Origin of the sequence: Pseudomonas sivasensis, assembly GCF_013778505.1 — a bacterium.
Lineage (GTDB): Bacteria > Pseudomonadota > Gammaproteobacteria > Pseudomonadales > Pseudomonadaceae > Aquipseudomonas > Aquipseudomonas sivasensis.
In genome coordinates this window covers 66,456-124,126 of record NZ_JAAOWU010000005.1, presented here as the reverse complement: position 1 = coordinate 124,126, position 57,671 = coordinate 66,456, and the positions used below count along the sequence as shown (strand labels likewise).

37 protein-coding genes (2 of these 37 cut by a window edge) are annotated in these 57,671 nt (G+C 61.0%); 18 read left to right on the top strand and 19 right to left on the bottom strand.

Features of this window, described 5'->3' with window-relative positions:
• Positions 1-46, bottom strand: the 5' portion of a protein-coding gene (locus tag G9Q84_RS11410; RefSeq protein WP_032886512.1) for a DUF6388 family protein. It extends 284 nt beyond the left edge of the window; 46 of the gene's 330 nt are visible here — the first part of the coding sequence; the start codon lies at positions 44-46; its stop codon lies off the left edge, out of view.
• Positions 47-331: 285 nt separating this feature from the next.
• Between G9Q84_RS11410 and G9Q84_RS11405 the strand changes: the two genes are divergently transcribed.
• Complete coding sequence (locus G9Q84_RS11405) at positions 332-2,407, top strand: PTS sugar transporter subunit IIC/EAL domain-containing protein (RefSeq protein WP_095184563.1); 2,076 nt, start codon at positions 332-334, stop codon at positions 2,405-2,407.
• Here the strand turns inward: G9Q84_RS11405 and G9Q84_RS11400 are convergent.
• Genes G9Q84_RS11400 through G9Q84_RS11390 form a run of 3 tightly spaced genes read right to left on the bottom strand, consistent with a single transcriptional unit; the run spans position 2,404 to position 5,678 of the window.
• Complete coding sequence (locus G9Q84_RS11400; RefSeq protein ID WP_099602284.1) at positions 2,404-3,237, bottom strand: metal-dependent hydrolase; 834 nt, start codon at positions 3,235-3,237, stop codon at positions 2,404-2,406. The two genes, G9Q84_RS11405 and G9Q84_RS11400, sit on opposite strands and share 4 nt — an antisense overlap.
• 15 nt (positions 3,238-3,252) lie before the next feature.
• Positions 3,253-4,143 (bottom strand): SDR family NAD(P)-dependent oxidoreductase, encoded by an 891-nt coding sequence (locus G9Q84_RS11395; protein WP_032886509.1) that lies wholly within the window; start codon positions 4,141-4,143, stop codon positions 3,253-3,255.
• On the bottom strand, positions 4,140-5,678 hold the full coding sequence (locus G9Q84_RS11390) for a flavin-containing monooxygenase (RefSeq protein ID WP_181643329.1): 1,539 nt from the start codon (positions 5,676-5,678) through the stop codon (positions 4,140-4,142). Before G9Q84_RS11390 ends, G9Q84_RS11395 begins: the two co-directional genes overlap by 4 nt.
• 276 nt (positions 5,679-5,954) lie before the next feature.
• Between G9Q84_RS11390 and G9Q84_RS11385 the strand changes: the two genes are divergently transcribed.
• The 11 genes from G9Q84_RS11385 (at position 5,955) to G9Q84_RS11340 (ending at position 20,265) form a co-directional block, all read left to right on the top strand.
• Entirely contained in the window at positions 5,955-6,944 is a 990-nt protein-coding gene (locus G9Q84_RS11385) for an alpha/beta fold hydrolase (RefSeq protein WP_032886507.1), read from the top strand.
• Positions 6,945-7,238: 294 nt separating this feature from the next.
• Positions 7,239-8,519 carry an alkane 1-monooxygenase gene (locus tag G9Q84_RS11380; protein ID WP_095184567.1) on the top strand — a complete coding sequence of 427 codons (1,281 nt, stop codon included), beginning with the start codon at positions 7,239-7,241 and terminating at the stop codon, positions 8,517-8,519.
• Between the two features lie 113 nt (positions 8,520-8,632).
• Positions 8,633-9,127 (top strand): alkane oxidation protein activator PraA, encoded by a 495-nt coding sequence (gene praA, locus G9Q84_RS11375; protein WP_032886505.1) that lies wholly within the window; start codon positions 8,633-8,635, stop codon positions 9,125-9,127.
• A gap of 133 nt (positions 9,128-9,260) precedes the next feature.
• Positions 9,261-9,764, top strand: a complete 504-nt coding sequence (praB, locus tag G9Q84_RS11370; protein ID WP_081797686.1) for an alkane oxidation protein activator PraB — start codon at positions 9,261-9,263, stop codon at positions 9,762-9,764.
• A 222-nt stretch (positions 9,765-9,986) separates the two neighbouring features.
• Positions 9,987-10,490 (top strand): alkane oxidation protein activator PraB, encoded by a 504-nt coding sequence (praB, locus tag G9Q84_RS29605; protein ID WP_277419709.1) that lies wholly within the window; start codon positions 9,987-9,989, stop codon positions 10,488-10,490.
• A gap of 127 nt (positions 10,491-10,617) precedes the next feature.
• Positions 10,618-12,033: an outer membrane protein transport protein gene (locus G9Q84_RS11365; protein WP_181643328.1), complete on the top strand. Its 1,416-nt coding sequence runs from the start codon at positions 10,618-10,620 to the stop codon at positions 12,031-12,033.
• Between the two features lie 289 nt (positions 12,034-12,322).
• Positions 12,323-14,848, top strand: a complete 2,526-nt coding sequence (locus tag G9Q84_RS11360; protein ID WP_181643327.1) for an acyl-CoA dehydrogenase — start codon at positions 12,323-12,325, stop codon at positions 14,846-14,848.
• Positions 14,849-14,997: 149 nt separating this feature from the next.
• The gene (locus tag G9Q84_RS11355) at positions 14,998-16,341 is read left to right on the top strand and encodes a 3-oxoacyl-ACP reductase (protein WP_095184571.1); all 1,344 of its coding nucleotides are present in this window, start codon (positions 14,998-15,000) and stop codon (positions 16,339-16,341) included.
• Positions 16,342-16,344: 3 nt separating this feature from the next.
• Positions 16,345-17,235, top strand: a complete 891-nt coding sequence (locus tag G9Q84_RS11350) for a MaoC/PaaZ C-terminal domain-containing protein (RefSeq protein ID WP_032886501.1) — start codon at positions 16,345-16,347, stop codon at positions 17,233-17,235.
• Positions 17,232-18,530 carry an acetyl-CoA C-acetyltransferase gene (locus G9Q84_RS11345; RefSeq protein ID WP_181643326.1) on the top strand — a complete coding sequence of 433 codons (1,299 nt, stop codon included), beginning with the start codon at positions 17,232-17,234 and terminating at the stop codon, positions 18,528-18,530. The genes G9Q84_RS11350 and G9Q84_RS11345 overlap by 4 nt, the downstream gene beginning before the upstream one ends.
• A 31-nt stretch (positions 18,531-18,561) precedes the next feature.
• Positions 18,562-20,265, top strand: coding sequence for an AMP-binding protein (locus G9Q84_RS11340; RefSeq protein WP_099602292.1), 1,704 nt, complete (start codon positions 18,562-18,564; stop codon positions 20,263-20,265).
• A gap of 134 nt (positions 20,266-20,399) precedes the next feature.
• Here the strand turns inward: G9Q84_RS11340 and G9Q84_RS11335 are convergent, their stop codons facing one another.
• Entirely contained in the window at positions 20,400-21,515 is a 1,116-nt protein-coding gene (locus G9Q84_RS11335) for a Gfo/Idh/MocA family protein (protein WP_181643325.1), read from the bottom strand.
• Between the two features lie 307 nt (positions 21,516-21,822).
• Between G9Q84_RS11335 and G9Q84_RS11330 the strand changes: the two genes are divergently transcribed.
• Together G9Q84_RS11330 and G9Q84_RS11325 are read left to right on the top strand one after the other, a co-directional pair.
• On the top strand, positions 21,823-22,863 hold the full coding sequence (locus tag G9Q84_RS11330; RefSeq protein ID WP_242461431.1) for a WD40/YVTN/BNR-like repeat-containing protein: 1,041 nt from the start codon (positions 21,823-21,825) through the stop codon (positions 22,861-22,863).
• A gap of 15 nt (positions 22,864-22,878) precedes the next feature.
• Complete coding sequence (locus G9Q84_RS11325) at positions 22,879-25,254, top strand: efflux RND transporter permease subunit (RefSeq protein ID WP_032886494.1); 2,376 nt, start codon at positions 22,879-22,881, stop codon at positions 25,252-25,254.
• Between the two features lie 50 nt (positions 25,255-25,304).
• Here the strand turns inward: G9Q84_RS11325 and G9Q84_RS11320 are convergent, their stop codons facing one another.
• Positions 25,305-30,197: a dermonecrotic toxin domain-containing protein gene (locus tag G9Q84_RS11320; protein ID WP_181643323.1), complete on the bottom strand. Its 4,893-nt coding sequence runs from the start codon at positions 30,195-30,197 to the stop codon at positions 25,305-25,307.
• A gap of 114 nt (positions 30,198-30,311) precedes the next feature.
• On the bottom strand, positions 30,312-34,934 hold the full coding sequence (locus G9Q84_RS11315) for a dermonecrotic toxin domain-containing protein (protein WP_181643322.1): 4,623 nt from the start codon (positions 34,932-34,934) through the stop codon (positions 30,312-30,314).
• Between the two features lie 208 nt (positions 34,935-35,142).
• Between G9Q84_RS11315 and G9Q84_RS11310 the strand changes: the two genes are divergently transcribed.
• The 3 genes from G9Q84_RS11310 (at position 35,143) to G9Q84_RS11300 (ending at position 36,931) form a co-directional block, all read left to right on the top strand.
• Entirely contained in the window at positions 35,143-35,433 is a 291-nt protein-coding gene (locus G9Q84_RS11310; protein WP_181643321.1) for a DUF5629 family protein, read from the top strand.
• On the top strand, positions 35,420-36,595 hold the full coding sequence (locus G9Q84_RS11305; RefSeq protein WP_032887222.1) for a lactonase family protein: 1,176 nt from the start codon (positions 35,420-35,422) through the stop codon (positions 36,593-36,595). The genes G9Q84_RS11310 and G9Q84_RS11305 overlap by 14 nt, the downstream gene beginning before the upstream one ends.
• Before the next feature lie 156 nt (positions 36,596-36,751).
• Positions 36,752-36,931: a hypothetical protein gene (locus G9Q84_RS11300; protein ID WP_032887221.1), complete on the top strand. Its 180-nt coding sequence runs from the start codon at positions 36,752-36,754 to the stop codon at positions 36,929-36,931.
• Between the two features lie 33 nt (positions 36,932-36,964).
• Here G9Q84_RS11300 and G9Q84_RS11295 read toward each other — a convergent pair whose 3' ends face one another.
• The 12 genes from G9Q84_RS11295 to G9Q84_RS11240 all read right to left on the bottom strand — a co-directional run bounded on the left by G9Q84_RS11295 (position 36,965) and on the right by G9Q84_RS11240 (position 53,399).
• Positions 36,965-37,558 carry a glutathione S-transferase gene (locus tag G9Q84_RS11295; protein ID WP_032887219.1) on the bottom strand — a complete coding sequence of 198 codons (594 nt, stop codon included), beginning with the start codon at positions 37,556-37,558 and terminating at the stop codon, positions 36,965-36,967.
• A complete protein-coding gene (locus G9Q84_RS11290) occupies positions 37,555-41,193 on the bottom strand; it encodes an AAA family ATPase (protein WP_181643320.1) in 3,639 nt (1,212 codons plus the stop codon). The genes G9Q84_RS11295 and G9Q84_RS11290 overlap by 4 nt, the downstream gene beginning before the upstream one ends.
• Entirely contained in the window at positions 41,190-42,431 is a 1,242-nt protein-coding gene (locus tag G9Q84_RS11285; protein WP_181643319.1) for an exonuclease SbcCD subunit D C-terminal domain-containing protein, read from the bottom strand. The genes G9Q84_RS11290 and G9Q84_RS11285 overlap by 4 nt, the downstream gene beginning before the upstream one ends.
• A 168-nt stretch (positions 42,432-42,599) precedes the next feature.
• The gene (locus G9Q84_RS11280; RefSeq protein WP_181643318.1) at positions 42,600-43,136 is read right to left on the bottom strand and encodes a hypothetical protein; all 537 of its coding nucleotides are present in this window, start codon (positions 43,134-43,136) and stop codon (positions 42,600-42,602) included.
• Positions 43,137-43,317: 181 nt separating this feature from the next.
• Positions 43,318-44,958, bottom strand: a complete 1,641-nt coding sequence (locus tag G9Q84_RS11275; protein WP_032887212.1) for a BatD family protein — start codon at positions 44,956-44,958, stop codon at positions 43,318-43,320.
• Positions 44,955-46,694: a tetratricopeptide repeat protein gene (locus tag G9Q84_RS11270; RefSeq protein WP_032887211.1), complete on the bottom strand. Its 1,740-nt coding sequence runs from the start codon at positions 46,692-46,694 to the stop codon at positions 44,955-44,957. The genes G9Q84_RS11275 and G9Q84_RS11270 overlap by 4 nt, the downstream gene beginning before the upstream one ends.
• Entirely contained in the window at positions 46,691-47,779 is a 1,089-nt protein-coding gene (locus G9Q84_RS11265) for a vWA domain-containing protein (protein ID WP_032887209.1), read from the bottom strand. The genes G9Q84_RS11270 and G9Q84_RS11265 overlap by 4 nt, the downstream gene beginning before the upstream one ends.
• Positions 47,772-48,266, bottom strand: a complete 495-nt coding sequence (locus tag G9Q84_RS11260) for a DUF4381 domain-containing protein (protein ID WP_032887208.1) — start codon at positions 48,264-48,266, stop codon at positions 47,772-47,774. The genes G9Q84_RS11265 and G9Q84_RS11260 overlap by 8 nt, the downstream gene beginning before the upstream one ends.
• Positions 48,263-49,195, bottom strand: coding sequence for a DUF58 domain-containing protein (locus tag G9Q84_RS11255; protein WP_032887206.1), 933 nt, complete (start codon positions 49,193-49,195; stop codon positions 48,263-48,265). Before G9Q84_RS11255 ends, G9Q84_RS11260 begins: the two co-directional genes overlap by 4 nt.
• Positions 49,196-49,200: 5 nt before the next feature.
• On the bottom strand, positions 49,201-50,160 hold the full coding sequence (locus G9Q84_RS11250) for an AAA family ATPase (protein WP_017739127.1): 960 nt from the start codon (positions 50,158-50,160) through the stop codon (positions 49,201-49,203).
• 186 nt (positions 50,161-50,346) lie between these two features.
• On the bottom strand, positions 50,347-52,908 hold the full coding sequence (locus tag G9Q84_RS11245) for a S8 family peptidase (protein WP_181643317.1): 2,562 nt from the start codon (positions 52,906-52,908) through the stop codon (positions 50,347-50,349).
• Positions 52,909-53,045: 137 nt separating this feature from the next.
• Positions 53,046-53,399: a hypothetical protein gene (locus G9Q84_RS11240; protein WP_032887204.1), complete on the bottom strand. Its 354-nt coding sequence runs from the start codon at positions 53,397-53,399 to the stop codon at positions 53,046-53,048.
• A 500-nt stretch (positions 53,400-53,899) separates the two neighbouring features.
• Here G9Q84_RS11240 and G9Q84_RS11235 point away from each other — a divergent pair, with 500 nt between their 5' ends.
• Positions 53,900-57,671, top strand: the 5' portion of a protein-coding gene (locus G9Q84_RS11235; protein WP_032887202.1) for an NAD-glutamate dehydrogenase. Its footprint extends 1,097 nt past the window's final position; 3,772 of the gene's 4,869 nt are visible here — the first part of the coding sequence; it begins with the start codon at positions 53,900-53,902; the stop codon falls past the right edge of the window.

The following is a 57,671-nucleotide window of genomic DNA, read 5'->3' as shown; positions in this document are numbered from 1 at the left end:
AGAATCGGTCCAGCGCGAGCTGGTGGTTATCGCCAGGTGGTGACAAGGGTGTGCTCCAAATCAGATGGAATCAGGCTTCAGTTTTTGGCCCGAGACGAGCCATATGCGCATTAAGCGCAGACAACAGGTATTGAAGCAGATTCCAGGATCGGCCCAGGTCACAACATTCAACAATTGAAAAAAAACCGGCGTTGCCTGCTATTCATTGCTGAAATTTCCGCCCTGAACATGGCAAAAGGCTTTCGCTCCCGGTGTCAGGACGTGTAGCGTTAGCCCCGGTATTTTGGGCACTGCCTTCCATGGGCAGAGGGCGATGGGCAGAGGGTGGGTCATGGCGCAAACGCTGTTCAAACTGTTCTTCACCCAGCGTCTGGCTGCCTTGGCCAGTACCGAGTCGTTGCGTGCGATCCGCGAAGGGCTGCTGTGGATCCTGCCGTGCCTGCTGGTGTCAGCGGGTTTTCTGATCCTGTCCGAATGTGCGCGGGTACTGGGGTTCGATCCGCAAGTGGTAGCGCTTCTCGCAGGGTTGCACAACCAGATCAGTTCAGTGATTCCGCTGCTGGTGGCGGCTTCCATCGGTTACATGCTGGCGATTCAGTACCGCCTGCCGCAGTTACCGGTGGCGTTTCTGTGCCTGGCTCATGTAGTGGTCGCGACCTTTATCCTGCGCGAATACCCCCGCGCGTCTGCCACGTTCGTCCTGTTTATCGCCATTGCCTCACCGCTGTTGAACGTGCCGGCCATGGCCTGGCTGTACCGCTACCGCTGGACCCGCCTGGTCAATGAAGACCTGGTAGGGCACAACCTGCGGGGTACGATCAATATGGTGGTGCCCGGTGCCATCACCGCTCTGGCGCTGGTGGTGGCGCTGTCTTTGTTGCTGCAGATTCCTTATGTGGCGCAGTTGCAGGGGCCCCAGGTGATTGAAGCCCTGGAGTCGCCCTATGGCAGCGGTTTGTTTGTCACGTTGATGAACTCGCTGTTGTGGTTTTTCGGGATCCACGGCGTGTACGCCATGCAACCGCTGTTCGACGTACTGGATCAGGCGGTGGTGCTCAACGGCGCCGCGCTGGCAGCAGGTGAGCCGATTAAATATGTACTCAACAGCGGCCTATTGGGCAGTTTTGCCTTTATCGGCGGCTCGGGCGGTGCATTGTGCTTGCTGGTGGCAATCCTGCTGTTTTCCAAGAGTCAGTCGATGCGCCTGCTGGCCGTGGCGAGCTTGCCGCTCTCGCTGTTCAACGTCAGTGAAGTCCTGCTGTTCGGCCTGCCGATCATCCTCAACCCACGCCTGTTCATTCCGTTTCTGGTAGTCCCTGCCCTGAACGCAATGGTGGCGTTGACCGTGGTGGAGTTGGGGTGGGTATCTCCGGCGGTGGCCAGCGTGCCGTTCACTTCCCCGGTATTGCTCAATGCCTACCTGAGCACCCACGGCGATCTGGCGGCAGTCGCGCTGCAAGTAACGCTATTGGCCCTGGGCACCCTGGTGTACGCGCCGTATGTACGTGCAATCCATCGCCAGGCCGCTGAAGGTGGAACGGTGTACCTGAAATCCCTCGACATGACCTTCCGAGGCCTCGAAGAGAAAGGCCGGCTGCGCGAGCTGGACCCGGTGCTGGCGTCCCACAGGACCTTCGCGCGCCAAGCCAATGAACTGAGCCACATCCAACAGATCAGCGACTACGAGTTCTACCTTGAATTCCAGCCGCAGGTCTCGACACGCACCGGCCTGTGTACTGGCTGCGAAGCGCTGATGCGCGCCCGCGATGCCCAGGGCACCGTGCACTCGCCGTGGGAATTCCTGCAATGGTTGGCGCAGGCGCGGCTGATGCCGGACGTGGATGTGTGGGTGGCGTCCCAGGCGATTCGTCAGTATCAGAAGTGGCAAAAGCTCGGTTTTGCGCTGCCCATGACCATCAACATTTCCAGCGCGACCCTGACCGACGCGGCCTATGGCGAACGCCTCGTGGAAATCCTCGCTCAGGCCCATGGGCAGGTGTCGGTGGAAATCACCGAAGACGCGCTGATCAGCGACATCCCGGCCACGCGCCAGACCATCCGCAAATTGCAGGACATCGGCGCCAAGGTCTATATCGATGACTTCGGCACCGGGTTTTCGGCCCTGAGCTATCTGCACCAATTCCCGGTGGACTTCATCAAGATCGATCGCAGTTTCGTGGTGGCCCAACACGATCCCAAAGGCGCCCAAGTGCTGACCGGCATGCTGCGTTTCTGCGAAGCGCTGAACCTGGGCGTGGTGGTGGAGGGTGTGGAGACCGCCGAGCAGTTGGCCTTCCTGAACACCGGCCCTGAGTTGATTATCCAGGGCTGGTATTTCAGCAAGGCACTGCCGGGCGATCAGTTGGAAGGCTTTGTGCGCGAGCGTGAAGCCTTGGCGCAAGCCTAGTAGCCGCGCTGAGTCTGTTCGATGTCTTCGATCAGGCTGTCGATGCCCTCCAGGCGCGCGCGGTTATCGTGGTCCCATGGATGAAAGCCGGGTTTGAAGTAGTGCAGCCAAGGCCGCAGCATCCGTGGGAAAACTCCCTTGGGCCCATACAGAAACTTCAGCATGCGCCAGAAGCCTTTGAGGTGCCCGCCGGCCTTACGGTCTGCGATCAAGAGGCGTACGTGGAAATCCAGTACGACCAGCCAGAAGAACACCGTGGTGGTCAGCATGGCGCCGGTGCGCAGCAGATAGCGCTTGGGGCCGGGCTTGATCACCGTATTCCACACGTCGAAGGCCACAGCCTTGTGTTCGGTTTCCTCCAGAGCGTGCCAGTACCACATCTGCTGGTAGCCCTTGAGTGAGTCGCCAAAGCGGGACGGATCGCTGAGCAGGATTTCCGCAAGCATCGCTGTGTAGTGCTCAAGGGCAATGGTGATTGCCAGGTTGAAGGCGGGCGGAAAGTGTTTTTTCTGCAGGTCCAGGACGAACTTGAGACGACGGTCCAGGGTGTGTGCCGGCAGCCCTGCCGCTTGCATCAGGTCGTTGTAGGCCACGTGTTCACGGCTGTGCATCGCCTCCTGACCGATAAAGCCCTGGATCTCTTTTTTCAGCGCAGGGTCCTCCACGCGCTGGCGGTAGTGGCGCACGCTGTCCATGAAAAACAGCTCGCCCTGGGGAAACAGCAGGGACAGGGCATTGAAAAAATGCGTGATGAACGGGCCCTGTTCGTGCCAGTTGGTGATGCGCTCGGCGGGCAGGACAAAACGGACGTCGCGGCGGATAGGCAGCATAGTGCGTGCTCCTGTTCAGAGACGGGGTTCGTCATTGGTTTCAAATACTGGCCTGCGTTGCTTGGGCGCCATGCGTTTGCTGGCGAACACCACCAACGCCTGATAGGCCGCGGGCAGGCAACGGGCGAGCAGGTCGAGGAAATACGCATCGCGGCCGATCAGCACGCGGCGTTTGTTTTTGCGGATGCCTTGGAGGATCACTTTGGCGGCCTGGTCGGCATCGGTGATGAAGAGTTTTTCGAAATCGGCGCGGGCTTGCTGTTCGCTGTGGATCAAGAAGCCGGTCATGTTCGCGTCGATGCGGCTGCTGCGGCAGATGTCGGTCCGAATGCCACCGGGGTGAACGCAGGTGGCCGACACGCCGCAGCGTTGCAGATCCAGTTCCTGGCGCAGTGCTTCGGTGAAGCCGCGCACGGCGAATTTAGTGGCGTTGTAGCCGCTCATTCCCGGTTGGGCAAACAGGCCAAACACGCTGGAGGTGTTGATTACATGACCTTCGCCGCTGGCTTTGAGATAGGGCAGGAACGCCTTGGTGCCGTGGACTACTCCCCAGAAGTTGATGCCGACAATCCATTCCAGGTCGGCATAGTCCACGCCCTCCACGGTGCTGGAGAGGGCCACCCCGGCATTGTTGAACACTAGGTTGACCTGGCCGTGCTCAGCCATGCAGCGCGCGGCCCATTCTTCCATGGCCTGGCGATCGGACACGTCCAGCACCTGGGTGGTGATCATCACGGGTGACAGGGTGGAGGTCTTGATCAGCGTCAGGGTTTGCTCCAGGCCTGAGGCGTTTTTGTCCGCCAGTGCCAGATGGCAACCTTCCCGCGCGAGTGCCAGAGCCAACGCGCGACCCATGCCGGATGCCGCGCCAGTGATGGCCGCCACGCGACCGTTGAATGACTTCATGACAGGCTGCCTTCTGCGGTGGAATGGGCGGCCGCCGCGGGACGGGCGGGCGTATTGAGCGGTAACCGATCGACTTCATAGTCCTTGAGCGCAAACTGTCGCGTGACCTGCTTGAAGCGCCACGTGGAGCCGGGCCACAGGGTGGTGTTTTTGCCGGTGCGCGGGTCGAGGTACCAGCTCTGGCAACCGCCGGTGTTCCAGATGGTGCGCTTGAGTTGGTCCTGCAGTCGGCGGTTGTACGCTTGTTCCACCGCCGGCTTGACGTCCACTGTGGCGATGCGCTGGCGCTGCATCTGCTTGAGTGCGTCGAGGATGTAGGTCACCTGCGCCTCGATCATCAGGATCATCGAGTTATGCCCCAGACCGGTATTGGGCCCGACGATCAAAAACAGGTTGGGATAACCCGGTACCGTCGTGCCCTTGTAGGCATGGGCGCCGTCGTGCCAGGCGTCCATCAGGTCCACACCGTCGCGCCCGATGATGCAGTCGCGGGGCACGGGGTCGGTAGCTTGGAAGCCGGTGCCGAATATCAGGCAATCGGCCGGGTGCTTGATGCCGTCGGCGGTGATCACGCCGTCGGCTTCGATGCGCAGCACGCGGTCGGTGACCACCTCGACATTGCTGCGCGACAGCGCCGGGTAGTAGTCATTGGAGATCAGCACGCGCTTGCAGCCGATGGTGTAGTCCGGCGTCAGGGTCTTGCGCAGGGACGGGCGGGCCACTTGCTTGTGCAGATGGCGTTGGGCGATTTTCTGCACCATCTTCATCAGCCTCGGGTGCAGGGCAAAGCCCACTACGCGACCTTCCAGCGCCCAGTAAAAGGCGCCGCGCACCAGGCGCTGGGTGAAAGGCAGGTGCTTGAACAGCCAGCGTTCGAGGGGCGAAATTGCCCGGTCAGGCTTGGGCATGATCCACGGTGGCGTGCGCTGGAACAGGTCCAGGTGGGCCACCTGCGGCGCAATCTGCGGCACGAACTGGATGGCACTGGCGCCGGTGCCGATCACCGCCACGCGTTTGCCTTTCAAGGAATAGTCATGGTCCCACTGCTGGGAGTGGAAGCGCTTGCCCTTGAAGTTCTCCAGGCCTGGAATCTCCGGCAGCGCCGGGCGCGACAGGCCGCCCATACCCGATACCAGCACCCGTGCGCTCACGTGCCGGCCATCGCTGAAGCTCAATTGCCAGCGTTGCTGCTGCTCATCGAATACTGCGCGTTCAAGGCCCTTGTTGAAACGCAGGTAAGGCGCCAGGCCGAAGCGCACAGCGCATTGCTCCAAGTAGGCGCGTATTTCCGCTTGGCGCGCGAACTGCCGCGTCCAGTTCGGGTTGGGCGCAAAGGAAAACGAATACACATGGGACTGCACATCGCAGGCGCAGCCTGGGTAGTGGTTGTCCCGCCAAGTACCGCCGAGGGTCTCGGCCTGTTCGGCGATAAAGAAGTCGGTGAACCCGGCCTCTTTGAGTTTGATGGCCATGCACAGGCCGGCGAAGCCTGAACCGATGATGGCGATGTCGATGGATTCACTGTGGGCATTCATAGGCTGTCCTTGATGGGCATCGGATGTGCTCCTGTTTTTGTTTTGTCTTTTAGATAAAACACCATTGCAAAGAAAAATTGAATTAATTATTTTAAAAAAGATTTTAAATAATCTACCTGAAAATATCGCCTACGCTAGGACCATGTTTGGTATGCACCACTTGTCCGACGGACGAGCACGGTCCGCATGAGGTCATAGTCCAGGGGGCGGGCGATGGCTGAGGCCTTGACCAATTCCGGTCGGGTCGCCAGCAGCAGGGAAGCAGAGGACCGAGCTATGGCTGTGGAGTGGGTTGCCGCTGCGGCGGGCGCAAGTGCGGTGTTATGGGGCTTCAGCGCCTGGATGACACGGCGCATTGAAGCCGCTGTCCCCATCAATGGGCGCTTGGTGGAGGTCGATGGCGAGCGCTTTCATTATGTAGAAGAGGGCAAAGGCCCACCCCTGGTGATGATTCACGGGCTGATGGGCAGCAGTCGCAACCTGACCTATGCCTTGTCCGGCCAGTTGCGTGAGCATTTTCGGGTGATCACCCTCGACCGTCCCGGGTCGGGTTATTCCACGCGTCATAAAGGCACGGCAGCGGACCTGCCGGCCCAGGCGCGTCAGGTCGCAGCGTTTATGCGAGCACTGGGCCTGGAAAAGCCCCTGGTGTTGGGGCATTCCCTGGGCGGAGCGATATCCCTGGCCCTGGCCCTCGACCACCCCGAGGCCGTATCCGGCCTGGTGCTGGTGGCGCCGCTGACCCATCCCCAACCCACCTTGCCGTTGGTGTTCTGGTCGCTGGCGGTGCGACCGGCCTGGTTACGGCGCTGGGTCGCCCATACCCTCACCGTGCCCATTGGCCTGTTGACCCGGCGTTCGGTGGTCAAGGGCGTATTCGCCCCGGACACCGCTCCCGAAGATTTCGCCACCCAGGGCGGCGGGCTGCTGGGCATGCGCCCCGACAACTTTTATGCAGCCTCCAGCGAGATCGCACAGGTCAACGACTTCCTGCCGGACATGGTCAAGCGCTACTCGCAACTGACGCTGCCCATCGGCCTGATCTATGGCGCGCGAGACAAGGTGCTGGACTTTCGCAAACACGGCCAGGCCCTCGCCGACAAAGTGCCAGGCCTCAAGCTGCAAGTGGTGGAAGGGCGCGGCCATATGCTGCCGATCACCGCCACGGCGCGAGTGGTTGAGGCGGTGTTGCAGGTGGCCAAGCGCGCGCGTCCGGCGCAAACGGCCACAGTCCTGCATCCGCCCTTTGCCCTGGCGAACAAATAATCGTGGTCCTCATTGCGGGTTCGAACGGCGCAAATGCTTGCCCTAGAGACCTGACCAAACGGCTGAAAAAGAGACTGCTCGGTCACGTAAAAAAGGCTTCGAAAAAGTAGTTGACGACCTAACGATTCCGCGTTATTTATTTAAAAAAATATTTCAATGTTTGTTTTGAAATGATTTTTGAAATGCCTAAGAGCGAATAAAAATGAAAAAAACGTCTTTTATCGCATGGTTGATTTCCCGGAGCCTTCTTCGCTCCCTGAACCTGTTTTCCACCTCCCTGCCAAGGAGGCTGCCATGAACCAGACTCTGGCAGCGCCAAGCGTGTGGACCGATGGCAAGCGCCACCTGTGGTGGTTGGGCATCATGCCGTTGGCCACACCCCTGTTGTCCGGCTCCCTTGCCATTTTCACCGGCGTCCAGCAGTTATGGTGGGTCGGCGTGCTGGTGATCTTCGGGCTGATCCCACTGATTGACGGCCTGCTCGGCGAAGACGTGAGCAACCCGCCCGAGTCGGCTGTCAGCCATCTGGAAACCCAACGCTACTACCGCTGGATCGTCTACACCGGCGTGCTTTTCGTCATCTCATCAGTGATCATTACCGGCTGGCTGGCTGCCGGCGGCATCGAATGGATCATCCAAGGTGGTCTGTTGCACGCCACCGCTCACCTTGATCCTTCCAACTGGCTGGTCCACGCCGCCAGTTACATCACCGATCGCACGCAACTGCATGGCGCACCGAGCTGGTTCACCTACTTGGGCATGGCCATGTCGACCGGCGCCGCCACCGGCATTGCCATCAACACCGCCCATGAACTGGGGCACAAACCCAACGCCTTGGAAGTGTTCCTGGCCAAGGTCACATTGGCACCGACCTTCTACGGGCACTTCTACACCGAGCACAACCGTGGTCACCATGTGCGTGTCGCCACGCCAGAAGACCCCGCCAGCTCGCGCCTGGGCGAAAGTTTCTGGGCCTTCCTACCGCGCTCGGTGTGGTTCAGTGCGCACTCCGCGTGGAACCTGGAGCGCGAACGCTTGCGCAAACTCGGCCTGCCGGCCTGGCACTGGAAGAACGGTGTACTCAGTGCCTGGATGTACAGCGTAGTGCTGTGGGGCGCGATGATTGCCTGGCTGGGGGCGGCGGTGATTCCCTTCTTGATTATCCAGGGCATCTACGGGTTCTCGTTGCTGGAAGTCGTGAACTATGTCGAACACTACGGCCTGAAACGCCAGAAGTTACCCAATGGTCGTTATGAACGCTGCTCGCCTCGGCACTCCTGGAACAGTAATCGGATTGTCACCAATATCTTTCTGTTCCAATTGCAGCGGCACTCCGACCACCACGCCAACCCCACGCGCAGTTATCAGTCGCTGCGCCACTTTGATGAATCGCCGCAACTGCCCTATGGGTACGCGAGCATGATTGTCTGGGCCTATGTACCTTACTTATGGCGCCGGCGCATGGACCATCGGGTGCTTAATCATTACGCCGGGGATATCAGCCTGACCAATCTTCAGCCCTCACAACGTTTGAAGTATCTGGAGAAGTACAGCAACAGCGCCAAGCCGTTCTGACATGAAGTAATACCCAGTTGTGTACTCGGGGCCTTAAATGCCGCGCAGGATTTTATCGCCCCGAGTAAGTGGTTTGACCCGAACAACAATAATTAAAGGGAAGGACGTACACCATGCAATCACCTGCCAAGTTCACTACCCATATTCTATTGGCTGCACTGGGCCTGATCGTTTATCACCAGGCCCAGGCCGCCCGTATCGAACCGGCCGGCAGTGCGTTCACCGCCCAAGGCCCCATCAGTTTTTCCAAGGGGGCGCTGATCAGCGCCGACTGCACCATTAAGGTCGCGGGCAAAGTCGCTGCCGATGGTTCATCCGTGAATGTCGACAAAGTTGAGTTCGATGGCGGCCTCAAGTGCAGCCGGGTCGAAGCCACCAACTTGCCGTGGGTGCTGGTGGCAAAAGACACCAAAAGCGGTTCCATGTCGAATATCAGCGTGGATGTGCACGCCTTCGGACTGGGCGGCAAGTGCGGGCCTTCTACCGCTGATGGCACGTGGGACAACGCCACCGGAAAGTTGGAAGCGGCCAATGTGCCCATTGGCGAAGACTGCAAAATCAAGACGGTGTCGATCAAGATGCCGCCCACCTTCAAAGTAGTTGAATAACGCCGTCCACGTTTAGAGCGGTAATTGAATTGAGATTTGGCTGGAAAGGGAAGTTCTGCAGTTTCACCGTGACCTCTCGTTCATGGCCATTACCCCCTGGCGAATGACTCGCCATTACATGTGAGGAAAAACAATGAAAAGTTTGAAAACCCTCGTTTGTGCAACTTCTTTTGCTCTGTGCTTTGGTGCCGTTTCGATGGCAAACGCCGCGACCATTGCACCTGCTGGTGCCGCTTTTACCACCTCGGGCTCTATCACCGTTAAGTCGCCGGCGTCCCTGAATATTCCGGTCACTTGCAACATTATCTTCACCGGTACCGTGGCGAGTGGTGGTGCTGGAGCTTCGATTACCGGCGCCACGGTCAGCGGTTCCAACCCGCTGTGCGGCGTTCCGGTGTTGAGCAACCTGCCATGGCCGCTGACGGTCGCTGGTACTGGGCCTGACGCGTTCACCGGCACTGTTTCGGGTGTGAAATTCAAAATCGCCTCTGACTGCAGCGCTACGCCGGTGACCATCGCGGTCAACTGGAAGAACTCCACCAACACGCTGGGTATTTCTACGCCTCAAACCGTGGGCTCTTGCACAATTACCGCCCTTACCGCTGTTCCAAGTCCAGCGTTCACCGTTAGCCCATAAGTACCCTGAGTACTTGACGTGATGATCACACGTTGAAACTGGCAAGTGCCTCGTAAGAGGCACTTGTTTGAAAAAGTTTGCAAGGGTGGAATACAACAATAAGGAGTGGCGCATGAGTATTAAGAGAACAGCCGCACGCAGTCTATTGGGCTTTAGCATTTCATCTGATCAGTGGCGCTACGCATAGGCGAAGTGACTCGCCAGACCCTGTGAGGAATAACAATGAAAAGCTTGAAAACGTTCGGTTGTGTAACACTCTTTGCTCTTTGCGGTGGGGCCATATCGACCGCCAGTGCGGCCACTATTGCCCCTGCCGGTAGCGCATTTACCACAGCGGGCACTATTACTATAAAGTCTCCCCTTAGTCTTAATGTACCAGTGACTTGCAACTTCGCGATGGCCGGTTCGGTTGCATCTGATGGATCAGTTGCAGCGATTACCAGTGCCGTGTTCAGCGGTTCAAACCCCATATGCTCAATTCCTGTCGCGAGTAATTTTGTGTGGCGTTTGAAGCTGACAGGTAGCGGTCCCGACGTGTTCCCCGGAACGCTTGGTGCGTTGAAGTTAAAGGTTGCATCGGACTGTAGCAGTTCTCCAGTGAACATCAGTGTTATCTGGAAAAACTCTACTAACACCCTGAGCATCACAAGCCCTCAAACCGTGGGGGCTTGCACGATCACAGGTCTCACTGCTTCACCCAGTCCGGCGTTTACTGTTTCTCCGTAAATGGCCTGGGTGCTGGATGGGACGGTCATGAATTGCAGTGAGCAAGTGCCTGGCAAGAGGCACTTGTTGAAGTAAACCGGGTTCGGAAAAACCGTTATCGGTGCTTAACAACTATAAGGAGTCGGGCATGAATAATAAGAAAGCACACGCACGCACGTTAATAAACCTGGCCGTTATCGGCGGCCTGATGGTTATAGCCGGCAGTGCGCAAGCCGGTGGGTTCTCTACTCCGACGTTCGGGGCGGAAGGCTGGGGCCGCGCGTTCGGTGGTGGTTCGATGTTTAAGGATGATCCGTCATCGGCTTACAACAACCCGGCGGCGATGGCGTTCATTGATCACAATATCTCGCAGTTCAACGTTGACTACGCGCGTATCAATATTCACTACAAAGGTACCGCCAAAGACTACGCAGGCAATCCGACCTCCACCACGACTGTTAACCCCGATACCTTTGAGTTCAATTCCGTGCCCCGCGATGGTGATGGAGGGCAGGGCGGTTTTACCGCCTGGGTGCCGACCGGATTCATGGTCATGCCGATCGGTGACCGTTTCGCTTTCGGTCTCAGCCAAGTGGTGCCCATGGGCGCACGTACCACCTGGGACAATGACTGGAAGGGCCGGGATTTTGCGGTTGACACGCGCATCGAAACCGTCGGGTTGACGGGGTCGCTTTCGTTCAAGGTCAACGATGAGTTTTCCATCGGCGGTGGCGCGATTGTTCAGCACACCAAAGGCTTCGTCAGCCAGAACGTTGACCTCTATGCCGCCGCTGCACTTGCTCCGAATTCGATCCCATTCCCGGCGGGCATTGGCTACTCGCTCATGCGAGTCAAAGTCGACAATACCTCGGTGGGCTGGTTTGCCGGCCTGGCCTGGAAGCCAACCCCACAAGACACTCTGGGTTTGAACTACCACGCCAAGATCAAGAACAAGCTTGAAGGCAAATACAACATCTACGCTGACGAAGGCTCCCAGGGCCTGATCGATGCTGGGTTGCCGGGCATTTTGTATCCAGGTCTCAACCTTCAAATGAACGGTAAAGCCTCCACCCAATTGGACGTTCCTGCCAGCGCAGCGATTGATTGGGTTCACCAGTTCAATGATCGTTTTACCCTCGGTGCCAGTGTCTTGTGGACCCAATGGTCGTCATTCAAAAACCTGACCCTGAAGTCTGAGGGGTCGACCATCGTTGCCATCCCTTACAACTACAAGGACGCCTGGATGGTCTCTCTCGGCGGCGACTATAAGCTCACCGATGATTTCACGTTGCGCGCCGGTGTTGCGACGGACCAGACACCTACCCGTAACTCCACCCGCGACCCGCGTATCCCGGATGGCGACCGGATCTTCACCTCGCTGGGCTTCGGTTACAAAATCAGAGCGATTCCAGGCCTGGGCATCGACGGCTCCTACTCCCACCAGTTCGTGGAAAAAGCCAAGTTGAAAACCCAGAACCAGGATCGTCTCGGGGGGGCAACCCTGGACGGCAAGGCCGAAGCCTATGGCGATGTCGTGAGCCTGGGGGTCACTTACAACTTCTGATCCTGTGTTACGCCGTGCCGGTGCGAAGCCCGCAGTCAGCGCATCTTTCTGCAGGTTTTTCACCGGTAATGCAACGAAGGGGTCGCCCACGCGACCCGTTCCGATTTCGTCCAATTCGCGTTGATTCGGCTGACAGGTTCAGTCGCTATTTTTTTCGCTTAAGCATTAAATAAAAATTTCAAAACAAAATTTGAAATTAGCTTTCCAAGTTTGTAGTGTGGCTTTACGCCGCAGGTCAATTCGACCTTGCGCACGTAAACCACGCCCTGAATCGAGTAGAGGTATCCCCATGGTTATCTGGTTATTGGTGGGTTTCGCAGCCGCGATTGCCCTGGCGTATCGACAAGCTGCCTCGACCCTGTGGTTAGGGGCCGGCTTGATCTGGTTGGCACTGGGTTACGTGTTCAACGTGGTGGCAGGTTTTGGGGCCAGCGTCGCGGCGCTGCTGGTGATAGCGCCCGCGTTGCTGATGACGATCAAACCCCTGCGTCGCACCTTGCTCACCAGCAAGGCCCTCGGCCTCTTTCGCACGATCATGCCGGCAATGTCCGACACCGAGCGTGCGGCTATCGAGTCCGGTACCGTGTGGTGGGACGCCGAGTTGTTCAGCGGCAAACCCGATTGGCAGCGCCTGTTGCAAGCCGCGCCGGCCAGCCTCAGCGCCGAGGAGCAAGCCTTCCTCGACAATGAAGTGGAAACCTTGTGCGACATCGCCAACGACTGGGAAACCACCCAGGTCTGGCAGGACATGTCCCCCGAAGGCTGGCAGTACACCAAGGATGCCGGTTTCCTCGGCATGATCATTCCCAAGCAGTACGGCGGCAAAGGCTTCTCCCACTATGCCCATTCGCAAGTGGTGATGAAGCTGTCGACGCGCTGCTCGGCGGCGGCGATTTCGGTGATGGTGCCCAACTCCCTCGGCCCGGCCGAGCTGTTGCTGCACTACGGCACCGACGCCCAACGTAATTACTACCTGCCGCGCCTGGCTCGGGGTGAAGACATCCCGTGCTTTGCCCTGACCAGCCCGTATGCGGGCTCGGATGCCGGGGCCATTCCAGACTTGGGTATTGTCTGTAAGGGCATGCACGAGGGCGAAGAAGTGCTGGGTTTCAAAGTGACCTGGGACAAGCGCTATATCACCCTCGGCCCCATCGCCACCGTGCTGGGCCTGGCGTTTCGCGCTGAAGACCCGGACGGCTTGCTGGGCCCGAAAGGTTCGCTCGGCATCACCTGCGCACTGATCCCCACGTCCCACCCCGGCGTAAACAGCGGTCGCCGCCATTGGCCACTTAACGCCGTATTCCAGAACGGCCCAACCACCGGCAAGGACGTCTTCATCCCGTTGGAATGGGTGATCGGCGGCCGTGAGCAAGTCGGTAATGGCTGGCGCATGCTGATGGAGTGCCTAGCAGCGGGCCGTGCCATTTCGTTGCCGTCGGCCAACGTCGGCCTGGCCAAGGTTGCGGTGCGTGGCACTACGGCTTATGCCGCGATGCGCAAGCAGTTCGGCCTGCCCATCGGCAAGTTCGAAGGGGTGCAGGCACCTCTGGCGCGCATGGCCGGGCATTTGTATGCCTGCGATGCGGTGCGCAAGGTATCGGTAGCGTCCCTGGATGCCGGCGAGAAACCTTCGGTGATCTCCGCCATTGCGAAGTACCACGTCACCGAGCGTGCGCGAATCATCGTCAACGACGGCATGGACATCGTCGCCGGCAAGGGCATTTGCATGGGCCCGAATAACTTCCTGGCCCGTGCGTATCAGCAAAGCCCCATCGCCATCACGGTGGAAGGCGCGAATATCATGACGCGCTGCCTCATCATCTTTGGCCAGGGCCTGATCCGTTGCCATCCCTATGTGTTCCGTGAGATGGAAGCGGCGCGCAACCCGGACCGGCGTAAGGCGCTGGAAGACTTTGACAGCGCGATGTTCGGCCACGTGAGTTTCGTGCTAGCCAACACCGTACGTGCGGCGGTGCATTCGCTGACTGGCGGCCGTCTGATTTCCGCACCTGCCAAGACCGACCCCGCGCTGGCGTCCTACTACCGCCAGGCCAATCGTCTGTCGGTGGTGCTGGCGCTGATCTCGGACATTTCCATGGGTGTGCTGGGCGGTGCCCTCAAGCGCAAGGAAAGTATCACCGGGCGTCTGGGGGATATTCTGTCGCAGCTGTACATTTTGTCCTGCGTGCTCAAGCGTTTCGAGGATGACGGCCGGCCTCAGTCAGACCTGCCGCTGGTGCACTGGTCGGCTCAGGATGCGCTAGTGCGTGCTCATGAAGCCCTTGCCGAAGTGCTGGAAAACTACCCCTCCAAAGCCGCCGCCGCCGTGGTGCGCGGCCTGACGTTCCCGTTCGGCATTCCGCTGCGCAAACCGTCGGATCGCCTACTGGCCCAGGTGGCCGATGTGGTGCAGACACCGTGCGAGACCCGTGACCGGTTGTTGGCCAATTCCTACATTCCACGTCCGGAAATCGACAAGTTGGCGTATGGCGAGTTGGGCTTCCGTCTGCTGCCACAAGTGGAGCTGATCGACGCCCGGCTCAAGCCTGCCATCAAGCAAGGCGTGCTCGAACCGATGCCTATTTCCGGCACGGCTTTCACCACCTGGCGCGTCAAGGCCAGGGCGCTGGACTTGATCAGCGACGACGAAGACGCCTTGCTCGCGCGCTATGTGGAATACGCCGATCACGGTATCCAGGTGGATGACTTCCCGCAGGACTTTGGTTTGCTGGAGGCCTTGCAGCAGCGCAAGCAGGCGTTGGAACCGGCCACCAAGCGGCGCAGCAGCCAAAGCGAAAACGCCTCGGTCAACTAGGACAAACGCGGCCAGTGTGGGAGGGCGCTTGCACCCGATAGCAATCCATCAGTCACCGACTCATTGGCTGAACCACCGCTATCGGGGGCATGCCCCTCCCACATGGACCGGGTTTACAAGGTCAGAATGTGTTGTGAGTGAATGCTGATATGAGTGACAGCTACCTATCGTTCGTCAATTCCCCCTGGGGCCGTCGCCTGGCCCAGGCAGTGGGCTTGCCCCAGCCCGTGCCGTTGCAACGCCATCGCAGCGGTCAGCCGGGCCTGGCTAATCCGGTGATTGTCGCCGGGGCAGGGCGCTTGGCCTCCCAGGTGCACCAGGTCTTCAGCGCCACCGACACGGTCGCGGCTACCCCGGCAACGCTCAAGGCGCCGTCTACGGTCAAGGCGCAGGGCGCGGTGTATGACGCCAGCGCGGTGGTCGACCTTAAACAGTTGGATGAGCTGTACGTATTCTTCCACGCCAACGCCAAGCGCCTGGGCCAACACGCACGGGTCGTGGTGCTCGGCACTGCACCTGAGCATTGCGCGGACTTGCCCCACGCCGTCGCCCAACGCGCCCTAGAAGGGCTGGTGCGTTCGCTGGCCAAGGAGCTGCGTCGGGCGATCACCGTCCAGTTGCTTTATGTTGCGCCAGGCGCCGAAGACGGGTTGGACAGCAGCCTGCGTTTCTTCCTGTCGCGGCGTTCGGCCTATGTGTCGGGGCAAGTGGTGCGATTGGAAAAACCGGTGGATGGCAACCCTAGTGTCAACTGGGACAAGCCTTTCGCTGGCCGACGTGCGCTGGTCACTGGCGCTTCCCGTGGCATCGGTTTGGCCATCGCCCAAGTCTTGGCGCGTGAAGGGGCGCACGTGGTGTGTGTGGACGTGCCCCAGGCCCAGCAATCGTTGGAACAGGCCGCCGCCAGCGTCGATGGTTCAGCGTTGCCCCTGGACATCACCGCGCCGGACGCAGCCTCGTCGTTGCTGGCCCACGTCAGCCAATACGGCGCGTTCGATGTGGTGGTGCACAACGCCGGCATCACCCGCGACAAGACCATCGCAAAAATGCCCGAAGCGGCCTGGCGCGATGTGCTGGCGGTCAACCTCGAAGCACCGTTGCACCTGAGCACCGCATTGATGGAAAACCAGGGGCTTAATCCCGGTGGGCGCATTGTGTGTGTGTCATCGATTTCCGGTATTGCCGGCAACCTCGGCCAAAGCAACTACGCCACCTCCAAGGCTGGCGTGATCGGTCTGGTGCAAGGCCTCGCGACACGCGCCGCCACGCAGCAGGTGACGGTGAATGCCGTAGCGCCGGGGTTTATCGAGACCCAGATGACAGCAAAGATCCCCCTGATGATTCGCGAAGCAGGGCGGCGCATGAACTCTATGAGCCAGGGCGGGCAGCCCATCGATGTGGCCGAGACCATCGCCTGGTTGGCGCATCCCGCGTCGGGTGGCGTCAATGGCCAAGTCGTTCGTGTGTGCGGCCAAAGTCTGCTGGGAGCCTGAGCCATGGACTACGTGACCCAGATTATCGACCCGCCGCCCTCGCGCACCCAGTTGTTGCTGGATGGCGTGCGCGCCCTGCGTAAGCCCAAGTTCGACGGCGCGCCGGTACTGCCCAAGGAGCGGCTGGTGCGCTCGGCGGTGGGGTTATCCGCCGCCGGCATCGCCGCCTATGGCCGTGCCTGCGGGTTCCGGCGCGAGCAGGGTGTGCCGCTGTCCTATCCCCATGTGCTGGCGTTCCCGCTGCACTTGATGCTGTTGACCCGGCCAAGCTTCCCGTACCCGGCCAGCGGCATGGTGCACTTGGCCAATCGCATTCGTCAGCACCAGCGCCTGCACGAAGGTCAGGCCTTGCGCCTGGAGGTGTATGCCGAGCGCTGGGTCGCCCACCCCAAGGGCCAGGCGCTGAGCATCGCCACACGCGCTTACAGCGCCGGCACCCTGGCGTGGGAAAGCGACAGCCTCTACCTGCGCCGCGACGTAAAAGACCCGATCGGCGAGCCCTGGGGCGACGCGTTGCCATTGCAGGAACACGGCCTGCTGCGCACCCAGCGCTGGGTTTTACCCGCCGACCTGGGCCGGCGCTTCGCCAAGGTTTCGGGGGATTTCAACCCAATCCACACCTCGGTGATCGGCGCAAAACTCTTCGGTTTCCGCCGCGCCATCGCCCACGGCATGTGGACGCTTGGCCGCGCCTTGGCCGCCCAGCAACCGCCCGGTGGATTGGATCAGGCCGAAGCCCATTGCGACTTCAAGTTGCCGATCTTTTTGCCCGGCCAAGTTGCCCTGTGGCAACACCCTGTGACCGGCCCGCGTCGCGAATTCGAAGTGCGCAATTTCGCCGGCGACAAACCCCATATGCGCGGGCTATTTGTCTGGAATGAGAGCCATACATGAGTGACTACAGCTTCAATCCGGCCCCGACCCGCCGCGTGGCGATTATCGGCGGCAACCGTATCCCTTTTGCCCGTTCCAACACGGTGTATGCCCACGACAGCAACCAGGATTTGCTGGTAGCGGCGCTGCAAGGCTTGGTCGACCGTTACAACCTGCATGGCCAGCGCCTGGGCGAGTTTGCCGCCGGCGCGGTGATCAAGCATTCGCGGGATTTCAACCTCGCACGTGAGTCCCTGCTATCAACCACCTTGTCCCCCGAGACCCCGGCCTACGATCTGCAACAAGCCTGCGGCACGGGCCTGGAAGCGGCATTGCTGGTGGCGAATAAAATCGCCCTGGGCCAGATCGAAGTAGGCATTGCCGGTGGCGCCGATACCACCTCCGACGCCCCCATCGGCATCAACGAATCCTTGCGCCATACCTTGCTCGCAGCCAACCGCGCCAAGGGCTTGGGCGACAAGCTCAAGGCTCTGTTGAAGGCGCGGCCGTCGATGTTCTTCAAACCGCTGCTGCCACGCAACGGCGAGCCGCGCACCGGTTTGTCCATGGGCGAGCACTGCGAAGAAATGGCCAAGCGCTGGCAGATCAAGCGCCTGGCCCAAGATGAGCTGACCCTCACTAGCCACCAACGCCTGGATGCCGCGTACAAACGCGGTTTCTTCGAGGACCTGATCAGCCCCCACCGCGGCCTGACCCGTGACAACAATCTGCGGGCCGACGCCAGCCTGGAAAAACTCGCCGGTCTATCCCCAGCCTACGACCGCCAGAACGGCACGCTCACAGCGGGCAACTCCACGCCCCTGACCGATGGCGCCTCGGTGGTGCTGCTGGCCAGCGAAGAGTGGGCGGCCGCCAACGGCTGGCCGGTGCTGGCTTACCTACGCACCGGCGAAACCGCCGCGGTGAGTTTTGTCGACGGCACCGAAGGTCTGCTGATGGCCCCGGCCTATGCCGTGCCGCGCATGCTCAAGCGCGAAGGCCTGAGCTTTGCCGACTTCGATTTTTTCGAAATCCACGAAGCCTTTGCCGCTCAGGTGTTGTGCACCCTCAAGGCCTGGGAAGACGCCGACTATTGCCGCGAACGCCTGGGACTCGACGCGCCGCTGGGCGTCATCGACCGCGCCAAAATGAACGTCAACGGCGGTTCCCTCGGCTGTGGTCATCCGTTTGCCGCCACCGGTGGCCGGCAATTGGCGGCGTTGGCCAAGGCCATCCACGAGCGCGGCGGCGGGCGCGGGTTGATCTCGATCTGTGCAGCGGGCGGGCTGGGCATTACCGCCATTGTCGAAAAGTAGCGCTACCCAAAATAACAATAAGGAGACTGCCATGAACGCTATCAGCCAGGAACACACCGAACGCGTGTGGTTGAACGCTTATCTGCCCGGCGTCCCGGCAGACATTGATGCCGCGATTGAGGAATACCCATCGCTGCGGGAAGTATTCCTGGAGCACCTGGAAAAATTCCGTGAGCGCGTGGCTTACGTCAGCATCGGCACCGAAATGACCTACGCCGACTGGCAGGTCCAAGGCATTGCGTTTGCCGCCTGGCTCCAGGGCCAGGGCGTACAGCCGGGCGACCGTGTGGCGCTGATGATGCCCAATTGCTTGCAGTACCCGATCTGCCTGCTCGGCACCATCCTGGCTGGCGCGGTGGTGGTCAACGTCAACCCGCTGTACACCGCCCACGAACTCAAACACTTGCTCAAGGACAGCGGCGCCGAGACGGTGGTGATCTTCGAAAACTTCGCCCACACCCTGGAGAAGGTTGTGGCTGGCAGCAGCGTCAAGCGCGTGGTAATCGCGGCCATCGGCGACTTGCTCGGCACCTTCAAGGGCGCGGCAATGAACTTCATCCTGCGCAGCGTGCAGAAGCAGGTACCCGCGTTCAAGCTGCCGGGGGCGGTACGTTTCAATCGGGTGTTGAAACAGGGGCGGGCCCTCAACCACTTTCCGGTGAGCATGGCCCTGGATGACCTGGCCTTCCTGCAATACACCGGCGGCACCACTGGCGACGCCAAAGGCGTGATGCTCAGCCACCGTAATATCATCGCCAACCTATTGCAGGCCAAGGCGTGGGTCGGCGACCAACTGGACCAACACAAGCAGGAAACCAACGTCACGTTGCTGCCGCTGTACCACATCTTTTCCCTGACGGTGAACTGCCTGATGTTCATGTGCCTGGGCGGGCGCAACATCCTCATCGCGAACCCTCGGGACGTGAAGCGGGTGCAGATGATCCTGCGCAAGGAGCGCTTCAACGGCATTGCCGGGGTCAACACACTGTTTAACGGCTTGCTGGAAAACAAGGAGTTCTGCGCGCGGGACTTTTCCGACCTGCGCATGGTGATCGCCGGCGGCATGGCCACCCATACGGCGGTGGCCAAGCGCTGGAAGGAAGTCACTGGGCTGCCGATCATCGAAGGTTATGGCCTGACCGAGTGCTCGCCGGTAGTGAGCATCAGCCCGATCAACATTGCGCGCATGCGCGAGATGGAATTCACCGGCAGCATCGGTGTGCCGTTGCCGTCCACCTGGGTGCGCTTTATGCGTGAGGACGGTGAACTCGCCGACATTGGCGAGCAGGGCGAACTGCAAGTGCGTGGCCCGCAGGTGATGCAGGGCTACTGGAAACGCCCCGAGGCAACCGCCGAGGTGCTGGATGCGCAGGGCTGGTTGTCCACCGGCGATATTGGCGTGATGGACGAGCGCGGCTATATCCGCCTGGTGGATCGCAAGAAGGACATGATCCTGGTCTCGGGCTTCAACGTGTATCCGAATGAAATCGAAGACGTGGTGGCGATGCACCCCGGCGTAGGCGAAGTAGCCGCGATTGGCGTGGAGGACGGCGTCACGGGCGAGAAAGTGAAGATCATCGTGGTGCGCAAGGACCCGAACCTGACCCAGGAACAGATCCTCGCCCATTGCCGGGAATACCTGACGGGCTACAAGGTGCCCAGGTATGTGGAGTTTCGCACCACCGAGTTGCCTAAAACCACCGTGGGTAAAGTGCTGCGCCGAGCCTTGCGCTGATTTAAATGTGTGTAGGCGATCTAAATGTGTAGGTGATCTAAATGTGGGAGGGGGCTTGCCCCCGATGGCGGTGGCCCAGTTGGAACATCTTCGTCTGACACACCGCCATCGGGAGCAAGCCCCCTCCCACATGTTCAAACCGAGTTCACGTTGACCCAACGTTCTTCCTGGGCAGCCACGCGAATCGCCGTCGCCAACCGCTCCACTTCCCACGCGGCTTCAAAGTCGGTGCCATCGGTCCCCTGGCCTGCGACGGCCATGATCAATTCTTGCACTTCCAGGGTCTTTAACTCGTTGTAGCCAAGTTGGTGTCCCGCTGCCGGGCTGAACGCCGCATAACCGGGCAGGGAAGGGCCGGCCAGCAAGCGTTGGAAGCCGTCCTGGCCGACACGGCACAGGCGAAGCTCATTCAAGCGCTCCTGATCGAACGCCAAGGTGCCTTTGGTGCCGCTGATCTCGAAGCTCAAGTGGTTCTTGTAGCCATGTTTGAGCCAACTGCTGCTCACCGTGCCGCGCGCGCCATTGGCGAAACGCAGCAGGGCATGTACCTGGTCATCCACGGCGATAGGTTTGAGTTCGTTGCTGCCTTTGACAGCCGGGCGTTGAACGTGGACGGTCTGGGTATCGGCGCAGACGCTGACCACATTCCCGACCAGATAGCGCGCCATCGACAGCAAGTGGCTGCCCAAGTCCGCCAGGGCGCCGCCGGCGTGTTCCACTTCGCAGCGCCAGGACCAGGGTGATGTTGGGTCAGCCATAAAGTCTTCGCTGAACTCGCCCTGGAAGCTGATGAGGTCACCCAACTCGCCACTGGCGATCAATTGCCGCGCCAAGGTGATCATCGGGTTGTGTTGATAGTTGTAGCCCACCCGGGTTACTACCCCGGCGGCACTGGCGGCGCGGCGCATGGCGTCGGCCTGTTCCAGGCTCACGGCCAGGGGTTTTTCGCAATACACCGCTTTGCCGGCGGCAATCGCGGCCATCGCCATGGGGTAGTGCAGGTGGTTGGGGGTGGTGATGGCCACGATATCGACCTTGGGGTCGTTGATCAGCGCCTGCCAGTCGCCATGGGCGTGATCGAACCCCCAGGACGAGGCGCAGTGCTGGGCGCGTTCGGTGTCGGCATCGGCCAGGGCGGCCAGCTTCAGGGTGACTGGCAGTTCAAACACCGCCCGGGCATTGTTGAACGCCAAGGCGTGGGCGCGGCCCATGAAGCCTGTGCCGATCAAGCCGATTCCGAGTTCACGCATAGCCGTGGTCCTTTGGATTATTGTTTTCAGGATGTGCATTAATGGAATAAAAATTCCCATATTTCAATAGATGGAATAAAAATTCATTAACGCCTCGGTAATCACCTTGGCGAATGCAGCTATATTCACCAAGTGGCCAAAAGCCGCCAGTTAACAAAAGATAACGTAGCGCCGATTGTCAGACGATTCCAAAGCCCGATAGGATGGCCCCTGCTTCCTTCAGGCGCTCTAGATTGCAGGTTTCAGAGCCCGGGAAGGCAAGACCTAACAATAATAAATGGGAGAAAGGTCTATGAGTGAGCCTGTCATGGGTTGGGTTGTTTGCCGCCCACGCGCCGCACGCAGGGTTGCGTTGCTGGCCACAGCGCTCTCGTTGCTGGCCGGTGCTGCGTTGACGACACCGGTGCTGGCAGCCAGCGATACCCCCGCAACGCCAGCGTTTGCGATTGAGTCCCCCAAGGCCGCCAAAGGCCTGATGATCGACGTGGTGCATGCCGGCAAGCGCCTGGTAGCCGTCGGTGATCGCGGGCATATCCTCTATTCCGATGACCAGGGCTCTACCTGGACCCAAGCCAAAGTCCCCACCCGCCAATTGCTCACGGCAGTGTTTTTCGTCGACGACAAACATGGCTGGGCGGTAGGCCACGATGCGCAAATTCTCGCCAGCACCGACGGCGGCGCCACCTGGGCCCAGCAATACCAGGACCTCAAGCGCGAAGCGCCGCTGCTCGATGTGTGGTTCAAAGACGCCAATCACGGCCTGGCCGTCGGCGCTTACGGTGCATTGATCGAAACCACCGATGGCGGCAAGAGCTGGAACGACGTCAGTGACCGCCTCGACAACGAAGACCAGTTCCACCTCAACGCCATCGCCCAGATCAAGGATGCCGGCCTGTTTATTGTCGGCGAGCAGGGCAGCATGTTCCGCTCCAGTGACGACGGGCAGACCTGGGAAAAACTCGAAGGCCCTTATGAAGGTTCGCTGTTCGGTGTAATCAGCACCGCGCAACCGCAAACCCTGCTGGCCTTCGGCCTGCGCGGCAATCTGTACCGTTCCACCGATTTCGGCAGCACCTGGGAGCAGGTTGAGTTGAACGCCACCCGTGGCGCCTTGGAGTTTGGTTTGTCGGGCGCGACCTTGCTGGATGACGGCGCAATCGTGGTGGTCGGCAACGGTGGCAGCGTGGTGGTCAGCCACGACGATGGTCAGACCTTCAGCGTGTTCAACCGCTCTGACCGTATTTCACTGTCGTCGGTGACGGCGGCGGGCAATGGCAACTTGATTCTGGCCGGGCAGGGTGGCGTTCGCGTATCGACGCCGACTGGCGCTGAGCTCGTAAAACAATAAGAAGGCGGGGACAGAATGAGCAGTCATCACAACGATAAAGCGACCTTTCTTGAGCGCCTGATTTTCAACAATCGCCCGGCAGTGATCGTCATCTGCCTGCTGGTGAGCGTGTTCCTGTTCTGGCAGGCGACGCTGATTCGCCCGTCCACCAGCTTTGAAAAGATGATCCCCCTCAAGCACCCCTTCATCGAAAAGATGATGGAACACCGCAACGACTTGGCCAACCTGGGCAACACCGTGCGCATCTCGGTGGAGGCCAAGGACGGTGACATCTTCACGAAGGAGTACATGGAGACCCTGAGGCAGATCAACGACGAGGTGTTCTACATCTCCGGCGTCGACCGCTCGGGCCTCAAGTCGCTGTGGAGTCCTAGCGTGCGCTGGACCGAAGTGACCGAAGAGGGGTTCGCCGGCGGTGAGGTGATCCCCCAAAGCTACAACGGCTCGGCGCAAAGCCTCGATCAACTGCGCAATAACGTACTCAAGTCCGGCCAGGTCGGGCGCTTGGTCGCCAACGATTTCAAGTCGAGCATCGTGGATATCCCGCTGCTGGAGTCCTATCCGGACCCGCAGGATCAGGGCAAGTTGCTGGCCCTGGACTATCGCAAGTTCTCCCATGAACTCGAAGACAAGATCCGCGACAAGTTCGAAGCCCAGAACCCCAACGTCAAGATCCACATCGTGGGCTTTGCCAAGAAGGTCGGCGACCTGATCGACGGCCTGGTAATGGTGGTGCTGTTCTTCGGCATCGCATTCGTCATCACCCTGATTCTGCTGCTGTGGTTCACCAACTGCCTGCGCAGCACCATCGCGGTGTTGAGCACCACCTTGGTTGCGGTGGTCTGGCAACTGGGGTTGATGCACTTCTTCGGCTTCGGGCTGGACCCGTATTCGATGCTGGTGCCGTTCCTGATTTTCGCCATCGGTATTTCCCATGGCGTGCAGAAGATCAACGGTATCGCCCTGCAATCCAGCGAGGCCGACAACGCGTTGACGGCTGCACGGCGGACCTTTCGTCAACTGTTCCTGCCGGGGATGATCGCGATCCTGGCGGATGCGGTCGGGTTCATTACGCTGTTGATCATCGACATCGGCGTGATTCGTGAGTTGGCCATCGGCGCGTCCATCGGCGTGGCGGTGATCGTGTTCACCAACTTGATCCTGCTGCCGGTGGCGATTTCCTATGTCGGCATCAGCAAGCGCGCCATCGCCAAGAGCAAGAAAGACGCAAACCGCGAGCATCCGTTCTGGCGCCTGCTGTCCAAATTCGCCAGCGCCAAAGTCGCGCCAGTGTCGGTCTTGCTAGCCCTGGTCGCCTTTGGCGGCGGCCTCTGGTACAGCCAGAACCTCAAGATCGGCGACTTGGACCAAGGTGCACCGGAGCTGCGCCCGGACTCGCGCTACAACAAAGACAACAACTTCATCATCAGCAATTACTCCACCAGCTCCGACGTGCTGGTGGTAATGGTCAAGACCAAGGCCGAAGGCTGCTCGCGGTATGAAGCCATGGCGCCCATCGATCAGTTGATGTGGAAGATGCAGAACACCGAGGGCGTGCAGTCGGCGATCTCGCTGGTGACCGTGTCCAAGCAGATGATTAAAGGCATGAACGAGGGCAACCTGAAATGGGAAACCCTGTCGCGTAACCCGGACGTGCTGAACAACTCCATTGCCCGCGCCGACGGCCTGTACAACAACAACTGCTCACTGGCGCCGGTGCTGGTGTTCCTCAACGACCACAAGGCCGAAACCCTCGACCGCGCCGTGCATGCGGTGCAGGACTTCGCCAAGGAAAACAACAAGGACGGCCTGGAGTTCATCCTCGCCGCCGGTAACGCCGGGATCGAAGCTGCCACCAACGAGGTCATCAAGGAGTCGGAACTGACCATCCTGATCCTGGTGTACCTGTGCGTGGCGACCATGTGCATGATCACCTTCCGCTCGTGGGCCGCGACCCTGTGCATCGTGCTGCCACTGGTGCTCACCTCGGTACTGGGCAATGCGCTGATGGCGTTCATGGGCATCGGCGTCAAGGTCGCGACCTTGCCGGTGGTGGCGTTGGGCGTGGGGATTGGCGTGGACTACGGCATCTACATCTACAGCCGCCTGGAAAGTTTCCTGCGTGCCGGGTTGCCGTTGCAGGAAGCCTATTACCAGACGCTCAAATCCACCGGTAAAGCCGTGCTGTTTACCGGCCTGTGCCTGGCCATCGGCGTGTGCACCTGGATCTTCTCGGCCATCAAGTTCCAGGCCGACATGGGCCTGATGCTCACCTTCATGCTGCTGTGGAACATGTTCGGTGCACTGTGGCTGCTGCCGGCACTGGCGCGCTTCCTGATCAAACCCGAGAAGCTGGCGGGTCAGAAGGGCAATTCGCTGTTTGCCCACTGAGCCCAAGGCGGTACACAACGTCCGGCGTCAGCGACGCCGGACGTTGAGGGTCAATTGATGGTTGGCGCGATAGCCAGGAAGAGCTGGTCCTGGGGCGGCGCGATCAATACGTACAGGATTCTTTCCACCGGGTCGGCCCCAGCCGCCTGCTCAGTGCGCAATTTCGACTGGACATGTTCCTTGAGCAAATCCTTTTGCGTGTATTTGCGCTGGCTTGCCAGTTTCAAGTGGGCTCGCGTGTAGCGCTCAGGCGGTGCGTCGGCGGTGGCGTAGTGAAAGTGGGCATACCACAGCACACTGGGCGGCTTTTGCGCTTTGTCGTACACCGCGTATTCGGTGAAGAAATCCCCACTGAGGGTTGGCCGCTGCGGGTCTGCCAGGCTGGTCAGGTTGATATCGATCTCCTTGTGCCGCCAGAGGTAATCGAGGCTTTCCAGGGTTGGCCACTGGCGTTTGTAGGCGTCGCTGCACAGTCGTGTGGCCATGCGCTGCATGTCCCTGGCGTTGGCGCGGTAGCGATCGATGGCGTCCTGCGCCCTGGGCTGGTCGCTGTGATCCCGTGCGATTTCATCCGCAAGTGCGTTGAGTCTATCGGCCTGTCCGGTGAGCAACTCATCCCAGTCGGCCGGGTTGACGTCTTGCCGGGTGAGGGCGGACTCCAGCTTCTTCTGTTGGGCACTGATCAGACGTTCGATCTCGGGGCGTTGCCGCAGCACTTTCTCGCCCTGGTCTTTGAGCATTGCCAGGGTAGAGGCCGGCGCCGCCGGTTCGGGGGCGGCCATGGGTTGCTGGGGCGTTTCCACCCAACTGCCGGCATCATCCGCGTCGAAGGTGGTCAGGGGTTCACCGGTCAGGCTATTGGTAATGGTGAGTCGTTCGCGAGGGTGTAGACCATCGACAGGTTTCAGCTCGCCGATCCAGTACGTGCGCGTACGGGTTTTGAAGATACGTTTGGCCGGCTCTTTCGGCCTGAGCAACGTGGCGGCGGATGCTTCGACCTCCAGTGCTTCCTGGCTGCGCACCACACTTTCCAGCTCGTTTTCAGCCAGCGTCCGCGCCCGACTCAGCCCGGCCAGCAGGCGTTCGGCCACGGGGTGTAAGCGTTGCGGATTGATGAACGTGAGCGCCTCGATGGCCTGCTCGTAGCTGCGGTACTTGTCCAGGATTGTGCCGTACAGCAATCGTTGCTCATCCAGCGGATAACCGCTGCTGCTGCGCACTTCGGTATGTGACAGCAAGGCCTGGCCCAGGCTCGAATTGTTTAGATGGTCGATGTACAGCGCCTCCAGCGGCGACGCCTCCAGCGCCGACAATTTCACGACCACCCACGAGAGCGGGATCAGCGCATGCATCTCCAGGTTCTGCGCAAAAAAGTGCTGGAACGTCGTAATTTTGGACAACGCTTGCGTGCGCAACACACGTCCGGCCACGGAGTCCTGTTCCAGCAACTCAAGGGTGGTTTCCATCTCGCGCGAGCGGGCCGCCATGCGTTGAACGACGTCCGCCAGTTCAATCGAGCGGGTCACATGTTCGTTATACGCCCAGGGACGACCTTCGCGCAGTTCCTCGCGCATCCGGCTGGCCAGGTGGCTCATGGGCTCGCCACGCTCAGTGAACATAAAGGTGTCGGCCCATTTCTGCAGGTGGAAATGCGTGCGCATTTGCTCGTCCCAAAGCGTTTTGAGCGTGATGGCCTGGTCCTGCACATGGGGGCCGGCACCCGCGTATTTCTGCAGGTCCTGACCTACCTTGTACAGCTCGATGCGCTTTGGCAGTACCTTGGCGTAACTCTGCTCGAGTTTATCCAGGACCACCTCATAGTCGGTGCGCGCCTTCGAATAGTTGGCCATCGCCTCCTGATGCTTTGCTTCGATCGCGGGTTTCAGCACATCGAGGGCGTTTTGCAGCAGGTTCCACAGCTTCTTTAAGGTAATCGCATGTTTGTTCAGGGCGTCGCGGTTATTGTTAAGGCGGGTCAACCAATCTCTGAACTCGGCCATGTCCGGGGAAATCTGCGCATTGAGCGTGTCCATGCGGTCCTTCAATTGCACCGCCTGGCGACGATTCTCCTCGCGCAGCGTTGCCAGGCGCTTGGGCCCACCGCCCGCCAGCTTGAGCCCGCGGTCTAGGGTCCAGTGGCCCTTGCCATCGGTGCGCAGCTTGATGCCGGGGTGGTCGGGTTTGTTCGGGTCAATGATGAATATGTCGTCCACGTCCGGGGTAATGTTGACGCGAAACAGCAGGCCGCCCACCGTGGCGTGCCAGCGCTGGCCGATCTTGAACAACCCGCGATAAGGGCCGAGCGCGACGGGGTCCGGGGCGTGTTCAGGCCAGGGCACATTGACCTCCAGCAGTTTCCTTAACAAACGCGCCGAGGCACTGTCGCTGGCCAGGGAGCGGTCGATATCCAACAGGGTGCGGCCGCCGCCGGGCGGTTCGGCAGGCAAGCCGACGATGCCCCGTCGCACCACGGCCGGGGTTGAGATGGCCTGGCCCTGCGGGTGTTGCAATGGCAACCGTGGGACCTCCGCTTGCGCAGGAGGCTGTGCTACGTGGTCGCGTATCCCCAGGTGAATCAGAACCATGCTGGTGTTGAGCAGCAGGTCGACCCACGCCAGTTCACGGGCAATCGGGTCTTTGCTTTCCAGGGCTGGTACGTCCTGCTTGAGGCTCAGGGCCAACTGCATGAACCAGCCCACCGCCGCCAAGGGCCCACGCACCAGCATCAGCAAGGTGTTGAAGCCCAGTTGCACGCCTTCGAGAATCAGCGCCCAGCGGCTTTCGGCGTTGGAGGTCGAATCACGGTCGGCTTGCTCCTGCAGTTGCCGCGCTTCGCACTCGTACAGGTAGTCCATCAGTTGGTTGTTGCCCAGCGCCTGGAGGATTTGATCGCTGCTTTCATCACTCGGCGGGGCCAGCGTCGCGGGGCGTGGAATGGGCGGCAAGGGGTCGAACTCGGAACCTATGCCGCTGACACGCACGTAATGGGGTTCCCGGAACCCGCCGTTGCTGTACACCGCTCTGGCAGGGTCTTCCATCCAGGCCAGGACGCTGTCCTGCAGCTCGCCGGGTTCGGCGATGGCGGCCAGCAGACTGGCGCGGTCGGTGAATTCCAACAGCGAATCCCGATATGCCGGGCGATACAACAAGCGCGGGCCTGGCTGCCCGTTGCGCGGCTCGATGATGAACATATTCTGCACCCCATCCGCCTTGGCGCCGGGCTTGCGTTGAAAGGCGAGCACACGCATGACCACTTCATCCATGCCCGCCCAGCGCTCGGTACTGTGGGTGCCCAGCACTGCTTCGACATAGCGCAGCCCTCGCGACGTAAGCCCGGCCTGGCCTTTGATCTTGTATTCCAGGGCCTGGGTTTTCAGGTCGATGGGACGCTGCACAAGGAACAGCCGCTTGCGCTCTTGCGCCTGGGCGTCCTCGCCGAGCAGTGACTGGTGAAGGTAAGCCGGGTAGTTGCGCCCGACATCGATGCGCTGCACCAGCGCGAGCAGGTACTCCGGGGTCAGGCTGCTGTCGACCGGCTGGCCATCCGCATGGCGCACCGTCATGCGGCCGGCAGGTTTACCTGAAAGGTTCTTGAGCGCCAGGTCGACCAGGCTCATTGACACGCGGTCGATGTAGCCACTTTGCAGGGTGCCCACCGGCACTTCGAAGGTCAGTTGCAGTGCGCCGGCCCGGTAGGCGCCCTGGGCAAGTTCCTTGCAGCTGCGTTCGCCGTGTTCGGTGGCGTTGCGGTCCAGGCACAGTTGGTGATCCAGATGGCTGGCGGCATAGCTGCGAATATCCTCGAGATCATCGAGGTAGTGTTTGCCTTGATTCAGACGCCGAAGGCTGGCCTGTTCGAGCAGGCACTGAGAAAACGCGAAACGATCGGCCGCCGAGGCGTTTTGCAGCCAGCCGGGCAGGGCCGCCTCGATCGCCGGCGCGGGATGGCTGGCGATGGCGGGGGAGTCGGTGAACAGGCTCGCCAGGTCGGTGATTGCCGCAAACTGCTGTTCCAACGCCTTGACGCTGGTGCCCGCAGGCAGGCGCAGACTGGCCAGGTTCTCCAGTTGCCGATCCAATACCAGCGCCGCCTGCACTTCGAAAATATCGCCATCGGGCTCGTACAGGCGCCAAGTGATGGTGTCGGCCATCCTCTCTGCCTGCATGCGTTTGCCCCATGCCTCGCCGAATGCATCCAGGCTGGCGTAGGAATCGATCCGGCCGGACAAACCACACAGCAGCACGCGCGTGCCGCTGACCACTAGAATATCGCTGGCCTGCTGCGTCAGTGATGTGCTGCCTTGTACAAGCTGGGTTTCCAGGGTGTAGGCGTGGATCGCATTGGCAGGCCATGGCTGCTCGGTCCTGGTTTCTCGGCTGGGATAGTCGGCCAGGGTGCTCAGTATCTGCAGTTGCTGGGTGTCGTCCCCCGATTGACGGACGGCGCTGGCCCTGAATGCGCCGCGCAGCACTTCGGCCAACCATTGCCAGCGACTGACGCCGGTATCGCTGTCCTGTTCCCAATACGCGGCCAGCGCCTCTTGGGCCCCGATAAACAGGATCAAGGGCAGTTCCCGTATCGCGTTTTCGAAGACGTTCAGGTCGTAGCTGCGCTCGCCATCGGCCTGAAACGTGAGTCGGCTGCCGGTGGCGTCGCTCAGGTAGGCGTCCAACCCGTAACTCAATGAAAGGTCGGGAAAATGGCCGTTGGCAAGGAATTGCAGCGCCACATCCAGCAGCGGCCGCAGTGCCCGGCCGCCCCCCTCACGGGGGAGCGCCATGTACAGATCCGAAGGGGCGATGGACAGGGGCGGGTAGTGTTCTTTCAGGGTGCGGGCCAGCATTTCTGCAACTACCGACCGCAGGGCGGGGCGCGTTGAAAACTGCCCCTTTATCACGGTTTTCAGCAGGTTTTCCGCCGGGATCGGCGTGACGATTGGCATGAAAGGTATTCCTTTACGTTGGATAAGCGAATGCCCGCCTAACCTAACGCCAACGCCACGCCTGATGCGGTAGCCCGATAGTGCACACGTGCGCGAACGGCTCGGGCCGGTTTATTACGGGAACGATAAGAACCAGCGCTGCGCCAGCGCCTTGCCAATCAAGCCTCGGTGTACGTCGACCACTGCCTGCGGGCCCTGCGCCTTGGCGAGCAACGAGTAATAGCTTTGCTTGCGCTGTTCGCGGGTTTTCACGTGCGCGGCGGTGTAGTCGGCCCCTGCGGTGTCTGCGGTGGGGTAGTGAAAATGCGCATACCACACCGGGTAGCCTTTGGGATCATTGATCGCGTACTCCTGGATGAAGTCCTGGCGCTCCCCCTTCAATCGGGTCCGCCCGCCCAACTTGGCCACGTTGACCTGGCGCTGATTGAGCAGGTATTCCAGATTGCCGTGGGTGGGCGGCAGTTCCAGGCTCAGTTGGTGCCGCAATGTCTGGCCCAAGGCACTCAAGCGTTCACCGGCCTTACGCATGTCGCTGGCCAGTGCCTGGTCAGCGGTGGTCCTGGCACTCTCGGGCTGAGCGGCGATGGCCTGGTCCAACTCGGTGGCGAGTTTGTCATAGCGAGCCGCTTCGTAATCCAGGACCTCCTGGACCTCCTGGGGGTGCCTGCTGCTTTTTTTGTAATGCTCGGCCCTGCGCAGATGATCATCCAGCATGGCCAGCAACTTGCGGGCTTCACCCTTGACCTGGCTCAGGCTGCGCGGTGGGACGGGCGCCTGGGGCGGCGTCTGCACCACATACTCGACCCATACATCGCCCTGCTGTGAATAGCTCTCGACCACTTGCCGGGTGTTCTCGTTGCGTACTTCGACCACTTCAACGTTGTGCACCCGCTGCACGTCGCCGATCAGCGTGCCCCTGCGCCGGGTCTTGATTACCCGTTTTGCCGATGTGGCCGCCGGGGCCTGAGCCGGCACGGGCCTGGGCGGCTGGTTGCTGGTGTGTGCAATCGGTCTGACCTCCCTGGACAGACGTTGTGTTACCTCGTCGTAGAGCCCGCGGACCAGGTTCAGCAACCGGCCGCTGAACGTCGCATCCAGGCCCTCGACGTCGACAATTTCCAACCCGAGCAACCCATCCAGCGCACGGCCGTAATGCTCCACCAGACTTTCCAACACACTCAGCCGATCACTGGCCGACAGCACCAGGCCGTTGAGTTCGGCGTGGGTGCGTACCTGCTGCTGCAGCGGGCTGACAATGTTATCCATCGCTTTGAACAGCGGGTGCCCGAAATCCTTCACGCTCAGGTATTTCAAGGTGCGCAGTTGCAAGTCCTTGATGGACAGCGCGCTGATCTCGTTCACCCGATTGGCAGTCATCTCGTTGAATCGTTTGGCGCCGCTGGAGCCCATTGACTGCATGTGTTCAAGGTGGCGCGCCTGGCGTTCAAGCCAGCGGATACTGCGCTCGTTGATGTCTGCCAGCTGGGACGTGAACTGGCGATAGCGGTTGCGTTCAAGCACGACTGCCACATTGAAACCGGGACCTTCACGCCGGAACTGCGGGTGGGCGCGGTACAGGTCTTCTCTGTCGAGCTCGGCAATGGCCACATGTTTACGGGCATTGAGAACGGCGTCGTGCAACAGGTCCAGGGTTTTTGTCAGCGATAAGGGAACATTCAATGCTTCACGCTCCTTGAGGCTGTCCAGGATCTGCTGCTGGTGCTGGCTTTGTTTCTCAAGGGCGGCATCGTACTGCTGACGCGCCTCTGCCAGTGGCTTGCCGCTTAAACCGGTCTGCCGGGCTTCTGCCTTGTCGACCTCGGGCTGAGTTTGCAAGTAGGCCTGAAGGTCATCCTCCAATGCCTTGACGCGGTTGGCCTTGCGCTCGCGCTCGGCAGCGATGCGCTTTGGCGGCATGCCACCGCGCAGGCGCAGCCGGGAGTCCACTGACCAGATGCCCTGGCCGTCGTCGCGCAGGTAAGGGCCAGGCCGTTGGGCATCGGTGGGGTCGGTAATTCGCACGCTACCATCGTCCTCCAGGTTGACGCGGAACAGGTCGCTGTCGACCTGCGCATGCCAGCGGTTATCGATGAGGTACAAGCCCTTGCGGGGGCCATTCAAGACCGGCTGTGGCAGGTCACCCGGCATCGGCACCTTGAGTGACGCGAGGTTGGCGCGCTGGCTGGGCGTAAGGCGATAACGGGCCTGGGCGTAGCTGAAATCCACGGCGGTGTGCAAGCCTTGTGGCTGCACGCCGGGCAATGCAACGGTGCCTTGGCGAATCCGTGCAGGTGCGGGCGCCGGCCATGTCTGCGGGCGTCGCTGCGGCACGCGTAGCGCCACGGCTGGGGGCGGGGCAGTGGGTGCCAGCGGGGATTCCAGCAGCAGTGTTGCGACAGTGAGCAACAGGTCGATCGCGCCTTGCTCGCGAGACGTGGCGGATGAACTGTCGAGCAACTGAATGTCCTGGCTGAGGCTGCTGTACAGCGCCAACAACCATCCCACTATCATTGACGGGCCTGACAAAAGTGGTTGCAGCAAGCTGCCGAACAACAAACTCCCGCCCTCCATCAGCACCTGCCAGCGACTTTCACTGTTGGACGTGGACTCGCGCTCGGCCTGTTCAATCAAGGCCCGGCTGTGGTCGCTGAACAGGTAAGTCATCAGCCGCCCGGTGACCAGGCACTGGTGCAGTTCGTCGTTGGCGCCGTCGCTGGCGAATGTCGCCGGTGGCGGCGTGCGGCGCGGCGCGAACTCATCGCCCTGGCCAAAACGCAGATAATGGGGCTCCTGAAAACCGCCGTGGTCGTAAATCGGTCGGGCGGTATCGGATAACCAGGTCAGGACACTGGTTTGCAATTCACCCGGTTGCGCAATGGCCTGGAACAGCGCCGCCCGGCTGGAGAACTCCTGCAATGCCTGGGCATACAAGGGCCGGTAAAGCAGATGCGGGCCGCGTTCACTGTCCTGGAACTCGATCAAGTACATGGCGCTGACCTTGTCGGCCTTTGCGCCGGGGCTGCGCAAAAAGGACAGGTGACGGATCACCACCGGCTTGCCGTCGACCTTCTGTTCAGCGCTGCTCCCTTGCATCAACGCCGCCACCATACGGGCGCCTTGTGGCGTGATGCCGGCTTCGCCCTTGAGGCTCAGTTCCAGCGCCAGCAAGCACAGTTGCATCGGCTGCTGAGCGGCGAACAGTGTTTCCCGCTCCCGCTCCCGCGCCTGAGGCGTGTCGCTCAACAGCGCTTGCTTGAGCAACTCGGGGTAGTGCTTGCCGATGTCGACGCGCTTGATCAATCCGTCGCCGCCAATCACCGTTTCGCGGGTCAACCAGGCCGGTAACGGTGAGCCCTGGCGATGGGCGATGGACAACTCGCCGCTGGGCAGGCCTGCCAGGTTCTTGAGCGCCAGTTCCGTCAGGCTCATGTGGACACGTTCGACAATACCCACGGTGCCAGGGTAGCCCGCGGCAACGACGAACGTCAGTTGCAGGTCATCAGGGTGCAGGGCCACTTGCCCGGTGGTGTCACCGGCAGCGCTCGCCTCATGGTCAAGTGCTTGCTGCAGGGCATGCACGGTATAGGTGTGGATATCGTCGATGCCGGTGAGAAAAGAGCGCCCACCCGCCCGCTGTTTCGCGGTGGCCAGGGCCAGGCTGTATTGCCGGTATCGCTCGCGGTATCCGGGGGGCGCATCGCGCAAGGCATCCGGCAACCGAGCGCGCACGGCATCCAGGGTGCGGACGGCGCCGTCTTGCGCATCCAGGAAAAACTCGCCGGGGTCGGTGAGCCGCAGGTACAGCCCCTGCAGGGTTTCCTGGCGTTGTTCCAGGGGCAGTTTCAGAGCGGCCAGGCGTTCCATTTGCAGGTTAAACAGCGTCGTGGCCTGGTAATCAAAGATCGAGCCCTCGGGCTCGTAACGATTGCAGGTGATCGTCTCTGCCTCGTACTGGGCTGCGGCGCGCTCGCCCCAAGCAAGGGTGAAGGCATCCATGGACGAGAACGCCTCGACACGCCCGCCGGGGGAACACAGCACCGGCGCCTTGCCGTTGATGGCACGCGTCAGTAGCAACTGCTCTGACAACACGCGCGTGGTTTGGCCTGCGTTATCCAGTTGTGTCTCCAGGCTGTAGGCGTATACCGCGTGCTCACCATATCGCGCGATCCGCTGTTCGCGGTCCGGGGTGCCAATGAGTTGGTCAAGGGTCTGCCGCACGTCCGCATCCAGGTCGGTCAGACGCAAGGCGCTGGCTTGCAGGGTGGTCATGAGCATGTCGCTGAGCCAACGCCAGCGGCTGCCGCCCGTGCCCGAGGGCTCATTCCAGTAATGGGCCAATGCGTCCTGTGCGGCAATGGGCAGTGTCGAACACAGATCCTGGATCAGCGATTGGACCACCGTCATCTCCAGCTTTTCGCGGGTCAGGCCCGGCAGTTTCAGACGTTTGGGCGGTACGTCCGAGAGGTAGTGATCGATACCGTACGCCTCACCGAGATCCAATGGCCCGATACCGGCGAGGTAATTGAAGATGACGTCCATCAATGGCTGAAACGTCCAGCCCTTAGTCGCTTGCGGGATTGCCAGGTGCGTAAGCGCCAGATCAATGCTCAACGAGGGGTAGCGTTCGCGCAGGGCGTTGCCGAGCAGGGTCTGGACCAAGGGCATGAGGCTCGGGCGGGTGGCGAACTGGCGGCTGACGGCCTGGACGGTTAGGGGAGGAGACGATAACGGTTGCATAGGGATGAAAATCCTTTTCGTGCGGATGCGGGCTTCAATCGCAGTGGCCGGGGTGCTGGTCGGTGGGCCATGCGCCACGGATGTGGACCAAGAATGGCAAGTCGGCGCACGCGCTGGCGGTATCCGGATATCGTTGGGCAACGCGATGGGGGAAGGGCGTGAGGAATTGGCTTATCATCACGCTCTTTTCTTTGCGTGAACGATCCCGATGACTGCCGCTAGCCTCCTTACTGAACTTGCCAACACCGATATGCTCGAAGTCGATGGGTTGCACGCCTTTGATTTCACCCTCGACGATCAGGCGCTGGTGATCACCTGCATCGACGGACGCGCTGAAAAGCGCTGGTCTTTCAGCGTGGCGCAAGTACAGGCCGCGACCTTTGATGAAACGTTGCAAAGCTGGACCCTCACCGGTGACTCGGGCGAGCACCGTCTCTTGTGCATGAGTGCTTTCACCGGCAACAATAACGACGAGGAAGACGAGCATGATGATGCGTAAATTCTGGCCCCTGTTGATGGCGGGCAGTGTCGGTGCGATGTCGGTACAGGCCGCGCCGGCCGAGACCTATGAACTGTTGGTAGGCAGCTACACCGCCGGCAGCAGCGAAGGGATTTACCGCCTGCAATTCGACAGCCGCACAGGCCGGTTTCAGGGCCAGCCGGTGTTGGCGGCCAAGGCGGACAATCCGTCGTGGCTGACCCTTTCCAAGGACCAGACCCATCTGTTCGTGGTCAATGAAAATGGCCCAGGCCAGAAAGACCCGGTCGGCCGCGTGAGCAGCTATCGCATCGACCCGAAGAATCAGCAACTGACCCTGATCAACCAGGTGCAGAGCCTGGGTAATGAGCCGACTCACTCCAGCATTGCGGCCGATGGACGTTACTTGTTTGTCGCCAACTATTCCGTGAAGGAGGATCCGGGCGGCAGCCTGGCGGTGCTGCCGGTGGATGCCGAGGGCAAGCTGTCGGCACCGGTGCAGTTGAGCGGACACCCCGCCAGCCGGGTCAACCCTGAGCGTCAGGCTTCCAACCATGTGCACTCGGTGGTGTCGGCGCCGGATGGCAAGTACGTGTTCGTGCAGGACCTGGGGGCAGATAAAGTGTTTGCTTACCGCTATGACCCCAAGGCCAACCACGAGCAACCACTGACGCCGGCTTCCCCGGCCTCGGTGCAACTGCCTCCGGGCAGCGGGCCGCGTCACTTGCTGTTCAGCGCCGATGGCAAGCACGCCTGGCTGACGACCGAAATGAGCGCCCAGGTCGCGGTGTTTGACTACCACGACGGCACACTTACGCAGACCCAGTTGGTGGATTTCGCCGCCGGGCAACCGGTGTCGGACAAGGCCGGCGCAGCGTTGCACGCATCCAGCGACGGCAAATTCCTGTACCTGAGCAACCGCGGCACGGCCAATCAGCTGCTGGTGTTCAGCATCGACCCGGCGACTGGGCACCTCAAGGAGCTGCAGCGCCGTTCCGTAGAAGGCGACCATCCGCGCGAATTCAGCCTGGACCCGAGCGGCAGGTTCCTACTGTTCGCCAACCAGAAAAGCAATGAAATCGTGGTCGTCGAACGCGACCCCAAGACCGGCCTGCTGGGTAAAACCGTGCAGAAATTGCCGATCGATGCGCCCAGCGACCTCAAGTTCCTGGTGCGTCAATAAGCCACAGGCCCCGCAGTGCGGGGCCTGAGCCTTTGTATTAATTGCATTAATAGCGGCTAATGTTTCAAAGCATTTCTAAGGTTTAACCCTCGGGCGTAAGTTGGGTTCCAAGGCCTTCCCAGGCCACCCCACCAAACGAATACAAGGGCTACCGACATGAACTTCAATCTCTTCTCGATCATCGCCGCTTCCGCCGTCTCCGCCACCGTTGCCTTGCCTGCCGCCGCCAGCGTGGAAGTCAGCGGCAAACAGTCCGGCACCACCGCGTACACCCAGAAATACCTGCAACAAAGTGCCAACTTCTATGCGGCGCTGGATCACAAAACCCAGCACTGAGCGACAGGTGCGTGAGATCTGATGTGGTAGGGCTCAGGATTTGGCCATCACCGCGATAAACAACGGTGATTCCAGAAAGCGTTGCAGCCAGGCCTGAAGCCGGTGATACGGCGTCCCTGCAAACCATTCCCGATCCACATGGGCAAACTGGCGCACAAACGGCGCCAGTGCCACATCGGCAAGGCTCAGGTGATCGGCCAGCAAGTAATCTCGCTGCGCCAGCAATCCTTCCAGCTTTTGCAAGAACACCTCACCCTCGGCCCGATAATGTTCCATCGGCTGCTCGGGGTAGCGTTCGGGGTACTTGTATCGATTCAAGTGCTGTTTGAACCCCAGATCATTCTCGGCGATCAGTGCCAGCGTGGCCGGGTTGCCCTGTAGCAACCAATCGTCAGGATCGTGCTGCGCCAGGGCCCATTGCATGATCGCCAGGCTCTCGTCGATGACCACGCCATCCACCACCAGCACCGGCACCGTACCCTTGGGCGACAGCGCCAGCATCTCGGCCGGCTTGGCCTTGAGGCTCACCTCGACAATACGCATCGACACCCCCGAGTAGCGCAGCGCCAGACGAGCGCGCATGGCGTACGGGCAGCGCCGAAACGAATACAGCAACACTTCGCTCACTTGACCTCCAGCGTGCTCAAACCATTGCCCTGGCGCATGACCTGGATCTGCACCGGGATGCGCTCGTGCATTTCCTGTACGTGGGAAATCACCGCCACCTTGCGACCTTGGGCCTGCAAACCGTCCAGTGCATCCATCGCCAATTGCAATGACTCGGGGTCCAGGCTGCCGAAACCTTCGTCGATAAACAGCGACTCGATCTTCAATGTGCTCGACGCCATCGATGCCAGGCCCAGGGCCAATGCCAGCGACACCAGGAACGTCTCGCCGCCGGACAACGAGTGCACCGAGCGAAGTTCATCACCCATTTCCGTGTCCATCACCAGCAACCCCAACATGCTGCCGCCGCGCTTGAGGCGATAGCGGCGCACCAGTTGGCGCAATTGCACGTTGGCGTGATGCACCAGCAGGTCGAGGTTGTAAGCCTGGGCGAGCTTGCGGAATTTGTCGCCGCTGGCCGAGCCGATCAGCGATTCGAGACGTGCCCAACGCTGCCATTCCTCATAGGCGTTGGCGGTGGTCAGCGCCAGCGCCGCGTTGGCTTCTTGGCGCCGCTGGTCTTCGGACTGGCGCGCGCGTAATTCAGCGACCTGTTTTTCGCCCTCGGCCAATTGCTGGTTGAGGGCGGCGAGGGTGCTGTCCAGTTGTTCGGCGTCGAGGTTGCCGTTGTGCAGGGCCTGGTGCTCGGCAAGGCGTTGTTCGCGCTCCAGCAGCAACACCTTGGCTTGTTCGACGGCCTTTTCGCTGGCCTGCAGATGCTGGCGCAGGGCGTTGACCTGAGCGTCGTCGAAGGCCAGCAGGCGGGTGAGGCCAGTGTCGTCGAGTTCCGGGTGCTGGGCACGCCACTCAGCCAGGCGCGTATCAAGGGCCTGTTGCTCGGCATGCAACGCTTGCGCACGCTCCTGTTGAGCCTTGAGATCGGCCGCCAGTTGGATCAGTTCGTTGTGCAGGACCTGCAACTGTTGGTTGGCGTCGGTTTCGCTCTGGCGCGATTGCACCACGGCCTGTTCCAGTTGCTGCTGCCACTGTTCGGCGCTGGCGTGCACGCCCAGCAAGGTGCCGAGAGTTTCCTGGGCGGCCTGTTGTTGCGCTGCCAACTCGCTGACTTGTTGGTTCAATGTCTCGAGCTGCGCCAGACGATGTTGCTGATGGGTGTGCTCTTTCTCGATGGCCTGCTGGCGTTCCTGCTGCTCGACCAGCTCATCGCGTTGTTGGCCCAGTTGTTCAAGGCGCTGACTGACCTGCTGGTCGAGCAGCATAAAGGTCGCGGCCGGTTCGCTGCGCAAGCCTTCAAGGGTCTCGGCCGGCAACAGGCTGGCGAAGGCGTGTAGTTCTTCTTCAAGACGCTCGCGGTCGTTGGACAGTTCGCGCTGCTGATCCAGCATCAATTGGCGGGCCTGCTGGCTCGCATCCTGAGCGATTTGCAGTTGCTGCTGCAGGCGTCCGGCATTTTGTTGCAAGTTGAGCAGGGCGCTCTGGCGTTGCTCGTCCTGGGTGGTGCGTTCGGTCAGTTGGCTCAGTTGCTGGGTCAACCAACTGCTTCGCTTGGCCACGTCCTGGTTGAACAGCGAGGCGGACAATGGGTGCGCCTCAAGGCTGGGTGTGAGGCCCTGCTGCTGGTTTGCCAACTGCTCCTGCTGGTGCAGGAATTCCTTTTGCTGGGCGATCAAACCGCCCACTTCACCACGCAGTTCGTTGAGTTTTTCCTTGAGGGTATCGACGGTTTTCTGCGCGCTGGCCTCTTCGTTTTCATCATGGCGGCCGAGACTGTGCAGCAACGCTTCGGGCTGATGATACGGGTGCTCATGGCTGCCGCACACCGGGCACGGCTGGTCATCCTGCAACTGTGCGCGCAGTTCCTCGACGCTGGCACTGCGCGCCAGGCGCTGGCGTTCCAGCAGGTGTTTGGTCACCGTCAGGGTCTGTTCGGCCACGGCCAGTTCGGCCTTGGTTTGCAGGCCTGTCTGGTTCAACTGCTCCCGTTTCTGCGCGGCATCGGCGAGCTTTTGCGTGAGCGCAGCCGCTTGCTGGTCCAACTGCTGCTGGCTGTCCCACAGGCGTATCAGGTCTTCGAAGGCACGTTGTTGTTTGCGGTTGTCGTGCAACAGACTGGCCAGCAACTGCACCTGTTCGGCCACGGCGTGGGGTTCGGCGCCGGCTTCTTGATAGAGCAGGTCGAGGGCTTCGCGTTGCTGGGAAAATTTCTCTGCGGCCGTGGTGGCGCGCTGTTCCAGTTGAGGCAGTTCGGCCTGGCCTTTTTTCAGGCGGTTGCCGATCAGCATCAGCTGTTGCAGGCGGTCACGGTAGGCGTTCCAGGCATCGCTCAGAGGGGCGAGGGCGGCATTGCGCTCAAGTTCGGCCGACAAGCGCTGCAGCCGCTCGGCGACGTGGGTGTGTTTGTCTTGCAGGCCCTTGAGCAGGGCGTGGCCTTCGGTGCAGGCGTGTTCCTGCTGCTGTTTTTCCTCGGCGCGCTTGCTCAAATCCCGAGTCAAGTGAGCCAGGGTGCTTTGTGCTTCAAAGGCCTGGCGCAATAGCGGGACAGCGTCTGCCTGGTTTTTCAAGGCCTGGGCCAGGGCCGTTTGCGCGTTCGATTGTTGCTGTTGGGCTTGTTGCTGACGGCTATGCAGGGCGTTTTGCTGCTCGATATGCTGCTGAATCTGCACGGCCAATGGCTGAAGCAACGTCTCGAGTTCACTCAAACGTGCGAAATGATGGCGTTGCGGTGCCAATTGCTCCAGGCGATTGAGGTCCTGGCGCTCTGAGCCCTGGTTAGCCCAATCTGTCTCTGCGCGTTGCAACTGCTCGGTGGCAGCGCGTTGGCGATCCTGCCACTCACGCAACTCCTTAAGCCAGGTGTGCTGCAACTCCAGTTGCTTGAGCTGGGCCTGCTGGGCCTTGAGCTGTTGCTGGGCGTCGGCCAGTTGCTGATCCAGTTCGGCGCGTGCTTCAGCGGCCAGGGGCACCACGCCGGTGGCCTGGTCCTGCAACTGTTTGTGCGCGTCCTTGGCCTCCTTGGCCTTTTCGAAGGCGCGACGGCCGAGTTGGGTGTACAACGCGGTATCGGTGAGCTTTTCCAGCAGTTCGCTGCGCTCGTTGTCGTTGGCCTTGAGAAACGCGCTGAACTCACTTTGCGCCAGCAGCACGGCGCGGGTGAACTGCTCGAAATTCAGGCCCAGGGCCAGTTCCAGCTGGGTCTTGTATTCGGTTTTCTGGCTGGCCAGCAGTTGGTCGCTGTCCAGGTCAATCAGGCTTTGACGGCTGTTTTGCAGTTTGCCACTGGCTTTGTCGCGGGCACGATTGGCTTCCCAGCGCGCGCGATAGCGACGGCCGCTGACACCGACAAAATCCACTTCGGCATAACCGCCGCCGGTGCCGCGACGGATCAGAGTGCGCGGGTCGCCGATGGAAATATCGCTGTCGGCATCCGGCATTTTCGCCTGGCCGGTATCGCCCAGCCGTGGCACGGCGCCGAATAGCGCCAGGCACAGCGCATCGAGCAGGGTACTTTTACCGGCGCCGGTAGGCCCGGTGATTGCGAACAAACCCGCGCTGGCCAGGGGCTCGGCGGTAAAGTCGATCTCGAATGGGCCGGCCAGGGAGGCGAGGTTCTTCAGGCGGATGGCGAGAATTTTCATGGCTGTTCCTCCTGCTGTTGCACTTCCTGGAGCAGCACGGCGAAGTCCTTCAAGGTCTGTTCATCCACGTCGCTGCCGTAGCTGTCCTGCCAGGCGCGGCTGAACAGCTCTTGCGGCGTGAGTTGGTCGAGTTCGATCAAGCGTTCTTCGTCAGTGGCATCGCTGCCGCGTTTGCCTGCGTATTCGGCGGCGATGCGCACCAGGCGCACGGCCTTGCCTTGCAGGGCGCTTTCGATTTGCTGGCGCAGGTCAGGCTGCGGCTCGTCAAGGCGCACACGTACTTCGAGCCAGGGGTGGCGCTGGGTTTCGGCGAGCAGGTCGACATCGGGCAAGTCCGCCAACGCTCTGAGGATGTCGGCCAGGGGCGCGGCCTCCAGCCGTTGCAGGTTGACCGAGCGCGGTATCAGGAGCGGTTCGACGCTGACCAGTCGTTCGCCCTGGAACGTCACGTCGAGAATCTGGTGTTTGTAGCCGATCTCGGAAAACGACAGCGGGATCGGCGAGCCACTGTAGCGAATGCGTTCTTCGCCGTTCACCTTTTGCGGCTTGTGCAAGTGGCCGAGGGCAACATAGCCGACACTTTTGTCGAACAGGTTGGCGGGCAGCGCCTCGGCATTGCCGATGATCAGGCTGCGCTCGGAGTCTTCCGACACTGAACCACCGGCCATATGGGCGTGGCTGATGGCAATCAGCGCCTGGCCTCTTTTGCGTTTGGCGTTGGCGGCGGCGATCAACCATTCATGTACCTGGCCGATACCGCGCAGGTAGTCGTCACCCAGGTGCGCGCCGGTCACTTCCGCCGGGCGCAAGAAGGGCAATGCCAGGCACCACGCGGCGATCTTGCCTTTGGCATCCGGCAGTGGAATCAGCAGGCGTTCGGCGTCCAATTGGCCGTCATCGAGCCACAGCACGCGCCCGAGAGCATGGGCGCGCAAACGGCGCATCAACGGTGCAGGCAACTCGATGCGCGAACCGGAATCGTGGTTGCCGGCGATCATCACAATGGTCAGCTTGGGGTTTTGCTCGTGGGCGCTGATGATGAAGTCATACAGCCGCTCCTGTGCCTTGAGCGGCGGGTTGACCGTGTCGAAGATATCGCCGGCGATCAGCAGCACATCGGGATGTTGGGCGCCGATCTGGCGCAGCAGCCATTCCAGGAAACAAGCGTGTTCGTAGTCGCGTTCCTGGCCGTGGAGGTTTTGGCCAAGGTGCCAGTCGGAGGTGTGGAACAAACGCAAGGCGAACTCCGTGAAAAAAATAGAAAAGTGAATGGCCGCCGTATACAGAGAATGGCGGTGAAAAGGAGGGGAGTTTACCTTACAGAGCAGTGAACCTACTCAGCCAACGACGCAACTTTGTCGACTGAGTGAGGTGTCTGGCGGGGGGGGGGCAGCTTGCTGGCTGGCTTACGCCGGAGTGAAGGGGGAAAACGGCAAACTTTCATTCAGGACATCCTTGCCTGTTCGCGTTCCTACAATGTATTGCGCGGGAATCGCCGTCAGGAAGGTGGCCTCTCGGGTATGTACCGGATGACAAAGCGCGATAATCGTTGCCGTCTCATAGGTGTTGCTGTTGTGAATGATGCAGTATTTGCGGGTGGTTCCGACGTTCGACAACGGTATCTGTCGTTCTCGATCGCCCTTGTTGGTCAGTTCCCACGCCATGAGCTCACGGTCGGGGATTGAAATCTTGTAGAAATAGCTTTTCGCGAATGCGCCCTCCTGCGTTTGAGCGGTGGCCACCAGCCCGCCAGGGGTTTGTTCGCGCCACGTCATGCCCACGTCATGGCATGAAAGGCGCATGTTTCCTTTCATGAATTGTTGAGCGAGATATAGACGTGCCTGGTTGCCGTTCATGGTTGGGATAGGCGGTTTTGCGGTGAACCCTTGTTTACGAATCACGCTGTCCGCTGGGTTGCGGTCGTCACCTCGGTAAAAGTCCATCCAATAAATCCTCTGATTTCAAGCGCACGGCAGGTATTGCCGACCGCTGCAGAAGTTTGACTGGCGGGGAGGTATTTGCTGAATCGGACTAATCTGCTGGTTCAGAAAGCGTCAACTCCCGTGTAGGAAATTGACTGGCGTGTGGGCTCTCAATCGCGAGGTTTTTTTGCTGGGCAATGGCCTACTTGGGATAGAGCGGCGGCAGGCTGGTGGTGTCGGTCGTTGAGTCCAGCTCGCGTTCGGCGATTGGGATGGCTTTTATCGCGCGCCATAGGTCTTCGCCCAGCCAGTATTGGCCGCTCTCGCTGTACAGCGCGCCGTTGAGCCCATCCAACGCGTCCGACAACGGCACAAAGCGCGCCGCCATGTCGGCCAGGGTTTCCGGTTGTTGGCGTGCCCAGGCGTCGAGCGCCTGGCGGGTGGCCTGGGGGTCGTTGGCCTGGGTCGCGCGTTTGAGGTCGTCGAGCAAGGTGCGCGGGCTCGGGCCGGTTTGTGCGGCGCGCAGTACCGCCGGTTGCCGGCGCGCACGCCACCACAGGCCGAAGCCCAGCAGCGTGGTGCAGGCCAGGATCAGCGTACTCAGTTGCCACAGCCACAAACGGCTGTCGTCCGGCGCGGTGATGATGGTCGGCGTGGCGGGGGTGTCCACCACCAGGCTGGGGTTGTTGGCCACTTGCAGCGTGCGGGCGGGCAGGCTGGTGCGTTCGAGGTGGTCTTCGTGGGTGTTCCACCACACCACTTCCACGGACGGCAGTTCCAGCGGGCCGACCCGGTTGGGCACCAGGGCTTCGCGGTCTTCGCGGCTGCCGATCAGGCCACGGTCGCTGGTCTGGTTGCCGAGCACCGGTTGGTCGGGATAGCGGCGCAGGCCATTGATGTCGGTGCTGGGCAAGGCTGGCAGTTGGGCACTGGACAGGCCCTCGGCCTTGACCGTGAGGCTGCGGGTCAAGGAGTCGCCGACTTGCACATGTTCAGGTTCTGGGTTCCAGGCCTCGGTCAGCGTCAGGCTGCGCGCCGGCAACCAGGGCGTGTCGGCGGGATACAACTCTGGCTTGGGTTTGACCTGCAACGTCAGCGGCGCCGAGCTCACGTGGATCAGCTTGCCGGGCTTGGTGCCCTGAAGGGTGTTTTCCTGAGGCGGGCGCGATTCCACCAGCGTGGCGCTGAAGGTCTGCGTCGGCAGTTCCAGGGCGCCGCTGTGCTGCGGGTAGATCGCATAGCGGGTTTCGATCACGCCATGGCGGATGCTGTTGATGACTTTTTCGTACGTGCGCGACTCGCCCAGTTGTTCCACGCGGGCATCCGGAATCTGCAACGGCGTGAGGCTGCTGTCGTCATACAGCGACACCGAGTGGTAAACACGTACGGTCAGCAGCGCCTGGGCCTGCACGTACACGCTGGTCTGGTCGAGGTTGGCTTCGATAAAGACGGGTGCCAATTCGGCATTGCTGTTCTGGCTGGCGGTTTCCACCACTTGCAGGCTGATGGGTTGGGTCGTGTAGTCGCCCACTTGCAAGGGGGGGATCACCACCGTGCCGTTTTCCTTGGGCAGCAGGGTAATGATCCAGCGCGTGGTGGCGTGGTTATCGCCGCCCAGGGTGGTGAGCTGGTTGAGCTGGCGGGTGCCGCTGACTTCAAACTGCGCGTCCAGGGGCGAAAGGTCGGGCTTGCCGAACTGGGTGACGTCACTCGATTCCACCGTCAGTTCCACCGTTTCCCCGGAATTGAGGCGGCTGCGGTCGACGCTGGCGACCAGGTTCGCCGCCTGGGCGTGGCCTGCCGTCAACGCGAGCAGAAGCAGAAGGGTGGTGCGGCGGCTCATCGAGTCTTGTCCTGATGTTGTTGCTGTTCGTACCAGAATTTGCGTCGCAGCAGTTCGCCGGGGTTGTCCGGGATCTCCTGCAGCCATTGTTCCAGGGCTTGGCGACGTTCACCGTCGAGGCTTGCGTCGTTAGGGCGCAGCGGCGGGGTGGTGGTTTGCTCGTCGCCCAGTTCGCTGCCCGGCACTTCGTTGCCGCCGGTTTGCGGTGTGGCGCCAGTCTGGGTATCACCGGTGCCTGCTTCGCCTTGGCCCTGGGACGACTGCTCGCCGCCAGTGGCATTCTGCCCGCTGGCGCCCGGTTGCGCAGTTTGGCCGGGTTGGGTGGATTCGTCATCCTCGTTTTTTGCCGGCTGTTCTGGCTCGGGCTTTGCCTGTTCCTGCATCAGGGATTCCACCAGAGCCTTGTTTTTCAGGGCCGGTTGCAGGTCAGGTTGGGCTTCCAGGGCTTGTTCGTAGGCGTCGATAGCCGCTTCCAGTTCGCCGGATTTGGCCAACGCGTTACCGCGATTGTAGTGAGCGTAGGCGTCATTGCCTTCGGCAAACCGCTTGATGGCTTCGGCATAGTTGCCAGCTTCGTACAGGGCAACGCCTTGCCATTGCACGTCCTGAAAGTGTTCGGCGGCTTCGGCGGGGCGTTTTTTCTTCAGCAGGTATTGGCCTTGCTGGTCGGGACGCAGCCACAAATCCTGGAGTTCAAAGGCGTAGCTCGGCTGCGGCGCTGCCATTAGCAGCAAGGGCAGGCAGAACAACCAGCCACGGCGCCCGGCGCAAGCGGCGAGCAGCAGCAACGGGAGGAGCAGCCAGTAACCCTGGTCGGCCCAGGTGTCGAGGTGCAGCAACTGGCCGTCATTGCGCAGGGCTTGCGGCGGGTCGAGTACGCCGAGCTGGCGCAGGTCTTTATCGTCGAGGCGTGCGGCACGGTAACGCCCGCCCATTTCGCTGGCGAAGGCTTTGAGCGTGGGGCTGTCGAGGCGTGGTACCAGAATCGCACCGTGTTCGTCCTTGAGAAATTCGCCGCTTTCCTGGGTGACCGGCGTGCCTTCGCGGCTGCCGATGCCGAGGATCGACAGGGGTGGCGACTGGTTACTTTGCAGCAGCAGGCGAATGCCTTGGCGCTCCTGCTTGGACAGGGATGAACCGATCAGCAGCAGGCGCCCTTGGCCGAGACCGCTGTGCTTGAGCAGGTCGAGGGCTTTCTGTACTGCCAGGTCGGCGCGGTGGCCGGGTTCGGGCATGATCGAGGGGCGCAACGCTTCGAGCAGGTTGCGGCTGGTGCCCAGGTCGTCCGAGAGTGGCACCAGTGTGTGTGCGCTGCCGGCATACACAACGATGGCGGTTTGCGCGTCGGTGCGCGCTTGCAACAAGTCATACAGCTTGCGGCGTGCCTGTTCCAGGCGGTTGGGCGGGCTGTCGGTGGCGAGCATTTCCGGGGTCAGTTCCAGCAGTACCACCAACGGGTCGGACGGCTTCTGACTGGTTTGTTCAACCCGTTGCCAACTGGGGCCAAGCAATGCCAGCACGGCCAACAGCCAGGCGATACCGAGCACCACCCACGGCGATTTACTTTCGCGGCCGTTGCCACCGCTGAGCAGCACGGCGTGGAAGGCCGGCGGCAGGATCATCTGCCAGCGCCCGGCGCGTTTTTGGCGGTGCCACAGTTGCCACAGCAACCAGCCGAGCAACGGCAACAGCAACAGCCACCAGGGGCGGAACCAGTGCGGCCAGAGGTCGATCATCGACGCCTCCGCAAACGCAGGCGTTTAAGGCGCTGGCGCCATTCAGGGCTTTGTTGCAGGAAGATCCCCTTGCTCGACAATTTGCTGAACCAGCGTTGCAGGGCGTTGTTGGGCCAGCGTTCCTGGATCACCAGCAACATGCTCAGGAGCAGCGCCAGGGCCAGCGGGCCGCTGTACAACGCCAGCGCCGGGCGGGCTTGGGTTGGTTGCTGTTCGACGGGCTCCAGTTGGTCGAGGGTTTCCTTGATGGTTTGCAGTTCTTCGCCGTCGCGGGCACGGAAATATTGCCCGCCGGTGGCGTTGGCAATGGCCTTGAGCGCCGGTTCGTCGAGGTCCAGGCTTGGGTTGACGCCGAGAATGCCCAGGGATCCGGTTTGCTCAGGGTCAGCGCCGATACCGATCGGGTAGATCTTCACGCCTTCTTCGGCAGCCAGGCGCGCGGCGGTCAGTGGATCGATCTGCCCCGCGTTGTTGGCGCCGTCCGTGATCAGAATCAGCACACGGCTTTGCGCCGGGCGCTGGCGCAGGCGCTTGAGGGCCAGACCAATGGCATCGCCAATGGCGGTATTTTTGCCGGCGATGCCGATGCGCGCTTCATCCAGCCAGGTACGCACGGTGCGGCGGTCAAACGTCAGCGGCGCTTGCAGGTAGGCTTGGCTGCCGAACAGGATCAGGCCGACACGGTCGCCGTCGCGGTGCTCAAGGAAGTCACCGAGGAGGTTCTTGACCAGGGTTAAGCGGCTCACGTCCTCGTCCCGCCAATGCATATCGGGGAAATCCATGGAACCGGACACGTCGACCGCCACCAGCAGGTCGCGACCACTGGCGGCAATCGGCAGTGGTTCGCCGAGCCACTCAGGACGTGCGGCGGCGGTCAACAGCAGCAGCCACAGCACCACAAAAGGGGCTTGTTGGCGCCAGCCCGGCAAGTTGACGCGGGCGCGGCGCTTGGCCAGGCCTTCGAGATCACTGAGGTAGCTGACTTTCAGTGCCGGCTCGCCGCTGTCGGCCACAGGCAGGATAAGCCGCATCAACCAGGGCAACGGCAACAGGACGAAGATCCACGGCCAGGCGAACTCAAACATGTTTGCGAATCCAGGTGTCGACGGCTTGGGTCAGGCCGGCGATGGCCTTGTCGTCGAGTTTGCATTCGGGTTTATAGGCGCCTTCCACCAGTACCATCCAGCGGGTGAGGCCGGCAGCCGGGCAGCGGTTGTCGAGGAACGCCAGCCATTTGCGCCCATTGAGGGTGTGGCTCTGGCTGTAAGGGTAGTCGTTGCGGCACAGGCGCTTGAGCAGGCCATTGAGTTGTTGCAGCCAGGCACCGGCGGGCGCGCCGTCATAGGGTTTGGGCATGAGGGCCAGTTCTGCCAGTGCGGCGATGCGCAGCGGGTCCAAGGGTTGTTCGGCGCGTGCCACTGGGCGTCGCGCAGGGAGGAAGCGGCGCAAGGACCAAAGCCCCCAACCCAGCAACGGGATCACCAGCAGCAACAGCCACCAACCCGGTGCAGGCGGCCAGAAGCCGATGCTTGGCGGGGCGATCAGCGGTTGCAGTTGGTCAAGGCTGCTCATTGTTTTTTGGCCGGGCGTTGCGGGTTGAGGTATTCGCGCAGTTGCTCGACCATTTCGCTCTGGGTGCTCAAGGGCATCAGCAGTATTCGCAGTTTTTGCGCGAGCAGTTCCCAGCGGGCGATGCGTGCTTCAGCTTGGGCCTTGTAGGCCTGGCGCAAGTCGTAATTCAGCGTGTCCAGTTCCAGTTGCGCCCCTCTTTGCGCAAAACGCAGCAGCCCCGCGGCGGGCAGGGCGTGGTCCAGCGGGTCGGAAATCGGCAACAGCAGCAGGTCGCAATGGCGTGACAGTAGGCTCAACTGTTGCTCGGCGCCCTCAGTGAGGGCGCGTTCATCGCAGATCACAATCACCAGGCTGCCAGGGCGCAGCACTTCGCGGCCACGGCGCAGGGCCATGCCCAAGGCATCGGCTTCGGGGCGGCTTTCGGTGTCCAGGCTCTGGTTGACGCGCACCAGGCGGTTAAGCAGTTGCAGTAGGCTTTGCTTGCTGCGCCGGGGTTTGATTTCGTAGTGCTCATTGTCTCCAAACACTAGCCCGCCGACCCGGTCGTTATGCCCCAGCGCGGCCCAGCCGATCAGGCTCGCCGCCTGGGCCGCGAGCACGGATTTGAACATCTGGCCCGAGCCGAAAAACAGCCGGCAGCTTTGCTCGACCATGATAAAAATCGGTCGCTCGCGCTCTTCGTGGAACAGTTTGGTGTGTGGTTCCTGGGTGCGGGCAGTCACGCGCCAATCGATGGTGCGCACATCGTCGCCAGCCTGGTATACGCGCACCTGGTCGAAGTCGACTCCGCGCCCGCGCAGTTTGGAGTGATGCAAGCCGATCAGCGGGCTGCGCTGGCTCGGCGTGGAAAACAGCTGCACTTCGCGCACGCGGTGGCGCATCTCAATCAACTCGCTGAGCGTGACGCGGATTCCATCGCTGGCATTCATCGAGTTCAAGCGACGGCAACGACGTCGAGGATGCGTTGCACCACACGGTCCTGGTCGATGCCAGCCGCTTCGGCTTCGAACGACAGGATGATGCGATGGCGCAGTACGTCGAACAACACCGCCTGGATATCTTCCGGGCTCACGAAGTCCCGTCCGGCCAGCCAGGCGTGGGCGCGGGCGCAGCGGTCGAGGGCGATGGAACCGCGGGGGCTGGCGCCGTAGGCGATCCACTCGGCCATCTCTGGGTCGAACTTGGCCGGGGTGCGTGTGGCCATGACCAATTGCACCAGGTATTCCTCCACCGCATCGGCCATGTACAGGCCGAGGATTTCTTTGCGCGCGGCAAAAATCGCCTGCTGGCTGACGCGGCGTTCGGGCTTGGTTTCACCATTGAGGGCTTCGCCACGGGCTTGTTGCAGGATGCGCCGCTCCACGGCGGCATCCGGGAAGCCGATCTTGACGTGCATCAGGAAACGATCGAGCTGGGCTTCGGGCAGCGGGTAGGTGCCTTCCTGCTCGATGGGGTTTTGCGTGGCCATCACCAAAAACAGCGGCGACAGTTCGTAGGTGCTGCGTCCTACGCTGACTTGGCGCTCAGCCATGGCTTCGAGCAACGCCGATTGCACTTTGGCCGGCGCCCGGTTGATTTCGTCGGCCAGCACCAGATTGTGGAAGATAGGCCCTTGCTGGAACACGAAGCTGCCGGTTTCCGGGCGATAGATCTCGGTGCCGGTGATGTCGGCGGGCAGCAGGTCTGGGGTGAACTGGATACGATGGAACTGCGCTTCGATGCCTTCGGCCAGCTCTTTGATGGCCTTGGTCTTGGCCAAGCCAGGCGCGCCTTCGACCAGCATATGGCCGTCGGCGAGCAGGGCGATCAGCAGGCGATCAATGAGTTTTTCCTGGCCGAGAATCTGCGTAGAAAGAAAGGTTCGCAGCGCGAGCAGCGCTTCACGATGTTCCATCGATGACGGTTCCTGGAGAGATGAGCCTCTACGTCATGCAGCAAACGTCGGGCTGGGGCGACTACTTTAATGCATGGCGGGGGGTGGCGACTAACGGCGCGCGGGGTATTTTCAGGAAAACTTGTAGGAATTTTGTTTAGGAAGCAGGAATGGGGTGAGCGGGCTTGTCCGCTCACCCCGGATGCTTCAAGGGCATGGCACCCCGATTTTCCATTCTTTGCCCCATTGCGCGGAGTAAAGGTCCGGCGGCTTGTTCTGGCTATAGAAGTTATGTTCGTAGACCTTGTCTTTGTACAAGACTTTCTCCCAGGCGGTCTGGTAGGTCTTGGTCGGCGACCACGGCGGGGTGCTTCTGCAGTTATCTGCTTTGACGGTGATCGGCCGGTCCAGCCTTAGCGTACCTCCGCGCCCGTCACTGACCGCCACGCTGATGGTCGCGCGGGTGTCGCTGCTGACCGGGCGGGCGGTCACGCTGAGGGTGCGGGTATTGAGGGCGGTGGCGGTGAGGACGGTTGGGAGCGTCCAAGCGTACGTCATGGGGTCGCCATCCGGGTCGCTGGTGTTGGCGGTGAAATTCGCGGTTTTGCCCGATTCGACCGTCTCATCGCCCAGCAGGCTGCCCACCGGCGGCCGGTTGACGGGGGCGCTGGCGTTCACTTTGACAGTGTGGCTGGCACTGGCGCTGGCGCCGCGTGCGTCGGTGACGGTCAATGTGATGCTGCGCGTACCGTCCGTGTTTGGCGCGACGAGCGTAGCGGTCGGCTGCGTCGACGTTGACGGGGTAAAGCCCGATGCGGTCCATGCATAGCGCAGGTCCTGGCCGGTGGACGAAATGCCCGACACTTGCAGCTGCTTGCCGGCTTCAACCGTGGATGGCGCGGTGATCCTGGCGACAACGGGTGATTCGCCACCGCAGGTGCCCAGGCGACGCCAGGGTTTGGCGGCGCCGGTTTCAACAAAATTCAGGTCCGGGCGTGCGCCCTGGGACCAGTGCGCGACCTGATAGTTGTAACCGCTGTAGGAGACTTTTTCGCTGACATTGGAGTACGCCTTGGTGGCGACCCACGCGGCGACGCAGTCACCGACCGGTGGCGTTTCGGTGGCTTTGATCGTGAGGTTTTCGACCAGCGTGATGCTGCGTGTGCCATCGGACACCAGCACTGATATAGACGTGCGGGTGTCGACGGGCATCACGGGTGCCGCCAGTGCAATGGTCGGCCCCTCACCGGTCGCGGGCGTGAAACCCGTGGCAGTCCAGCGATACGTCAGCGGTTTGTTGGTGGGTGATTCGGCGTAGACCTGCCCGGTGAACGCCGCGCCCGACTTAACCTCTTCGGGCAGGGCCAGGCGGCCGGTGGGCGGCTGGCCTGCGCCGTCGGCGAGCAGTTTCTTGATCGCTAAATCCAGGTCGGGCTGCACGCCGATCTCGGTGCGATTGCCGTTGGCCTGTGGGTAGCCGGTTTCGACGAGGATTCTGCGCAGTTCCTTGGGCGGGATGTTGCCCAGCCCGTTGGCTCGCGCCACGCCTTGTAACGACGCCATCACCCCGGCAATGATCGGGTTGGCTGACGAGGTGCCGCTGTACGTGTGGCTATAGCCGGTGGTGGGGTTGGAAGCACTCCACGTGGTCGTGGTCACGGAACCGCCCCAGCTGAACACGTCCACCCGGCTGCCGTATTGGGAAAAATACGACCTCAATCCGGTCTTCGGCTCGACGGCGCCGGCATAGACACTGCCGGAGTCGAATATGTTGCGATCGAACCAGCCGTTGAAGTAGGGGTGATCAAGATTGATGTTGCCGTTCGCCGCCGCCAATACCACGTGCAAACCTTTTTCCTCTGTCATGAAGGTGATGATGTCACGGACGGCCTTGCTGTACTCAAGGGGCATGAAGCAATCGGCGGCGCAGCCTACGCCGGGCAATGTCGCATATTTGAAGTGCACGCCTAACTGTACGACGTCGCCAGGACTGGAGCGCTCGGCCAGTTGCAGCAGTCGTGAGTCGCCATATTGGGTGTAGCCCAACTGCGTCTCGGGGACGATGCCGGTGGTTCCGAATCCATTTTCCCTGGAGGCGATGGTGCCGACGCTGGCCGTGTCATGGGCGCCAACGACGGCACCCTGGCTGATTTCCAGAAAAGGCTTAGGCAAGTCCAGATGGTTGTAGGACCAATGACTGATTTCCGAAGAAACTACTCGCATGTTTTCGCCCTTGCCGCCAGGAATTTTCCAGGCTTGCGTAGCATTTACACCGCCTATTCTGTAGGGCGCTAGCGCGGTCCTGTCATACAGATAGCCTTGGCGAGCAGTGTGGTCCGGAATGTCATTACGCAGGCTTTCCATCGCCGGCGTGCCGTTATCGTTTTCCATTCCATCGACCTGCGGCTCGAAGTCGACGTCTTCAATCGCCGGGTCCTGCTTGAGCTTCGCAGCCAGTGCCTGGGCTTGGTCAGGTGTCAGGTGCTGGGTGTCGATAATGTAATAGCGGTCCAGCCGATGCCGCTGCAAGGCCTGAAATCCCTCCAGCGTACGCGTCTTGGAAGGCGGCACCAGCGCCTTGATGTTGGGTACATGGGTCTGGAAGGTGCTGGACGGGTCGTAGGTGTCCTGGAAATGCCTCGACGTCGAGCCATCGTCCTTGAGCAGCAGGACCAGATGTGAATAACCAGCGTTGGCAGGCGCTGCCGACAACGCCGAGGAAGCCGCGCCCAAAAGGACGATGGCGAGAAGCTTGCTGATGGATTTCATCGGAGCACCTGTGCAGTCACCGTGATTTCAATCAGCTAAGGCGCAAAACCGAAGGCGGGATACTGTTAGAAATAACAGTCACGACAAACGGTCAAGGCCCTCGATCTTGACTGCGCAGGGGGTTGAAGGCCCCGGTTTCAGGCGCGAACGTAGGTGCCAGTGCCCTTGAGGATGTTCTGCAGAGTTGCTTCCACTTCTGCCATATCTGCCACTGCTGTGGCGTGGCTGATCTCCAATTTATCCTTGCCACCGAGGGCGTCGGCATCGCCGGCGGCCAGTTCCACGGTCAGGGTCGTGTCGCTCAGGGTGATTTTCAGGCCATCGAGGGTTGAAGGCCCGTAGTCCCAGGTGAGTTCCACTTCGTCTTCATCGGGGTAGCGGGTCAACATGAACATTTCGCCGTTCTTGCCGTGGCAGCAGAGCATGGCCATGTTGTCTTCTTCGTCGTCGCACGGTGTGGCCATCAGGGCGTCGGTTTTGATTTGCAGCATGGGGAATCCTGTCTGGGGGAGGGCATCGCGTGGGCAATTGTGCCATTGCCGCGAATTTTGTGCTTCTTCCTGTGTCAGACTCAGGGCATGACCTGGCATGGAGAATCAGTCATTTTCGACACTCACCCCCGAACAATCAGGCGTTTTTTCACCCGAAATCACGGGTTGCCCAAGTTGCAACCGCGAGCCTGCTTACCGATGACCGAATATGTCGCAGCTTCGCAAGCAGCGCGCTTCCCTCAGTCGTTAAGCTGCGCAACGGATGCAGTTCTCGTTCCACAGCCTGCCAGGCGTCTGACCTGCCCGTCGTACCGTCACCCGGCAGGGTGCGCATCTTATGGAAGTTGTATGTGACCTCATTGTCTTGTCCAGCTTCACCCTCCTGTCATCCTGATTCGTCTATGGTGCTTTAGTTACCGGCGAACAGAGCTGACGGTCTCCCCGCAAGGGGATAACACGCGACGCTTCCATCAATAACAAGCCCAAGCGGAGTACCACAGATGGCGTTCTTCACCGCAGCCAGCAAGGCCGACTTCCAGCATCAACTGCAAGCGGCACTGGCGCAGCACATCAGCGAACAGGCACTGCCACAAGTGGCGCTGTTCGCTGAACAATTCTTCGGCATCATTTCCCTGGACGAACTGACCCAGCGTCGCCTTTCCGACCTGGCCGGTTGCACCCTGTCTGCCTGGCGCCTGCTTGAGCGCTTTGATCATACCCAGCCACAAGTGCGGGTCTACAACCCCGATTACGAACGTCATGGCTGGCAGTCGACCCATACCGCGGTCGAAGTGCTGCACCATGACCTGCCGTTCCTGGTGGACTCGGTACGTACCGAGCTGAACCGTCGCGGCTACAGCATTCACACCCTGCAAACCACCGTGTTGAGTGTGCGTCGTGGCAGCAAAGGCGAGTTGCTGGAAATCCTGCCGAAAGGCACGCAGGGCGACGACATCCAGCAAGAATCGCTGATGTACCTGGAAATCGACCGCTGCGCCAACGCCGCCGAACTGAACGTGCTGAGCAAAGAGCTTGAGCAGGTTCTGGGTGAAGTGCGCGTGGCCGTGGCCGATTTTGAACCGATGAAAGCCAAGGTCCAGGACCTGCTGGCCGGTATCGACGCCAGCCAGTTCGGCATCGACGGCGAAGAAAAAGCCGAGATCAAGAACTTCCTGGAGTGGCTGGTGGGCAACCACTTCACCTTCCTGGGCTATGAAGAATTCGTGGTACGTGACGAGGCGGACGGTGGCCATATTCAATATGACGCCAGTTCCTTCCTCGGTCTGACCAAGCTGCTGCGTGCTGGCCTCACCGCCGATGACCTGCGCATCGAAGACTACGCTGTGTCTTACCTGCGTGAACCGACCGTGCTGTCGTTCGCCAAGGCTGCGCACCCAAGCCGTGTTCACCGCCCGGCCTACCCGGACTACGTATCGATCCGTGAGATCGATGCCGACGGCAAGGTCATCAAGGAACATCGCTTCATGGGCTTGTACACCTCGTCGGTGTATGGCGAAAGCGTGCGAGTCATTCCGTACATTCGTCGCAAAGTGGCCGAAATCGAACGCCGTTCGGGCTTCCAGGCCAAGGCGCACTTGGGCAAGGAGCTTGCCCAGGTCGTTGAAGTACTGCCCCGTGACGACCTGTTCCAGACCCCGGTCGACGAGCTGTTCAGCACTGTGATGTCGATTGTGCAGATTCAGGAACGCAACAAGATCCGCGTGTTCCTGCGCAAAGACCCGTACGGTCGTTTCTGCTACTGCCTGGCCTATGTGCCGCGCGACATCTATTCCACCGAAGTGCGCCAGAAGATCCAGCAAGTGCTGATGGATCGCCTGAAAGCCTCGGACTGCGAGTTCTGGACCTTCTTCTCCGAGTCCGTACTGGCCCGTGTCCAGTTGATTCTGCGGGTAGACCCCAAGAACCGCCTCGACATCGACCCGCTGCAACTGGAAAAAGAAGTGGTGCAGGCCTGCCGCAGCTGGCAGGACGACTACTCCAGCCTGGTGGTCGAAAGCTTCGGCGAAGCCCAGGGCACCAATGTGCTGGCGGACTTCCCGAAAGGCTTCCCGGCCGGCTACCGCGAGCGTTTTGCCGCGCATTCAGCCGTCGTCGACATGCAGCACCTCAACAGCCTGACCGAAGCCAACCCGCTGGTGATGAGCTTCTATCAGCCACTGGGCCAGGTCTCCGGCCAACGCGAGCTGCATTGCAAGCTCTACCACGCCGACACCCCGCTGGCGCTGTCCGACGTACTGCCGATCCTGGAAAACCTCGGCCTGCGCGTGTTGGGTGAATTCCCTTACCGACTGCGCCACGCCAATGGCCGTGAGTTCTGGATCCATGATTTTGCGTTCATCGCCGCCGAAGGCGTGAACCTGGATATCCAGCAGCTCAACGACACCCTGCAGGATGCGTTCGTGCACATCGTCCACGGCGATGCCGAGAACGATGCGTTCAACCGTCTGGTATTGACCGCCGGCCTGCCATGGCGCGACGTCGCGCTGCTGCGTGCCTACGCCCGTTACCTGAAGCAGATCCGCCTGGGCTTCGACTTGGGTTATATCGCCAGCACCCTGAACAACCACACCGACATCGCCCGCGAGTTGACCCGGTTGTTCAAAACACGCTTCTACCTGGCGCGCAAGCTCACCGCCGATGACCTTGAAGACAAGCAGCAACGCTTGGAGCAAGCGATCCTCACGGCCCTGGACGACGTCCAGGTGCTCAACGAAGACCGCATCCTGCGTCGCTACCTGGACCTGATCAAGGCCACCCTGCGTACCAACTTCTACCAGACCGACGCCAACGGCCAGAACAAGTCGTACTTCAGCTTCAAGTTCGACCCGCGCGCCATTCCCGAGCTGCCTAAGCCGGTGCCGAAGTTTGAAATCTTCGTGTACTCGCCACGGGTCGAAGGCGTGCACCTGCGCTTTGGTAACGTCGCTCGCGGCGGCCTGCGCTGGTCCGACCGTGAAGAAGACTTCCGCACCGAAGTGCTCGGCCTGGTAAAAGCCCAGCAAGTGAAGAACTCGGTGATCGTACCGGTGGGCGCCAAGGGCGGCTTCCTGCCGCGTCGCTTGCCACTGGGCGGCACGCGGGATGAAATCGCGGCCGAGGGTATTGCCTGCTACCGCATCTTCATTTCGGGCCTGTTGGACATTACCGACAACCTCAAGGACGGCGCCCTGGTGCCGCCGGCCAACGTCGTGCGTCATGACGACGATGACCCGTACCTCGTCGTCGCAGCGGACAAGGGCACCGCGACCTTCTCCGACATCGCCAACGGCATCGCCATCGACTACGGCTTCTGGCTGGGTGATGCGTTCGCATCCGGTGGTTCCGCCGGTTACGACCACAAGAAAATGGGCATCACCGCCAAGGGCGCGTGGGTCGGTGTGCAGCGTCATTTCCGTGAGCGCGGCATCAACGTGCAGGAAGACAGCATCACCGTGGTGGGCGTCGGCGATATGGCCGGTGACGTGTTCGGTAACGGCCTGTTGATGTCCGACAAGCTGCAACTGGTCGCAGCCTTCAACCACCTGCACATCTTCATCGATCCAAACCCGAACCCGGCGACCAGCTTCGTCGAGCGTCAGCGCATGTTCGAGCTGCCGCGTTCGGCCTGGACCGACTACGACACCAGCATCATGTCCGAAGGCGGCGGTATCTTCTCGCGCAGCGCGAAGAGCATTGCCATCTCGCCGCAGATGAAAGAACGCTTCGACATCTCGGCCGACAAGCTGACCCCGACCGAACTGCTGAACGCCTTGCTCAAGGCGCCGGTGGACCTGTTGTGGAACGGCGGTATCGGTACGTACGTCAAGGCCAGCACCGAAAGCCACGCCGATGTCGGCGACAAGGCCAACGACGCGCTGCGCGTCAACGGCAACGAACTGCGCTGCAAGGTGGTGGGCGAGGGCGGTAACCTCGGCATGACCCAGCTGGGTCGTGTGGAATTCGGCCTCAATGGCGGCGGTTCCAACACCGACTTCATCGACAACGCCGGTGGTGTGGACTGCTCCGACCACGAAGTGAACATCAAAATCCTGCTCAACGAAGTGGTGCAGGCCGGTGACATGACCGACAAGCAACGCAACCAGTTGCTGGCGAGCATGACCGACGAAGTCGGAAACCTGGTGTTGGGCAACAACTATAAGCAAACCCAGGCCCTGTCCCTGGCTGCCCGCAAGGCTTACGAGCGAGCAGCTGAGTACAAACGCTTGATGAGCGACCTGGAAGGCCGTGGCAAGCTGGACCGCGCCATCGAGT

Bases quoted from the DNA above. Each gene is read 5' to 3' on its own strand.
- G9Q84_RS11405 (WP_095184563.1), top strand. From the start codon at position 332: ATGGCGCAAACGCTGTTCAAACTGTTCTTCACCCAGCGTCTGGCTGCC.
- G9Q84_RS11400 (WP_099602284.1), bottom strand. From the start codon at position 3,237: ATGCTGCCTATCCGCCGCGACGTCCGTTTTGTCCTGCCCGCCGAGCGC.
- G9Q84_RS11395 (WP_032886509.1), bottom strand. From the start codon at position 4,143: ATGAAGTCATTCAACGGTCGCGTGGCGGCCATCACTGGCGCGGCATCC.
- G9Q84_RS11390 (WP_181643329.1), bottom strand. From the start codon at position 5,678: ATGAATGCCCACAGTGAATCCATCGACATCGCCATCATCGGTTCAGGC.
- G9Q84_RS11385 (WP_032886507.1), top strand. From the start codon at position 5,955: ATGGCTGTGGAGTGGGTTGCCGCTGCGGCGGGCGCAAGTGCGGTGTTA.
- G9Q84_RS11380 (WP_095184567.1), top strand. From the start codon at position 7,239: ATGAACCAGACTCTGGCAGCGCCAAGCGTGTGGACCGATGGCAAGCGC.
- praA (WP_032886505.1), top strand. From the start codon at position 8,633: ATGCAATCACCTGCCAAGTTCACTACCCATATTCTATTGGCTGCACTG.
- praB (WP_081797686.1), top strand. From the start codon at position 9,261: ATGAAAAGTTTGAAAACCCTCGTTTGTGCAACTTCTTTTGCTCTGTGC.
- praB (WP_277419709.1), top strand. From the start codon at position 9,987: ATGAAAAGCTTGAAAACGTTCGGTTGTGTAACACTCTTTGCTCTTTGC.
- G9Q84_RS11365 (WP_181643328.1), top strand. From the start codon at position 10,618: ATGAATAATAAGAAAGCACACGCACGCACGTTAATAAACCTGGCCGTT.
- G9Q84_RS11360 (WP_181643327.1), top strand. From the start codon at position 12,323: ATGGTTATCTGGTTATTGGTGGGTTTCGCAGCCGCGATTGCCCTGGCG.
- G9Q84_RS11355 (WP_095184571.1), top strand. From the start codon at position 14,998: ATGAGTGACAGCTACCTATCGTTCGTCAATTCCCCCTGGGGCCGTCGC.
- G9Q84_RS11350 (WP_032886501.1), top strand. From the start codon at position 16,345: ATGGACTACGTGACCCAGATTATCGACCCGCCGCCCTCGCGCACCCAG.
- G9Q84_RS11345 (WP_181643326.1), top strand. From the start codon at position 17,232: ATGAGTGACTACAGCTTCAATCCGGCCCCGACCCGCCGCGTGGCGATT.
- G9Q84_RS11340 (WP_099602292.1), top strand. From the start codon at position 18,562: ATGAACGCTATCAGCCAGGAACACACCGAACGCGTGTGGTTGAACGCT.
- G9Q84_RS11335 (WP_181643325.1), bottom strand. From the start codon at position 21,515: ATGCGTGAACTCGGAATCGGCTTGATCGGCACAGGCTTCATGGGCCGC.
- G9Q84_RS11330 (WP_242461431.1), top strand. From the start codon at position 21,823: ATGGGTTGGGTTGTTTGCCGCCCACGCGCCGCACGCAGGGTTGCGTTG.
- G9Q84_RS11325 (WP_032886494.1), top strand. From the start codon at position 22,879: ATGAGCAGTCATCACAACGATAAAGCGACCTTTCTTGAGCGCCTGATT.
- G9Q84_RS11320 (WP_181643323.1), bottom strand. From the start codon at position 30,197: ATGCCAATCGTCACGCCGATCCCGGCGGAAAACCTGCTGAAAACCGTG.
- G9Q84_RS11315 (WP_181643322.1), bottom strand. From the start codon at position 34,934: ATGCAACCGTTATCGTCTCCTCCCCTAACCGTCCAGGCCGTCAGCCGC.
- G9Q84_RS11310 (WP_181643321.1), top strand. From the start codon at position 35,143: ATGACTGCCGCTAGCCTCCTTACTGAACTTGCCAACACCGATATGCTC.
- G9Q84_RS11305 (WP_032887222.1), top strand. From the start codon at position 35,420: ATGATGATGCGTAAATTCTGGCCCCTGTTGATGGCGGGCAGTGTCGGT.
- G9Q84_RS11300 (WP_032887221.1), top strand. From the start codon at position 36,752: ATGAACTTCAATCTCTTCTCGATCATCGCCGCTTCCGCCGTCTCCGCC.
- G9Q84_RS11290 (WP_181643320.1), bottom strand. From the start codon at position 41,193: ATGAAAATTCTCGCCATCCGCCTGAAGAACCTCGCCTCCCTGGCCGGC.
- G9Q84_RS11280 (WP_181643318.1), bottom strand. From the start codon at position 43,136: ATGGACTTTTACCGAGGTGACGACCGCAACCCAGCGGACAGCGTGATT.
- G9Q84_RS11275 (WP_032887212.1), bottom strand. From the start codon at position 44,958: ATGAGCCGCCGCACCACCCTTCTGCTTCTGCTCGCGTTGACGGCAGGC.
- G9Q84_RS11270 (WP_032887211.1), bottom strand. From the start codon at position 46,694: ATGATCGACCTCTGGCCGCACTGGTTCCGCCCCTGGTGGCTGTTGCTG.
- G9Q84_RS11265 (WP_032887209.1), bottom strand. From the start codon at position 47,779: ATGTTTGAGTTCGCCTGGCCGTGGATCTTCGTCCTGTTGCCGTTGCCC.
- G9Q84_RS11260 (WP_032887208.1), bottom strand. From the start codon at position 48,266: ATGAGCAGCCTTGACCAACTGCAACCGCTGATCGCCCCGCCAAGCATC.
- G9Q84_RS11255 (WP_032887206.1), bottom strand. From the start codon at position 49,195: ATGAATGCCAGCGATGGAATCCGCGTCACGCTCAGCGAGTTGATTGAG.
- G9Q84_RS11250 (WP_017739127.1), bottom strand. From the start codon at position 50,160: ATGGAACATCGTGAAGCGCTGCTCGCGCTGCGAACCTTTCTTTCTACG.
- G9Q84_RS11245 (WP_181643317.1), bottom strand. From the start codon at position 52,908: ATGAAATCCATCAGCAAGCTTCTCGCCATCGTCCTTTTGGGCGCGGCT.
- G9Q84_RS11240 (WP_032887204.1), bottom strand. From the start codon at position 53,399: ATGCTGCAAATCAAAACCGACGCCCTGATGGCCACACCGTGCGACGAC.